Origin of the sequence: Nocardioides sp., assembly GCF_035576065.1 — a bacterium.
In the GTDB taxonomy this organism is placed as follows: Bacteria; Actinomycetota; Actinomycetes; order Propionibacteriales; family Nocardioidaceae; genus Nocardioides.
Genome location: NZ_DATLWX010000015.1, coordinates 55355 through 112072, shown reverse-complemented (window position 1 = coordinate 112072; position 56718 = coordinate 55355). Strand labels below are relative to the sequence as shown.

General features: G+C 67.7%; 51 protein-coding genes (2 of these 51 only partly in view). 16 read left to right on the top strand and 35 right to left on the bottom strand.

All coding sequences use genetic code 11. From position 1 onward, the window contains the following. The 4 genes from pdxT to VNJ48_RS08165 form a co-directional block, all read right to left on the bottom strand. Positions 1 to 569, bottom strand: partial view of a pyridoxal 5'-phosphate synthase glutaminase subunit PdxT gene (gene pdxT / locus VNJ48_RS08180; protein ID WP_325600926.1) — the 5' portion only. 31 nt of this gene lie to the left of the window's left edge; 569 of the gene's 600 nt are visible here — the first part of the coding sequence; it begins with the start codon at positions 567 to 569; the stop codon falls past the left edge of the window. Positions 570 to 954: 385 nt separating this feature from the next. Beyond that, positions 955 to 1872: a pyridoxal 5'-phosphate synthase lyase subunit PdxS gene (gene pdxS / locus VNJ48_RS08175; protein ID WP_325600924.1), complete on the bottom strand. Its 918-nt coding sequence runs from the start codon at positions 1870 to 1872 to the stop codon at positions 955 to 957. A gap of 9 nt (positions 1873 to 1881) precedes the next feature. Further along, on the bottom strand, positions 1882 to 2556 hold the full coding sequence (gene pgsA, locus VNJ48_RS08170) for a phosphatidylinositol phosphate synthase (RefSeq protein WP_325600922.1): 675 nt from the start codon (positions 2554 to 2556) through the stop codon (positions 1882 to 1884). 10 nt (positions 2557 to 2566) lie between these two features. After that, positions 2567 to 3322 (bottom strand): inositol monophosphatase family protein, encoded by a 756-nt coding sequence (locus tag VNJ48_RS08165; protein ID WP_325600920.1) that lies wholly within the window; start codon positions 3320 to 3322, stop codon positions 2567 to 2569. 106 nt (positions 3323 to 3428) lie between these two features. On the opposite strand from VNJ48_RS08165, the gene VNJ48_RS08160 reads away from it, so the two are divergent. After that, positions 3429 to 3560 (top strand): hypothetical protein, encoded by a 132-nt coding sequence (locus tag VNJ48_RS08160; protein ID WP_297740197.1) that lies wholly within the window; start codon positions 3429 to 3431, stop codon positions 3558 to 3560. After that, positions 3557 to 4699: a N(5)-(carboxyethyl)ornithine synthase gene (locus tag VNJ48_RS08155; protein ID WP_325600918.1), complete on the top strand. Its 1143-nt coding sequence runs from the start codon at positions 3557 to 3559 to the stop codon at positions 4697 to 4699. The genes VNJ48_RS08160 and VNJ48_RS08155 overlap by 4 nt, the downstream gene beginning before the upstream one ends. Positions 4700 to 4705: 6 nt before the next feature. Here VNJ48_RS08155 and VNJ48_RS08150 read toward each other — a convergent pair whose 3' ends face one another. After that, complete coding sequence (locus VNJ48_RS08150; RefSeq protein ID WP_325600917.1) at positions 4706 to 5209, bottom strand: HIT domain-containing protein; 504 nt, start codon at positions 5207 to 5209, stop codon at positions 4706 to 4708. 23 nt (positions 5210 to 5232) lie between these two features. Here VNJ48_RS08150 and VNJ48_RS08145 point away from each other — a divergent pair, with 23 nt between their 5' ends. Then, positions 5233 to 5730: a GNAT family N-acetyltransferase gene (locus VNJ48_RS08145; protein WP_325600915.1), complete on the top strand. Its 498-nt coding sequence runs from the start codon at positions 5233 to 5235 to the stop codon at positions 5728 to 5730. A gap of 28 nt (positions 5731 to 5758) precedes the next feature. On the opposite strand, the gene thrS is transcribed toward VNJ48_RS08145, so the two are convergent. After that, positions 5759 to 7768, bottom strand: coding sequence for a threonine--tRNA ligase (gene thrS, locus VNJ48_RS08140; protein ID WP_325600913.1), 2010 nt, complete (start codon positions 7766 to 7768; stop codon positions 5759 to 5761). 99 nt (positions 7769 to 7867) lie between these two features. Here thrS and VNJ48_RS08135 point away from each other — a divergent pair, with 99 nt between their 5' ends. Beyond that, on the top strand, positions 7868 to 8440 hold the full coding sequence (locus tag VNJ48_RS08135; protein WP_325600911.1) for a 1-acyl-sn-glycerol-3-phosphate acyltransferase: 573 nt from the start codon (positions 7868 to 7870) through the stop codon (positions 8438 to 8440). A 23-nt stretch (positions 8441 to 8463) separates the two neighbouring features. On the opposite strand, the gene VNJ48_RS08130 is transcribed toward VNJ48_RS08135, so the two are convergent. The 3 genes from VNJ48_RS08130 to VNJ48_RS08120 all read right to left on the bottom strand — a co-directional run bounded on the left by VNJ48_RS08130 (position 8464) and on the right by VNJ48_RS08120 (position 11527). Beyond that, on the bottom strand, positions 8464 to 9990 hold the full coding sequence (locus VNJ48_RS08130) for a PP2C family protein-serine/threonine phosphatase (protein WP_325600909.1): 1527 nt from the start codon (positions 9988 to 9990) through the stop codon (positions 8464 to 8466). Beyond that, positions 9987 to 10670 (bottom strand): GAF and ANTAR domain-containing protein, encoded by a 684-nt coding sequence (locus tag VNJ48_RS08125; RefSeq protein WP_325600907.1) that lies wholly within the window; start codon positions 10668 to 10670, stop codon positions 9987 to 9989. The genes VNJ48_RS08130 and VNJ48_RS08125 overlap by 4 nt, the downstream gene beginning before the upstream one ends. An 80-nt stretch (positions 10671 to 10750) precedes the next feature. Beyond that, positions 10751 to 11527 (bottom strand): response regulator transcription factor, encoded by a 777-nt coding sequence (locus tag VNJ48_RS08120; protein WP_325600905.1) that lies wholly within the window; start codon positions 11525 to 11527, stop codon positions 10751 to 10753. A 292-nt stretch (positions 11528 to 11819) separates the two neighbouring features. On the opposite strand from VNJ48_RS08120, the gene VNJ48_RS08115 reads away from it, so the two are divergent. Together VNJ48_RS08115 and VNJ48_RS08110 are read left to right on the top strand one after the other, a co-directional pair. Then, entirely contained in the window at positions 11820 to 12602 is a 783-nt protein-coding gene (locus tag VNJ48_RS08115; RefSeq protein ID WP_325600904.1) for an ANTAR domain-containing protein, read from the top strand. Beyond that, positions 12599 to 13369: a GAF and ANTAR domain-containing protein gene (locus tag VNJ48_RS08110; protein ID WP_325600902.1), complete on the top strand. Its 771-nt coding sequence runs from the start codon at positions 12599 to 12601 to the stop codon at positions 13367 to 13369. The genes VNJ48_RS08115 and VNJ48_RS08110 overlap by 4 nt, the downstream gene beginning before the upstream one ends. On the opposite strand, the gene VNJ48_RS08105 is transcribed toward VNJ48_RS08110, so the two are convergent. From VNJ48_RS08105 to speB, 6 genes are read right to left on the bottom strand one after another with little or no spacing between them, the layout of a single operon-like run. Further along, the gene (locus VNJ48_RS08105) at positions 13362 to 15176 is read right to left on the bottom strand and encodes an ABC transporter ATP-binding protein (RefSeq protein WP_325600900.1); all 1815 of its coding nucleotides are present in this window, start codon (positions 15174 to 15176) and stop codon (positions 13362 to 13364) included. The genes VNJ48_RS08110 and VNJ48_RS08105 overlap by 8 nt on opposite strands. Before the next feature lie 38 nt (positions 15177 to 15214). After that, complete coding sequence (locus VNJ48_RS08100; protein ID WP_325600898.1) at positions 15215 to 16612, bottom strand: NAD-dependent succinate-semialdehyde dehydrogenase; 1398 nt, start codon at positions 16610 to 16612, stop codon at positions 15215 to 15217. Between the two features lie 8 nt (positions 16613 to 16620). Continuing rightward, positions 16621 to 17973, bottom strand: a complete 1353-nt coding sequence (gene gabT, locus VNJ48_RS08095) for a 4-aminobutyrate--2-oxoglutarate transaminase (RefSeq protein WP_325600896.1) — start codon at positions 17971 to 17973, stop codon at positions 16621 to 16623. A gap of 42 nt (positions 17974 to 18015) precedes the next feature. Then, the gene (locus VNJ48_RS08090; protein WP_325600894.1) at positions 18016 to 19359 is read right to left on the bottom strand and encodes an NAD-dependent succinate-semialdehyde dehydrogenase; all 1344 of its coding nucleotides are present in this window, start codon (positions 19357 to 19359) and stop codon (positions 18016 to 18018) included. A gap of 55 nt (positions 19360 to 19414) precedes the next feature. Continuing rightward, positions 19415 to 20770, bottom strand: coding sequence for an NAD(P)/FAD-dependent oxidoreductase (locus VNJ48_RS08085; RefSeq protein ID WP_325600892.1), 1356 nt, complete (start codon positions 20768 to 20770; stop codon positions 19415 to 19417). Further along, positions 20767 to 21831 (bottom strand): agmatinase, encoded by a 1065-nt coding sequence (gene speB, locus VNJ48_RS08080; protein ID WP_325600890.1) that lies wholly within the window; start codon positions 21829 to 21831, stop codon positions 20767 to 20769. Before speB ends, VNJ48_RS08085 begins: the two co-directional genes overlap by 4 nt. Before the next feature lie 167 nt (positions 21832 to 21998). Here speB and VNJ48_RS08075 point away from each other — a divergent pair, with 167 nt between their 5' ends. After that, entirely contained in the window at positions 21999 to 22562 is a 564-nt protein-coding gene (locus tag VNJ48_RS08075) for a TetR/AcrR family transcriptional regulator (protein WP_325600888.1), read from the top strand. A gap of 153 nt (positions 22563 to 22715) precedes the next feature. Then, positions 22716 to 24401 (top strand): ATP-binding protein, encoded by a 1686-nt coding sequence (locus VNJ48_RS08070; RefSeq protein WP_325600886.1) that lies wholly within the window; start codon positions 22716 to 22718, stop codon positions 24399 to 24401. 35 nt (positions 24402 to 24436) lie between these two features. Here the strand turns inward: VNJ48_RS08070 and VNJ48_RS08065 are convergent, their stop codons facing one another. Genes VNJ48_RS08065 through VNJ48_RS08045 form a run of 5 tightly spaced genes read right to left on the bottom strand, consistent with a single transcriptional unit; the run spans position 24437 to position 27966 of the window. Further along, positions 24437 to 24865, bottom strand: a complete 429-nt coding sequence (locus tag VNJ48_RS08065; RefSeq protein ID WP_325600883.1) for a hypothetical protein — start codon at positions 24863 to 24865, stop codon at positions 24437 to 24439. Next, entirely contained in the window at positions 24862 to 26022 is a 1161-nt protein-coding gene (locus VNJ48_RS08060) for a molybdopterin-dependent oxidoreductase (RefSeq protein WP_325600882.1), read from the bottom strand. Before VNJ48_RS08060 ends, VNJ48_RS08065 begins: the two co-directional genes overlap by 4 nt. Continuing rightward, positions 26019 to 26687, bottom strand: a complete 669-nt coding sequence (locus VNJ48_RS08055) for a class I SAM-dependent methyltransferase (protein ID WP_325600880.1) — start codon at positions 26685 to 26687, stop codon at positions 26019 to 26021. The genes VNJ48_RS08060 and VNJ48_RS08055 overlap by 4 nt, the downstream gene beginning before the upstream one ends. Beyond that, a complete protein-coding gene (locus VNJ48_RS08050; RefSeq protein ID WP_325601341.1) occupies positions 26657 to 27304 on the bottom strand; it encodes a TIGR04282 family arsenosugar biosynthesis glycosyltransferase in 648 nt (215 codons plus the stop codon). The genes VNJ48_RS08055 and VNJ48_RS08050 overlap by 31 nt, the downstream gene beginning before the upstream one ends. 5 nt (positions 27305 to 27309) lie before the next feature. Then, on the bottom strand, positions 27310 to 27966 hold the full coding sequence (locus VNJ48_RS08045; protein ID WP_325600878.1) for a glycosyltransferase family 2 protein: 657 nt from the start codon (positions 27964 to 27966) through the stop codon (positions 27310 to 27312). Positions 27967 to 28076: 110 nt separating this feature from the next. Between VNJ48_RS08045 and VNJ48_RS08040 the strand changes: the two genes are divergently transcribed. Next, a complete protein-coding gene (locus tag VNJ48_RS08040; protein WP_325600877.1) occupies positions 28077 to 29444 on the top strand; it encodes a hypothetical protein in 1368 nt (455 codons plus the stop codon). A 5-nt stretch (positions 29445 to 29449) separates the two neighbouring features. On the opposite strand, the gene VNJ48_RS08035 is transcribed toward VNJ48_RS08040, so the two are convergent. From VNJ48_RS08035 to VNJ48_RS08010, 6 genes are all read right to left on the bottom strand, one after another. Continuing rightward, positions 29450 to 30502 (bottom strand): NAD-dependent epimerase/dehydratase family protein, encoded by a 1053-nt coding sequence (locus VNJ48_RS08035; protein ID WP_325600875.1) that lies wholly within the window; start codon positions 30500 to 30502, stop codon positions 29450 to 29452. Then, positions 30499 to 31314 (bottom strand): S-methyl-5'-thioadenosine phosphorylase, encoded by an 816-nt coding sequence (locus VNJ48_RS08030; RefSeq protein WP_325600873.1) that lies wholly within the window; start codon positions 31312 to 31314, stop codon positions 30499 to 30501. The genes VNJ48_RS08035 and VNJ48_RS08030 overlap by 4 nt, the downstream gene beginning before the upstream one ends. Positions 31315 to 31368: 54 nt before the next feature. Further along, positions 31369 to 31605, bottom strand: a complete 237-nt coding sequence (locus VNJ48_RS08025) for a hypothetical protein (protein ID WP_325600871.1) — start codon at positions 31603 to 31605, stop codon at positions 31369 to 31371. Between the two features lie 114 nt (positions 31606 to 31719). After that, complete coding sequence (locus VNJ48_RS08020; RefSeq protein WP_325600869.1) at positions 31720 to 32460, bottom strand: hypothetical protein; 741 nt, start codon at positions 32458 to 32460, stop codon at positions 31720 to 31722. A gap of 63 nt (positions 32461 to 32523) precedes the next feature. After that, positions 32524 to 33609 carry a phospho-N-acetylmuramoyl-pentapeptide-transferase gene (mraY, locus tag VNJ48_RS08015; RefSeq protein ID WP_325600867.1) on the bottom strand — a complete coding sequence of 362 codons (1086 nt, stop codon included), beginning with the start codon at positions 33607 to 33609 and terminating at the stop codon, positions 32524 to 32526. Positions 33610 to 33739: 130 nt separating this feature from the next. After that, positions 33740 to 33994: a hypothetical protein gene (locus VNJ48_RS08010; protein ID WP_325600865.1), complete on the bottom strand. Its 255-nt coding sequence runs from the start codon at positions 33992 to 33994 to the stop codon at positions 33740 to 33742. A gap of 198 nt (positions 33995 to 34192) precedes the next feature. On the opposite strand from VNJ48_RS08010, the gene VNJ48_RS08005 reads away from it, so the two are divergent. The 4 genes from VNJ48_RS08005 (at position 34193) to VNJ48_RS07990 (ending at position 40960) form a co-directional block, all read left to right on the top strand. Next, the gene (locus tag VNJ48_RS08005; protein ID WP_325600863.1) at positions 34193 to 36241 is read left to right on the top strand and encodes a M4 family metallopeptidase; all 2049 of its coding nucleotides are present in this window, start codon (positions 34193 to 34195) and stop codon (positions 36239 to 36241) included. Between the two features lie 847 nt (positions 36242 to 37088). Then, on the top strand, positions 37089 to 38324 hold the full coding sequence (locus VNJ48_RS08000) for a site-specific integrase (RefSeq protein WP_325600861.1): 1236 nt from the start codon (positions 37089 to 37091) through the stop codon (positions 38322 to 38324). A 505-nt stretch (positions 38325 to 38829) separates the two neighbouring features. Continuing rightward, on the top strand, positions 38830 to 39636 hold the full coding sequence (locus tag VNJ48_RS07995; RefSeq protein WP_325600859.1) for a protein NO VEIN domain-containing protein: 807 nt from the start codon (positions 38830 to 38832) through the stop codon (positions 39634 to 39636). A 100-nt stretch (positions 39637 to 39736) separates the two neighbouring features. Continuing rightward, the gene (locus VNJ48_RS07990) at positions 39737 to 40960 is read left to right on the top strand and encodes a DNA cytosine methyltransferase (protein ID WP_325600857.1); all 1224 of its coding nucleotides are present in this window, start codon (positions 39737 to 39739) and stop codon (positions 40958 to 40960) included. A gap of 21 nt (positions 40961 to 40981) precedes the next feature. Here the strand turns inward: VNJ48_RS07990 and VNJ48_RS07985 are convergent, their stop codons facing one another. Together VNJ48_RS07985 and VNJ48_RS07980 are read right to left on the bottom strand one after the other, a co-directional pair. Further along, positions 40982 to 41788, bottom strand: coding sequence for a hypothetical protein (locus VNJ48_RS07985; RefSeq protein WP_325600855.1), 807 nt, complete (start codon positions 41786 to 41788; stop codon positions 40982 to 40984). Between the two features lie 44 nt (positions 41789 to 41832). Next, positions 41833 to 42891: a ParB N-terminal domain-containing protein gene (locus tag VNJ48_RS07980; protein ID WP_325600853.1), complete on the bottom strand. Its 1059-nt coding sequence runs from the start codon at positions 42889 to 42891 to the stop codon at positions 41833 to 41835. 114 nt (positions 42892 to 43005) lie between these two features. Here VNJ48_RS07980 and VNJ48_RS22730 point away from each other — a divergent pair, with 114 nt between their 5' ends. Further along, positions 43006 to 43419 carry a DUF3846 domain-containing protein gene (locus VNJ48_RS22730; RefSeq protein WP_422656584.1) on the top strand — a complete coding sequence of 138 codons (414 nt, stop codon included), beginning with the start codon at positions 43006 to 43008 and terminating at the stop codon, positions 43417 to 43419. Here the strand turns inward: VNJ48_RS22730 and VNJ48_RS07975 are convergent. From VNJ48_RS07975 to VNJ48_RS07955, 5 genes are read right to left on the bottom strand one after another with little or no spacing between them, the layout of a single operon-like run. Then, positions 43376 to 45220: a hypothetical protein gene (locus tag VNJ48_RS07975; protein WP_325600851.1), complete on the bottom strand. Its 1845-nt coding sequence runs from the start codon at positions 45218 to 45220 to the stop codon at positions 43376 to 43378. The two genes, VNJ48_RS22730 and VNJ48_RS07975, sit on opposite strands and share 44 nt — an antisense overlap. Before the next feature lie 20 nt (positions 45221 to 45240). Beyond that, the gene (locus VNJ48_RS07970; protein ID WP_325600849.1) at positions 45241 to 46341 is read right to left on the bottom strand and encodes a hypothetical protein; all 1101 of its coding nucleotides are present in this window, start codon (positions 46339 to 46341) and stop codon (positions 45241 to 45243) included. Beyond that, on the bottom strand, positions 46338 to 48212 hold the full coding sequence (locus VNJ48_RS07965; protein ID WP_325600847.1) for a DUF1998 domain-containing protein: 1875 nt from the start codon (positions 48210 to 48212) through the stop codon (positions 46338 to 46340). The genes VNJ48_RS07970 and VNJ48_RS07965 overlap by 4 nt, the downstream gene beginning before the upstream one ends. Further along, the gene (locus VNJ48_RS07960) at positions 48212 to 51451 is read right to left on the bottom strand and encodes a helicase-related protein (protein ID WP_325600845.1); all 3240 of its coding nucleotides are present in this window, start codon (positions 51449 to 51451) and stop codon (positions 48212 to 48214) included. The genes VNJ48_RS07965 and VNJ48_RS07960 overlap by 1 nt, the downstream gene beginning before the upstream one ends. Continuing rightward, positions 51448 to 53064, bottom strand: coding sequence for a nuclease-related domain-containing DEAD/DEAH box helicase (locus VNJ48_RS07955; protein ID WP_325601339.1), 1617 nt, complete (start codon positions 53062 to 53064; stop codon positions 51448 to 51450). The genes VNJ48_RS07960 and VNJ48_RS07955 overlap by 4 nt, the downstream gene beginning before the upstream one ends. A gap of 224 nt (positions 53065 to 53288) precedes the next feature. Between VNJ48_RS07955 and VNJ48_RS07950 the strand changes: the two genes are divergently transcribed. Further along, positions 53289 to 54764 (top strand): RNA polymerase sigma factor, encoded by a 1476-nt coding sequence (locus VNJ48_RS07950; RefSeq protein WP_325600843.1) that lies wholly within the window; start codon positions 53289 to 53291, stop codon positions 54762 to 54764. Positions 54765 to 54785: 21 nt separating this feature from the next. On the opposite strand, the gene VNJ48_RS07945 is transcribed toward VNJ48_RS07950, so the two are convergent. After that, positions 54786 to 55013 carry a hypothetical protein gene (locus VNJ48_RS07945; protein WP_325600841.1) on the bottom strand — a complete coding sequence of 76 codons (228 nt, stop codon included), beginning with the start codon at positions 55011 to 55013 and terminating at the stop codon, positions 54786 to 54788. A 72-nt stretch (positions 55014 to 55085) separates the two neighbouring features. Between VNJ48_RS07945 and VNJ48_RS07940 the strand changes: the two genes are divergently transcribed. Beyond that, positions 55086 to 56090, top strand: coding sequence for a NaeI family type II restriction endonuclease (locus tag VNJ48_RS07940; RefSeq protein WP_325600839.1), 1005 nt, complete (start codon positions 55086 to 55088; stop codon positions 56088 to 56090). Positions 56091 to 56103: 13 nt separating this feature from the next. Here the strand turns inward: VNJ48_RS07940 and VNJ48_RS07935 are convergent, their stop codons facing one another. Continuing rightward, positions 56104 to 56718: the 3' portion of a DNA cytosine methyltransferase gene (locus VNJ48_RS07935; RefSeq protein WP_325600837.1), read on the bottom strand. 519 nt of this gene lie beyond the right edge of the window; 615 of the gene's 1134 nt are visible here — the last part of the coding sequence; the start codon falls outside the window, past its right edge; the stop codon is at positions 56104 to 56106.

Genomic DNA, 56718 nt, shown 5'->3' with positions numbered 1-56718 from the left:
CGGTGGATGCGGTCGTCCCCGCCCACCTCGGGGTGGAACGACGTCGCCAGCACATGCCCTTCGCGGACGGCGACGATCCTACCCGCCGCCTCCCCCGCCTCGACGCGGGCAAGCACCTCGACGCCTTCGCCCAGGCTCTCGACCCACGGGGCTCGGATGAAGATCGCCCGCACCCTGTCGGGCAGGCCCTCGAAGTCGAGCTCGCCCTCGAAGGAGTCGACCTGGCGCCCGAAGGCGTTGCGACGCACCGTGATGTCGAGGCCCCCCAGCGTCTCCTGGTCGGCGGTGCCTCCCTGCACCCGATCGGCGAGCATGATCATGCCGGCGCAGGTCCCGAAGGTCGGCATACCGGCGCGGATCCTTGCCTGCAGCGGGTCGAAGAGCTCGAAGGTGCGGGCCAGCTTGTACATCGTGGTCGACTCGCCGCCCGGTATGACGAACGCGTGGCACCGCTCCAGCTCGCCGGGCCGACGCACTGCGACCGCGTCGACGCCCAGCTCAGCCAGGAGTCGCACGTGCTCGCGGACGTCGCCCTGGAGCGCGAACACTCCGATGGTGGGCGTCGACATGCCCCGAATCGTAGGGGCAGCTCGGCCTCGCCGACGAAGCGGCGCGCGTCCACGCAGGCCAGGAGTGCCGTGGCCTGCGTGGAGCTCGTGGAGCTGATGGAAGTGCTGGATCCGGGGGGGACCGCGAGCCCCCATGGCCCGCTGTCACTAGTTTGAGGATCTCCCGTTGCAATTGCTACACAATTTTGACAAATGGCTATCAAGGACTACGGCCCGGCCCGGAGTTCGACCGTTCGGGCCATGGTGGTGAGTCGACGAGGGGGCGCCAACCACGATGAATCCACAACAGGTAACAGTCGGAGCTCCGGGGGCCTCATTCCGCGTCGGAAAAGCCCACCTCGTCCATCACCACAGGCCAGGGCTGCGCCCGACGTCGGAGTAGCGACTACCAGCCGCGCTCGGAGAGGCGGTGCGGCTGCGGGATCTCGTCGACGTTGATGCCGACCATGGCCTCGCCGAGGCCGCGGCTGACCTTGGCGACCACGTCGGCGTCGTCGAAGAACGTGGTGGCCTGGACGATCGCCTCGGCGCGCTCTGCCGGGTTGCCGGACTTGAAGATGCCGGAGCCGACGAACACGCCCTCGGCACCGAGCTGCATCATCATGGCGGCGTCGGCCGGGGTCGCGATGCCGCCGGCGGTGAACAGCACGACCGGCAGCTTGCCGGCTGCGGCAACCTCCTTGACGAGGTCGTACGGCGCCTGCAGCTCCTTCGCCGCGACGTAGAGCTCGTCGGGCTCCATCGAGGAGAGTCGGCGCAGCTCACCACCGATGGTGCGCATGTGCATGACCGCGTTGGACACGTCACCGGTGCCGGCCTCGCCCTTGGAACGGATCATGGCCGCGCCCTCGGTGATCCGGCGCAGCGCCTCGCCCAGGTTGGTGGCTCCGCAGACGAAGGGAACGGTGAACTTCCACTTGTCGATGTGGTTGGCGTAGTCGGCCGGGGTCAGGACCTCGGACTCGTCGATGTAGTCCACACCGAGCGACTGCAAGACCTGCGCCTCGGCGAAGTGGCCGATCCGGGCCTTGGCCATCACCGGGATCGAGACGGCCTCGATGATGCTGTCGATCATGTCCGGGTCGCTCATGCGGCTGACGCCGCCCTGCGCGCGGATGTCGGCCGGAACGCGCTCGAGGGCCATGACGGCCACCGCGCCGGCATCCTCGGCGATCTTCGCCTGGTCGGCGGTGACGACGTCCATGATCACCCCGCCCTTGAGCATCTCGGCCATGCCGCGCTTGACGCGCGAGGTGCCGGTGGAGGAGGTGGACTCGGGGGCGGTGGGGGTCTGCTCAGCCATGCCCTGATTCTACTGGCGTTCGTCCCGCTTGACGGCATCGAGGGCCTGTCGGCGTACGAGCAGGATCCGCTGGATGACCGTGACGGTGCTGGCGACCGCGAGCAGCCACAGCGCGACCTCGTAGAGGATGGGCAGGTCGAGCAGGTCACCGAAGCCGGTGAACACCAGGATCGCCACCAGTCGGTCGGCCCGCTCGGCGATGCCGGTCTTGGCGTTGAAGCCGAGGCCCTCGCCGCGGCTGCGCGCATAGGACGTCACCGAGCCCATCACGAGGCAGACGAGCGCGAGGCAGAGGTAGAGCCGGTCCTCGGCGACCCAGGCGAAGTAGAGGGCGAGTCCGGCGAAGATCGCGCCGTCGGCGATCCGGTCGAGCGTGGAGTCCAGGAAGGCCCCGAAGGTGTCCTTGCGGCCGATCGTCCGCGCCATCTGGCCGTCGATCAGGTCGCTGAAGATGAAGGCGGTGATGAACAGGACGCCCTGCCAGAGCATCCCCTGGGGGAAGAAGATGAGCGCTCCGGCGCAGACGCCGACCGTGCCGACCACGGTGACCGTGTCGGGGCTGATCCCCAGCCTGATGAAGAGCTTGATGAAGGGCTGCAGCACGACGCCCTGCCAGAAGCCCTTGAAGCGGTCGAGCACCGACTCGTTGAGCACGCTGGACCGCGGTCTGTTCTGGTTGTCCACGGCCGCGAGGCTACTCGCTGAGCAGGGCTCGGCAGACCTCGGCCACAGCCGTGGGCACCCCCGCGACGTGCCAGTCCACGCCCGCTGCGGACACCACGCGGGACTCACCTCCGACGCCGCGGATGATCGCCGCCCCCGGCAGCCGGTCCCAGTCAGGGACCGAGTGCTGGAAGACCACGTCGCACTGTCCCTGGGCGATGGCCATCGCGTCCATCGTCCCCGAGCCCATCATCCGCAGCGTCGCGACGCCCGTGACCGCGCGGACGAAGGCCGCGCCGACCTCACCGTCGTAGAAGGGCGGGTGGAGGTACGTCGTCGCGCACGACTCGCGCAGCGGACGGTCGGTCAGCGCGGGCAGGCGCACGCCGTTGCGGGTGCTGGGCAGCCCGGGGCCGCCGAGGAACGTCGCTCCCGACGTCGGCTGGTGCACGCCCGAGAGGAGGAGCCGCTCGCCGTCCACCAGGGCGACCGCGCTGCACCACCAGTCGAGACCGCGGTGGAAGTTGTAGGTGCCGTCGATCGGGTCGATCACCCAGGTCCGCCCGCTCGTGCCGGTGTGGTCGGCGCCCTCCTCCCCCATGATCGAGTCGTCAGGCCGAACCCGCCTGAGGGTCGCGACCACCTGTGCCTCGGCGGCACGGTCGGCTGCCGTCACGATGTCGGAGACGTGCGTCTTGGTCTCGGCACCCAGCCCGTCGCGCCGCATCGCCGCTGCAAGCGCCCCGGCCTCCGTGACGAGCCTGGTCGCCAGCTCTGCGTCGTCCACGTCGCGCAGGCTACCGCCGCCTCGAGTCGCTGCGGCGTCGGCAGGGTGGACGGGCGGCGTACTGTGACCGCACGGAGCCGCCCGGGCTCCCAACCAGGGAGTCCCGATGGCCGACAAGTCGCCGCGGCAAGGCATGACCAAGAAGACCAGCAAGTCCATCAAGGAGAAGCGGGCCGACAAGCGCGACAAGGCCAGCGGGGGCAGCCCCTCTGAGAACTTGGGCACCAAGAAGAAGTGAGCCTCCTCAGCCTCGGCGTCATCGGGACGTCGACCAAGGAGAACGAGCACCGACTCCCCCTGCACCCCGACCACCTGTCCAGGCTCGCCCCGGAGATCGCCGCTCGGATCACCCTCGAACACGGGTACGGCGAGAAGTTCGGACGCAGCGACGCAGACCTGGCCGAGCACGTGGCCGGTTTCGCCTCTCGCGACGAGATCATCACCGGCTCCGACGTGGTGGTGCTGCCGAAGCCCCAGCACGAGGACGTCGCGGCCATGCACCCCGGCCAGGTGCTGTGGGGTTGGCCGCACTGCGTCCAGGACCCCGAGATGACGCAGCTCGCCATCGACCGCGAGCTCACCCTGATCGCCTTCGAGGCGATGAACCACTGGACCGTCGACGGCTCGGTCGGCCTGCACGTCTTCCACAAGAACAACGAGCTCGCCGGCTACTGCTCGGTGCTCCAGGCGATGGAGCTGGTCGGCATCACCGGTGACTACGGCCGTCGGCTCAGCGCCGTGGTGATCGGCTTCGGCGCCACTGCTCGGGGAGCGGTGACCGCCCTGAACGCGCACGGTGTCAACCAGGTCGCGGTGCTCACGAACCGTGGCGTCGCCGCTGTCGGCTCCCCCATCCACTCGGTGCGGATCCGCCAGTTCGACCACGACCCCGACGACCCGGCGGTCAGCCACGTGATCACCGAGCGTGGCCGGATGCCGCTGGCGCCGTACCTCGCGGAGAACGACATCATCGTCAACTGCACGCTGCAGGACCCCAACGCGCCGCTGACCTACCTCCGCACCGAGGACCTCCCGGCCTTCCGGCAGGGCAGCCTGATCGTCGACGTGTCCTGCGACGAGGCGATGGGCTTCTCGTGGGCCACGCCGACGACGTTCGACGACCCGATGTTCACCGTGGCGGACCGGGTTCACTACTACGCCGTCGACCACAGCCCGTCCTACCTGTGGAACTCCGCGACGTGGGAGAACAGCGAGGCCCTGATGCCCTTCATCGAGACCGTGCTGTCGGGTCCGGAGGCCTGGCAGGGTGACGAGACGATCACCCGGGCCATCGAGATCCGCGACGGCCGGATCCAGAACCCGGCGATCCTGGCGTTCCAGGGCCGGGCCGAGGAGCACCCGCACCCGGTGAACTGAGGGTCGTCAGCCGCTCCAGGCGTCGGCGAGCAGCGCTCGGGTGTCCTCAAGCAGCTGCGGGAGGGTCTTGGTGTTGCCGATCACCGTGATGAAGTTGGCGTCACCCGACCAGCGTGGGACGACGTGCTGGTGCAGGTGGTCAGCCAGCGAGCCGCCGGCTGGCCCGCCCAGGTTGAGGCCCACGTTGAAGGCGTGCGGAGCGCTGACGCTGCGGATCGCGCGGATGGCCTGCTGGGTCAGCGCCATCAGCTCCCCCGACTCGTCGGGCGTCAGGTCCTCCAGCCCGGCCACGTGACGGAAGGGCAGCACCATGAGGTGTCCCGGGTTGTAGGGATGCAGGTTGAGGACCGCGTAGGTGTGCTCACCGCGAGCCACGATCAGGTTGTCCTCGTCGGCACCTTCGGGGATCCGGCAGAAGGGGCAGCCGTCGGCGGTCGTGTCAGACCGGACGTAGGCCATGCGGTAGGGCGTCCAGAGCCGCGTCAGGCCGTCCGGGCTCTCGTCGTGCATGCTCTCGATCCTAGGCTGGAGCCATGGTCACGATTCGATCGGCTGCCCCGGCAGACATGCCCGCCGTCGCCGACCTGTGGCACGAGGGCTGGCACGACGGACACGCAGGCCTCGTGCCGGACGGACTGACGGCGCTACGCACGCCCACGGCCTTCCACGAGCGCACCTCGGATCGGGTGGCCGACACGACGGTGGCAGTCGGCCTGAGCGATGGGTTGCTCGGGTTCGTGATGGTGAGCGGTGACGAGGTGGAGCAGGTCTTCGTCGGACGAGCGGCTCGCGGCACCGGGCTGGCGGTGTTGCTGCTCACCGAGGGCGAGCGGCTGGTGGCAGCCGCGGGCCACGACGAGGCGTGGCTAGCCGTCGTCGCCGGCAACGCACGCGCCCGACGCTTCTACGAGAAGTCCGGCTGGCACGATGCCGGCGACCTGCCGTACGAAGTCAGTGCGGGCGGCCGGACGTGGGTCTCGCCGTGCCGCCGCTACACCAAGCGGGTCGCCGAGCGCGCCCGCCCCGCATAGCTGGACACTGCCCCGAGCAAGTCCGGGATCAGACCTGTTCGCGGGCCGCGACCGCCTGCTGCACACGCTGGATCGCCTCCTCCAACGGCACCCCGTTGTCCTGGCGTCCGTCGCGGTAGCGGAAGGAGACCGCACCAGCCTCGACGTCGTCGTTGCCGGCGATCATCATGAAGGGCACCTTCTGCAGCTGCGCGTTGCGGATCTTCTTCTGCATCCGGTCGTCGGAGTCGTCGACCTCGACCCGGATTCCCTGCGCCTTCATCTTTCGCGCCACGTCGTGCAGGTAGTCGCTGAACGCGTCCGCCACGGGGATCGCCTGGACCTGCACCGGGGCGAGCCAGGGCGGGAAGGCGCCGGCGTAGTGCTCGACGAGCACGCCCATGAAGCGCTCCATCGAGCCGAACTTGGCGGAGTGGATCATCACCGGCTGCTGCCGAGAACCGTCAGCGGCCTGGTATTCCAGCCCGAAGCCCTTCGGCTGGTTGAAGTCGTACTGCACCGTCGACATCTGCCAGGTCCTGCCGATCGCGTCGCGGGCCTGCACGGAGATCTTCGGACCGTAGAAGGCCGCACCACCCGGGTCGGCCACCAGCTCCAGCCCGGACTCGGCCGCGGCCTCCTCCAGGATGCGGGTCGCGTTGGTCCAGTCCTCGTCGCTCCCGATGAACTTGTCCGGCTTGGAGTCGTCACGGGTGGACAGCTCGAGGTAGAAGTCGTCCAGCCCGAAGTCCTTCAGCAGACCGAGCAGGAAGCTCAGCAGGTGCTTGATCTCGTCGGCGGCCTGCTCGGGCATGACGTAGGAGTGCGAGTCGTCCATCGTCAGGCCGCGGACGCGGGTCAGCCCGTGCACGACCCCGGACTTCTCGTAGCGATAGACCGACCCGAGCTCGAACAGACGCAGCGGCAGCTCGCGGTAGGACCGCCCGCGCGACCGGTAGATCAGGTTGTGCATCGGGCAGTTCATGGCCTTGAGGTAGTAGTCGCTGCCCTCCATCTCCATCGGCGGGAACATGGTGTCCGCGTAGTAGGGCAGGTGCCCGGAGGTGTGGAAGAGCCCCTCCTTGGTGATGTGCGGGGTGGCGACGTACTCGAAGCCCTCCTCCATGTGCCGCTGCTTGACGTAGTCCTCCATCACCCGGCGGATCACTCCGCCCTTGGGGTGGAAGACCGCGAGCCCGGAGCCCAGCTCGTCGGGGAAGCTGAACAGGTCGAGGTCGCGGCCGAGCTTGCGGTGGTCGCGCCGCTCGGCCTCCTCGATGCGGTGCAGGTGCTCCTCGAGCGCCTCCTTGGTCTCCCACGCGGTGCCGTAGATGCGCTGGAGCTGCTTGTTCTTCTCGTCTCCTCGCCAGTACGCCGCAGCAGTGCGCATCAGCTTGAAGGCGGGGATGCGCTTGGTGGTCGGCACGTGCGGCCCGCGGCACAGGTCGGACCACTTGGCCTCGCCGTTGCGTCCGAGGTTGTCGTAGATCGTCAGCTCCGCACCCGCGTCGCTGGCCACCTCGACGCTGGCGCCCTCGGTGTCCTCGGCTCCCGCGCCACCCTTGAGGCCGATCAGCTCGAGCTTGTATGGCTCGTCCTTGAGCTCGTTGATCGCGTCGGCGTCGGTGGTGATCCGGCGCTCGAAGCGCTGGTTGTCCTTGATGATCTTGCGCATCGCCGACTCGATCTTGACGAGGTCGTCGGGCACGAACGGGGTCTCGACGTCGAAGTCGTAGTAGAAGCCGTCGGTGATCGGCGGGCCGATGCCCAGCTTGGCCTCGGGCCAGAGCTGCTGGACTGCCTGGGCCATCACGTGGGCGGTCGAGTGCCGGAGGATGTCGCGCCCGTCGGCGCTGGCGATGTCGACGCCCTCCACCTCGTCGCCGTCGCGCAGCTCGTAGGACAGATCCTTGAGCTCGCCATCGACCCGAGCCGCGATGACGTCGGCGTCGTCGCGGAAGAGCTCCCAAGCCTTGGTGCCCGGCGCCCCGTCCGAGGTCGTCAGTGTCTGCTCCTCACGCTGACCAGCGTGGGTGCGGACGACCTTGATCTCGGACACAGTGACTCCTGATGAGGTACGGCGGACTTGCGGGTCCATCGATCGTATCCATCGAGGGCCACCGGATTGTTGGCGCCCGGCACCAGTAGCCTCACCCCCATGGCACGCATGGTGATCCGCCCTCGCCTGGCCCGCACCGTCCTGCGGCTGGCGCGGTGGCGTACAGAAGGATCGCTGCCGACGCACGGCATCGTCGTGGGCGCCCCCCACACCTCCAACTGGGACTGGGTCGTCTCGCTGCTGCTCGCCTGGAGCCAGAGCCGGCAGCCGCGGATCATGGTGAAGAAGGAGTTCTTCCGTGGACCGCTGCGCCCGATCATGCGGGCCACCGGCGCGGTGTCCATCGACCGCGACAATCCGGGCGCCGACATCAAGGCGCTCGTGGACCTCATCGCACGCTCGGACGAGTTCCTCCTCACCATCGCCGCGGAGGGGACCCGCAGCAAGGGCGACTACTGGAAGTCCGGCTTCTTCCGCCTCTCCCAGCAGACTGGGCTCCCGGTCACCCTCGCCTTCATGGACGGCCCCTCGCGCACCGTCGGCTCGGGTCCCACCTTCATGCCCAGCGGTGACGTGGCGGCCGACATGGACATGATCCGGGCCTTCTACGCCGACAAACGCGGGCTGCGCCCCGAGAACCGCACTGAGCCGCGGCTGCGCAACGAGGCGTAGCCCGGTCCCCGCGGCGGCCTCCTTCAGAGGGTGACGAGCGGTGGTGCAGGGACACCCGGCGCCCAGCGGGCCAGCAGGACGGTCGCGTCGTCCTGGAGGACGTCGGCCTGATGGTCAAGGACTGCGTGGATCAACCGACGGACGGTCTCGGTCGGCGAGTGCTGGGCCATGGCCTCGCGCTCGAGGAAGTCGATGAGACGCTCTTCTCCGAACAGGTCGCCGGTGCCGGCGGCGCGTGCCTCAGTGACGCCGTCGGTGTAGAGCACGAGCCAGTCCTCAGGTTCCAGTGAGGCGCGGCCGACGGTGCGAGTGCCGTCGCCCAGACCGAAGGGCAGTCGTCGACCACCCTCCAACGCAGTGACGACCTTGCCGTCGCGCAGCAGCAGCGGTGCCGGGTGCCCGCCGGCCAGGTATTCGAGGCTCCCCGTCCGGAGGTCCAGATCGGCAAGGATGCCGGTGGCGAAGGCGTCGGGGAACTGTGCCTCGAGAGCCTCGTCCAGGGCCTCTCCCAGCGCGGGGAGGTCATCGCCCGAGCGGCGGCCCGCTCGGTAGACCGAGAGAGCAGTGGCGGCGATCAGGCCTGCTCCGAGCTCATGTCCCATCCCGTCGAAGACCGCCAGCTGGACCCGCTCGGGCCCCAACGCGTAGTCGAAGGCATCGCCTCCGATCGAGTAGCAGGGTTCGAGCAGTCCCGCCAGGGTGAACCGTTCACTCTCGGCGCTCAGGGGCGGTAGCAACGACGCCATCAGCTCCGCTGCCGGCGAGCGCCGCTGTGTGCGGCGTACGTCGTCCACCCCGTCGCCGTGCTCGGCCGCGCCGAGGACGAGATTGCCGAGCATGCTGGCCAGCCACTCGCACTGTTGACGCAGATAGGGGTCGTGCAGGTCACGCGGATCGCGGAGAAGGACGTCAAGGACACCGATCCGTTCGGTCCCGCGAACCATGGGGACCCACCATCGCAGCTGCGCGTCACTGATCGCCGACTGCGTGATGCCGCTCTGGAACGCCCGGCCCGGGAGGGTGGACTCGATGTCCAGCGGCTCTCGGGGTCGGGGAGCCGCGGCCGGCGAGCGTTCCGGGTCCGACATGGGCACGAGGTGCAGCTGCTCGTAGTCGACGAGATAGACCACGACCCCGACTCCGAGCTCACCTGCCGCCTCCGCGGCCACGGCCGCCAGCTTGCCGAAGAGGGCGCGCGGGGCTTCGTTGATCAGGTGCACCAGCGCGGCCAGGGGACCGTGCGCAGGGAGCGGGTGGCTCAGCACCCGGCTGTAGGGGACGCGGGACCGACCGACCTCGTCGTCGAGGTACTCATTGGCCGCATGGGCCAGGACGTCGCGTTGGAGTGCAGGGAGGCTCATCAGCCCGTGCAGATAGCCCTCGAGGTCGATGAGGTCGAGGTCCGCGCCGATCGAGAAGGCGCGGAGCCAGAGGTTTTCCATCGAGAGGGTGCCGTGGTCCAGCACTGCTCGGATCGCTGCGCGATGTCCATCGCCGACGCCGTCCACCGTCACCTCGGCGGTGGAGTCGTCGGAATACGGGATGGTCATGATCGGCGACGCGTCGTCGCCAGGACGAGCTCGCGTGCCACATCGTGCAGGGGCAGGTTCTGTCGCGCCGACGCCGCGGCGAGGATGGCGAACGCCCCCTGCTCGTCGACGTTGCGACTGTGCATCAGGGTGCCCTTGGCCAGCGCGATCACATCCCGGTGACCCAGGGCCGTGCGGAGGTTCTCACTCATCCGACGAGCATCCTGCTGGCACTGGACATTGGCCACGAGGACCGCCGCTGGGGCAGCGAGCAGTCCCAGGAGCTGCTCCGCACGTTCCTCGAACGCGCCCGCTCGATCGGCGTACACCTTCATCGCCCCCAGGCAGAGGTCACCGGCGAACAGCGGCGCGCTCAGCGTTGCGCCGAGGCCGATCTCCTGCGCCTTCGCTGCCCAACGGGGCCACCGCTGCTCCGCGGCCAGGTCGTGGACGCGCTGAGGGGTGCGGGTGGCGATGGCCGCCAGGCAGGGGCCCTCGTTCAGCTCGTACTGCAGCACATCGGCGCGCTCCACCAGCGAATCGGTCGCTGCGGCGCTCGTGGGCTGCCCGCGGGCATCGGTCAGCGTGACGCCTGCGCCCGTGGACCCGGGGATGGCCTCAACGGCCAGCGTGGTGATCAGCCGCAGCACCGTGTCGACGGTCTCGTGGGCCAGCAGGACGCCCGACATGCGACGTGCCACCCCCGTCAGCTCACCCACCCACGGCGGGTCGTCTCCCGCCACATAGACGGGAGGGTCCCCAGGGCCGGAGGAATCCGAGGTCATGAGCGCGCCCCGGAACGCGTGCCGGACGCCGGGTCTGCGCCCGGGCCGCTCCCGAACCCGTGCTCCAGACCCCACAGGACCGCCCGGGAGCGGGACTCGACCTCGATCTTGCGATAGGCCCCGCGGACGTAGGACTTCACCGTGTTCACCGACAAGCCCAAGGTCCCGGCGATGTTGGTGTTCGTGCGGCCCTGGCAGATGAAGGAGAGGACCTGGGCCTCTCGTTCGGTCAGGATCTCGCCGTTCTCAGCGAGACCGCCCGTGTCTGCCATGGTCCGCGCTGAACCAGTGCTTGGCCGCTGATTGTTGTGGATGGCATGCAGTGCCGCCACGAGCTCGGCGCCGTTGAGGCTCTTGGGCAGGTAGGCGGCTGCACCTTGTTCGAGGAAGCCGGGCGCCGACCACGGCTGGAAGTTCCAGGTGAACAGGGCGACCCGGCGGATGCGGGCGTCGGCGAGGAGCTGGGCGAGGGTGGGTCTGCTTGCCGTAGCGCCTGCGTGGGCGTGGTCGTACAACGCGATGTCGACGGGTTCCGTCAGCGAACGAGTCAGTCGGACCAGCTCGATGGTCCCCGTCATGCCCACCATCGAGCTGAGTCCTCGGACGGTGATCTCGTCGTCGCCGACGACAGTGACCCGCAGCGGCTTGGCGGCGACGTGCAGCGGTGTGTGCCCAAGGCGTGCGTGCTCCGCGACGTGCAGCTGTGAGGGGGCTCGTCGGGTCGCTTCGGCATCGATGATCGCGGTCGAAATGACTTCAGGAATGACTCCCATGACGTCCTCACGTTCGGGTCCCATGTGACGGGACGCCTGACACGTCGGGAGATCCCCGCTCGGGCTGTGGTCGACGTCCACGCCACCGAGGTCCGGGGTAGCGCCACTGATGTGGCTCCTTCAAGTGAACCACACGTCCGGGCGCACGTGACCTTCACCGCCGCGGCGAGACCTGTCGGTGTCTGGCTCCGCCTCGGGTTGGGCGTCCACCGTGCGTTGACCTGCGTATGCTCGACCGCATGCCCGGCCAAGATCCCACCGTCGTAGTTCCGCTCGACGACCGACGACGGGCATGGCTGTGAGCACCTCGGTCGAGGAGATGCGGTCCGAGCTCAGCGCGGCGGTCATTGGTGCTGGCCCCGGGCTCGCCGGGGCCGATGAGCTGTGCGCGGCGTGCGTGCGCCTGTTCGGGGTGGACGGTGCCGCGGTGTCGATCGTCCTGGAGGGATCCTCTCGCGGGACGTTCGGGTCGAGCAACGAGCTGGGCCGCCGACTCGACGAATACCAGTTCACCTACGGCGAGGGACCGTGCCTCGACTCGGTCAGCAGCCGGGGACCGGTGCTCGTGCCCGACCTCGACTCCCCGGAGGAACGGCGCTGGCCCGCCTTCGCCGGCGCCGTGCTGGGCGACGGGGTGCGCGGCGTGTTCGCCCTGCCGATCATGGTGACGTCGGCCTGCGTCGGCGCACTCGACCTGTTCCGGGAGGGTCCCGGCCCGCTCGGGAGCGATCAGCTGACCGGCGCTGTGCTGGCCGCGGAGCTCGCTTCCCTGCCGCTGCTCAGGCTGCTGACAAGTGACATCATCGGATCCGAGAGCACCCTGGACGACAAGCTCATGTCCGAGGGCGAGGACGCCTGGGGGCTCCTGGCCGACATGGACCGGATCGAGGTCTATCAAGCGACGGGGATGTTGATCTCGCAGCTCGACGTCGGCGCCCCCGAGGCACTGGTGCGGCTGCGTGCGCACGCGATGGCCACGGAGCAGACTGCGAGTGAGGTCGCCAGGGCCATCGTGGAGCGTAGGTTGGTCCTGGACCGGGACGACCGGTTCGGATTGGGGAGGAGTCAGTCATGACCGACAGTCCCGACCGCATCGCCAATCGCGAGACCGACGTCATCCGAGCCTTCGTCGAGCTGTCCAACGAGCTCGTGGACGGCTACGACATGATCGACCTGCTGACAAACCTCACCCAGAGCTGTGCCCGGCTGCTGGACGTCGCCTCTGCCGGCCTCCTGCTCACCGACGAGAAGGGCGCGTTGCACTTCGTGGCGGCCTCCTCGGAGCGCACGCACAACCTTGAGCTGTTCCAGCTGCAGCGCGACGAAGGTCCCTGCCTCGATTGCTTCCACGGCGGCAAGGCCGTCAACGTGCCCGACCTGTCAGCGGCGACGGGCCGCTGGCCCGTGTTCTGCCAACGCGCCGACCGCGCCGGGTTCGCGTCGGTGCACGCCCTGCCCATGCGACTGCGCGGCAACGTGCTGGGGGCCCTGGGGTTGTTCGGCGAGACGGTCGGTTCCCTCACGGAGCCCGACCTGGCCCTGGCCCAGGCCTTGGCGCACGTGGCCTGCGTGGCGATCGTCAACGAGAAGGCCGCAGAGGACCGCACCATCGTCATCTCGCAGCTGCAACACGCCCTCGCCAGTCGGATCGCCCTCGAACAGGCGAAGGGGGTCGTCGCCAGCAGCGGCGGGTTGGAGATGGAGGAGGCCTTCGCTGTCCTGCGTCGCTATGCCCGCGACCACGGTCAGAAGCTCAGCGCGGTCGCGGCCCAGGTCGTCAACCGCGAGCTGCGTGGCGAGACCCTCGTGCAACACGCCAGGTCAGCCGCCGTCATCACCTGAGGCTCGCAGTCTCGCCTCGTGCAGGCTCGCCCGTCTGGACCCGCCACAGCGCGGCATACGGCCCGTCGAGCGTGAGCAGCTCGTCATGGGTGCCGCTCTCGATGATCTGCCCAGCGTCGAGCACCCAGATGCGGTCGGCGTGACGGACCGTCGAGAGGCGGTGCGCCACGACGAGAGCGGTGCACTGGGCGGTGGCCCGTCGCAGTGATCGCTGGATGGCGGCCTCGGTCTCGTTGTCGACCGCACTGGTGGCCTCGTCGAGCACGAGGAGGGCGGGGTCGCGGAGCAGTGCCCGCGCGAGCGCGAGCCGCTGGCGCTGCCCGCCGGAGAGGGTGACTCCCCGTTCGCCGACCCAGGCGTCCATCCCGGCCGGCAGCGCATCGATGAACTCGAGGGCGGCCGCCGCCTCGGCAGCCGCGTGGACCTGCTCCGGGGTCGCGTCGGGACGACCGTAGGCGATGTTCTCGCCGATGGACCCGGCGAACATGAACACGTCCTGGGCGACGTATCCCATGGAGCCCCGCAACGAGTCCCAGTCGAGGTCCCGGACGTCCTGGCCGTCCAGCAGCACCTGGCCCGAGCGGGGGTCGTCGAACCGCAGCACGAGCCGCAGCAGCGACGACTTGCCCGAGCCGGTGGCGCCGACGATGGCGTGCGTCTCGCCGGCCGGGACGACGAGGTCGATGCCGTGCAGCACGTCCGGCCCGTCGCCATACCCGGCGCGAACGCCCTTGAGCTCGATCCGACCCCTCACGGGCCGCGCCAGGGCAGTGACCCCGGCGGGGACGGTGACCGGCTCCTCGAGGAGTCCCAGGATGCGGCTGGTCGAGGCGCGTCCGCGTTGGTAGAGGTCGAGCACCTCGGCGACCTCGGTGAGGGGCCAGAGCAGGCGCTGGGTCATGAACACCAGCACGGAGTAGAGGCCGACCTCGAGCTCGCCTCGCAGCGTCGCCCACCCGCCGAGGAGCAGCGTGCACGTGAAGCCCGCCAGGATGGCCATCCGCACGAGCGGGACGAAGGCCGCCGACGACCGGATCGCGGTCCGGTTGGCGTCGCGGTAGGCCGCCGAGACGGCGCTGACGCGGTCCCGCTCACGGTCCTCCGCGGTGAACGCCTTGATCGTGGCGATGCCGGCGAGGTTGGCGCTGAGGGTGCCGGAGAGATCGGCCACCGCCTCCCGCACCCGCGCGTAGAGCGGCTCCAACCGTCGCTGGAACACCAACGAACCGATCACGATGACTGGGATCGGCAGGAACGCCAACAACAGGAGCTGGCCGGACGCGACCGCGAAGACGGCGCCCACGAGCACCACGTTGAGCGCGGTCTGCAGGATCGCCGGGGCGCCGATGTCGAGGAACCGCTCGAGCTGGTTGACGTCGTCGTTCAGGGTGGCGAGCGTGGAGCCTGCCGGTCGCGCCTCGTGCCAGCCCAGGTCGAGGTGCTGCACGTGGTCGTAGGCCTCGACGCGCAGGTCGTGCTCGACGCCCTGCGCCAGGCCCCGCCACAGCACGTCGGCGACGTACTGCGAGGCGGACTCGATGATCCACACCACGACGTTGATCAAAGCGAGCCAGCCGAGCTGGGCATAGCGCGACTCGACGCCGAGCACGTCGCCGACGAACGAGGCGTTGCCGCGTACGACGACGTCGACCGCGGCGCCGATGAGAAGCTCCGGCACCACGTCGGCGACCTTGTTGACCGTCGATGCGACCACGGCGGCGATGAAGCGCGGGCGGTAGGCGCCGTAGCGCTTCCACAGCGCGCGAAGCGGTTGGTCGGCTGCTGCGGTCACACGCTCCGTCGTCACGCGCTCACGCTAGGCGCTGCGTGGTCAGAGCCGTCAGGTCACCCCGGCCAGTCGACGCTGAGGTACTGCGTCTCCTGGAACTCGCGCAGCCCGTCACGGGCGCCCTCACGCCCGAGGCCACTCTGCTTCATGCCCCCGAACGGGGCCGACGGGTCGGAGACGAGGCCGCGGTTGATGCCGACCATGCCCGATTCGATCGCCTCCCCGAGGCGCAGGGCACGGCCCAGGTCGCCGGCGAAGACGTAGGCGGCCAGGCCGTACTCCGAACCGTTCACCGCCTCCAGCATCGCGGCTTCGTCGTCCCAGCCGATGATGGGAGCAATGGGGCCGAAGATCTCCTCGGCCACGATCGCCGCGTCCGGGGCGACGCCCACGAGGACGCGCGGCGCGACGAAGTAGCCGGCCGCGGAGTCCGGGAGGGCCGCCCGGTGCGTCACCGTGGCGCCGTCGGCCTCGGCGTCGGCGACCGCCCGCTCCACGCGAGCACACGCCGCCTCACTGATCAGCGGTCCGATCGTGCAGCCGTCGGTCGCAGCGCCCACGCTCAGCTTCTCGACCTCCGCGCCGAACCGCGTGACGAACTCGTCCAGCACCGCGGTGTGGACGAAGAACCGGTTGGCCGCGGTGCACGCCTGTCCCCCGTTGCGGAACTTGGCGATCATCGCCCCGGCGACGGCCGCCTCGAGGTCGGCGTCCTCGGTGACGACGAAGGGCGCGTTGCCCCCGAGCTCCATCGAGGCGTTGACGACCCGTTGGGCAGCGTGTCGCAGGAGCACGCGCCCGACCCCGGTCGAGCCGGTGAACGAGACCTTGCGGACCCGTGGGTCGTCGAGCCAGGCGCCGACCACGCCTGCGGCGTCGGTGGTGGTCACGACGTTGACCACGCCGTCGGGCAGACCGGCCTCGGTGAGGAGCTCGGCGACTGCGAGGGCGGTCAGCGGGGTCTCGGCGGCCGGCTTCAGCACGACGGTGCAGCCTGCGGCCAGCGCGGGGGCGATCTTGCGCGTGGCCATGGCGGCCGGGAAGTTCCACGGCGTCACCAGCGCCGCGACGCCCACGGGAGCGTGCCGCACGATGGTGCGGGTGCCGCCGTTCGGGGACTCGCCGTACTCCCCTCCGGGCCGGACAGCCTCCTCGGCGAACCACCGGAAGAACTCGGCCGCATAGGTCACCTCGCCCGCGGCATCGGTCAGGGACTTGCCGTTCTCGGCCGAGATCAGGGCTGCGAGCCGGTCGCGGTCGCGGAGCAGCAGACCGTGGGCGCGAGTCAGGACCTCGGACCGTGCCCGGGGTGCCGTGGCTGCCCAGGGCTTGAACGCAGCCGAGGCGGCGTCGACCGCCCTGCGGGCCTCGTCGGGTCCGTGGTCGGGGACGACGTCGAGCACGGCCAGGGTGGCCGGGTCGACGACCTCGAACGTCGCCCCGGTCCCCGTCATTGCGCCCGTCATCGGGTGCTGGCCAGGATCTCGGCGAGGACGTCGAGGGCCTCGTGGAGCAGGTCGTCACCGATGGCCAGCGGAGGCAGGAAGCGCAGCACGTTGCCGTGGGTGCCGCAGGTCAGCACGATCACCCCGGCCTGGTGTGCCTTCGTCGCCAGGGTCTTGGTGAGGTCGGGGTCGGGGTTCGTCGTGCCGGACACCACGAGCTCGACGGCGAGCATCGCGCCGCGTCCACGGACGTCACCGATGCGGTCGTCGTCGGCCTGGAGGCGCTGGAGACGGTCCTTCATCAGCCGCTCGACCTGACGTGCGCGCTCGATGAGGCCGTCGGCCTCGATGGTCTCGATGGCAGCCAGGGCGGCGGCGCAGGCCAGCGGGTTGCCGCCGTACGTGCCGCCGAGCCCGCCCACGTGCGGGGCATCCATGAGCTCGACGCGGCCGGTGACCGCTGACAGCGGGAGGCCTCCGGCGATGCCCTTGGCAGTGACGATCAGGTCCGGGACCACGCCCTCGTGGTCGCAGGCGAACATGTCTCCGGTGCGGGCGAACCCCGTCTGGACCTCGTCGGCGACGAAGACGACTCCGTTGGACCGGCACCACTCGACGAGCGCGGGCAGGAACCCGGGCGCCGGCTCGATGAAGCCGCCCTCACCCTGGATCGGCTCGATCACCACGGCAGCCAGGTTGGCGGCGCCCACCTGCTTCTCGATGATCTCGATGGCCCGGGCGGCCGCCAGCTGGCCGTCGAGCTCCTTGTGGTCGCGGAAGGGGTAGGACACCGGCGCGCGGTAGACCTCGGGGGCGAACGGTCCGAAGCCGTGCTTGTAGGGCATGGACTTCGCCGTCATCGCCATCGTCAGGTTCGTGCGCCCGTGGTAGGCGTGGTCGAACACGACCACCGCGTCCCTGCCGGTCGCGACCCGAGCGATCTTGACAGCGTTCTCGACCGCCTCGGCACCCGAGTTGAACAATGCCGTCCGCTTCTCGTGATCGCCCGGGGTGAGTCGGTTGAGCGCCTCGGCCACCGCGACGTAGCCGTCGTAGGGCGTGACCATGAAGCAGGTGTGGGTGAACGCCGCCACCTGCCGCTGCACGGCCTCGACCACCCGCGGGGCGCTGGAACCGACCGTCGTGACGGCGATCCCGGAGCCGAGGTCGATGAGATGGTTGCCGTCGACGTCGACGACGACTCCGCCGCCGGCCCTGGCCGCGAACACCGGCATCGTGGTGCCGACGCCCGCAGCGACGGCAGCGACCTTGCGGGCCATGAGCTCGCGCGACCGAGGGCCGGGGAGCTCGGTGACGAGCAGTCGGTGCTGGTCGACGCCGTTGTCGGCGCGGACAGACAGATCGGTCATGTGGATTCGGTCCTTCTCCTGGTGTGGGCGGGGTGCGGCGAGTCAGCGAGCGGTGCGGATCAGCTTCTTGTTGACGAACTCCTCCATGCCGAAGCGTCCGAGCTCACGCCCGAAACCAGAGCGCTTGACGCCACCGAAGGGCAGCTCCGCCGCATCGAGCCCGACGCCGTTGATGAAGACCATGCCTGCGTCGATCCGGTCGGCCACTCGCTGCGCCTGCTCGGGGTCGTCGGTGAAGACGTAGGAGCCCAGGCCGTACGGCGTGTCGTTGGCCAACCGGAGGGCGTCGTCCTCGTCGGCCGCGCGGAACACCATTGCGACCGGGCCGAACAGCTCCTGGCGGTAGGCCGGGTTGTCACTCTCCACGCCGGTGAGGACGCCGGTGGGGAAGAACGCGCCGTTGCGCTCCCCCGCCGATGCCAGCGTCGCACCACCCGAGACGGCCGAGTCCACCTGGCCCGAGAGGTTGTCGGCGGCGGCCGAGGACGAGAGGGGCGAGCCCGGCGACGCCCCGAGCAGTGCGTCGGTGAAGCCAGCGACGAACGCCTCGTAGACGTCGTCGACCACGATGAAGCGCTTGCCCGCGTTGCAGGCCTGGCCGGTGTTCTCCATCCGCGCCGCCACGGCAGCCTCGACGACGGGTCCGAGGTCAGCGCCCCCCAGGACGAGGAAGGGGTCGGAGCCGCCGAGCTCGAGCACGACCTTCTTGAGGTGGCGTCCGGCGATCTCGGCGACCGCCGCTCCAGCACGCTCCGAGCCTGTGAGAGAGACGCCCTGGACACGCGGGTCGGCGATGATCGACTCCACCTGCTCGTTGGCGGCGTAGACGTTGACGTACGCCCCCTCGGGGAAGCCCGCATCCAGGAAGATCTGCTGCAGGAGCGCCGCCGAGCGCGGGCACTGGGGCGCATGCTTGAGCACGATGGTGTTGCCGGTCGCGAGGTTGGGCGCAGCGAAGCGCGCCACCTGATAGGCGGGGAAGTTCCACGGCATGATGCCCAGCAGCACGCCCACCGGGGCACGCCGGATGACGGCTGTCCCTTCACCCTCGGACAGGGTCAGCTCCTCGTCGGCGAGGAACTGCTCGGCGTTGTCCGCGTAGTAGTCGTAGATGCTCGCTGCGAAGTCGACCTCCCCCTCGGCGTCGCCCAGCGGCTTGCCCATCTCCTCGACCATGGCCGCGGAGAGCTCGTCGCTGCGCTCGCGGTGCAGCTCGGCCACCCGGGTGAGCAGGGCTGTCCGCTCCCCCACCGTCGAGGTGCGCCCCCACGTGTCGTAGGCGCCAGCGGCGCTCTCGACGGCAGCGGTCACATCGGCGTCGGTGGCGGTCGGGTAGCTCTGCACCAGCTCTCCGGTGGCGGGGTTCAGCACGGCGTACTCGGTCATGGCAGGTCCTTCCGGTCTGTCAGGTGCTCGGGTGGTGTCGATGAGGGAAAGGTCGTCAGGTCGATCTCAGCACGACATCCGCCAGCTCGCCACCGACGCGCACGGCACCGTCCACGTGCTGGAAGCCGAGCCCGGCGACGTCGCTGCTGCCGAACTCGATGGGGCCGACAGGAGCGCGCATCACGTGGCCGTAGCGCGTGAGGCCGCCCAGGTCGAAGCTCGTCCCGTAGGCCCCGCCCGTCAGCTCCTGGTGGTGCCAGTCGCTCTCGATGTAGGCCAGCGGATGACGCGCCCGCGCACCAAAGTACGTCGCAACCGACTCGAGGATCCGGGTGCGTCGCTCGTCCTCGGAGAGGCGCGCGAGCGCATCGGCCCTGACGTCGGAGACGAAACCGACGAGCACACCCCGGGGTTCTCCCTCCGGAGTGTTGTCGTAGACCTCGTGCAGGTCGAGGTAGGGACCGAAGCCGGTCCCGCTCAGCCCGTCCTGGCGCCAGAACGGTTCCGCGTACATCGCCTGCACCTTGATGACGAGTCCGAAGGACTGGTGCTCGCGGGCCATCCGGTGCTCGGCCGGCAGCTCGGGGGCGAACCGGATGCGGCGTACGACGGTCGGTGGCACCGCCACCAGCACTCGGCGTGCCGCGTGCCGCTCGCCCCCGACGTGCACGACTGCACCGTCGGCCGTCCACTCGACGGCTGTCACGTCCTGTCCGACGCGCACCCGGTCCCCGAGTCGGCGGGCGAGCTCGAGCGGCACCGACTGGAGGCCCCCGACGACGCGACGGTCGAGGATGAAGTCCGCGTCCACGAGGTTGCTGAAGCCCCCTGCGCTGGCTGCCATCAGGACGGCCTGGAGCGCGGAGAAGGAGTGGGCGGGCTTGGTGAGCATGGCGGGGCCGACGAAGAGGGCGACGTTGTCGCACGCCTCGGCGTCGTCGCAGTTCTCCTCCAGCCACGCCCGGAACGAGACCTGGTCGAGGCGCTCGGCTCCCGGCATCGCCCAGGGCCGGGCGGGGTCCATCTCGTCCGACAGCGTGTCCAGGACCTTGACCAGCTGGTCGATGGCGGCTCGGGTGGCGGCGGAGACCGGTAGGTCTGCGTCGAAGCTGCGAGGCTCTCCGTCTCGACCGACATAGACGCAAGCACCGTCGCGATGGCGCGGGTAGGTCGCGATCCCCAGCTCGTCGAGCAGCGCCAGCAGCGCGTCCTGGTCGGGAGACACCCACTGCCCGCCGACCTCGAAGGATGCAGGGTCACCCTCCGTCGTCACCACGTCGGTGCGCAGACGCCCGCCGACCCGGTCGCGCGCCTCGAGGACCAGGACGTCGGAGCCTGCCTGGTGCAGGCGCCAGGCAGCGGTCAGCCCGGTCGCACCGGCGCCGATGACGATCACGTCGTGCTGGGTCATCGATCCTCTTCTGTCGCCTCGGTGGAACCTGTGGCCCCGGGGGACGTGGGCCGACCCGCGAGGAGCGGCTGGGACGGGTCCCAGGTGCTGCCGTCGAGCTGGTCGCGGCGTCGGCGAGCGATCCCGGAGAGCGCCTCGAGGACGACGCGGTTGGCGAGGAACGACGTGATCTCCGCGTGGTCGTAGGGTGGCGAGACCTCGACGACGTCGATGCCGACCACCGGCAGCTCGTAGGCGAGGCGTCGCACCGAGTCGAGCAGCTCGCGGGCCGTGAGTCCGCCCGGTTCGGGCGTGCCCGTCCCAGGTGCGTGCCCGGGGTCGCAGACGTCGATGTCGATGGAGAGGAACACCCCGTCGCAGTCGTCCATGGCGATGACAGACGCCTCGTCGAGACAGACGCCGAGCCCTCGGTGCACGATCTCGGTCATCTCGTAGGAGCGCATGCCTTGTTCGGCCATCCAGTCCAGCGTCTCCGGTCCGGGCCAGTAGCCCCGCAGCCCCATCTGGAGGAAGCGGTCCCCCCGCAGGGCACCGGACTCGATGAGACGACGCATCGGCTGGCCGTGACCGACGAGCGACCCGAACTCGATGTCGCCGGTGTCGGCGTGCGCGTCGAAGTGGATCATCGAGACCCGCCCGGCACCGTGGTGCTGCGCGACGCCGGCTGCGTCGGGCCAGGCGATGGTGTGGTCGCCGCCGAGGATGAGCGGGATCGCGCCGCCGCTCGTGACGGCGTACACGGCCTCCTGGAGGTCGCGCACCGACCGCTCCGCGTCGCCGGAGAACATCTCGACGTCCCCTGCATCCAGCACCTTGAGGTCCTGCAGGGGGTCGACGCGCATCGCCAGCGAGGGGCGGGAGCCGTCATGACCGAGGTAGCACGTCTGCCGGATGAACTGCGGGCCGAACCGCGTGCCCGGACGGTGTGAGGTGCCTCCGTCGAAGGGTGCGCCGAGGATGACGACGTCGGCACCGGCGTACGTCGAGGGGTCGGCCCAGTCGCACCTGTCCACCCCCAGGAAGGTGATGTCCGGTCCGTACTGAGCGCCATAGCGAGCCATGTCTCGGGTCTCCTCGTAGTCTGCTCAGTCATGCGGGTTTGAACGCTGTACAAACAGTAGCCAAGGTGGCTGAGATCACAGCTACAGTCAACCCCGATATGTGATCTTTTGCTGTCACAACTGTCAGGGGGGTCGTCACGTTGGTACGCGCACGACCCAACCGACGGATGGACCGCCCGCGGGAACAGGTGCTCGAGGCCGCGCTGGCGATGATCGGCGAGCAAGGGCTCGGGAAAGTCACGATGGCTTCCCTCGCAGCACGACTCGGCACCAGCGGCGGTCATCTCCTCTACTACTTCGGCACCCGTGACGGTCTCCTGCTGGAGACCCTGCGCTGGAGCGAGCAGCAGTACGCCGTGCAACGTGCCCCACTGGTGGAGCAGGCGGTCGCCGGTGAGGGCAGCCTCGCGGCGGTCCTCTCGTTCGCCGAGGTCTACCTCCCCCTCGACGACCGTGACCCTCGCTGGCTGCTGTGGCTGGAGCTGTGGGCGCGTGCGCCGTACGACCCCGAGCTCGCCTCGGCCCAGCGCGAGCTCGACGAGGGCTGGCACCGCGACCTGGTGGTCCTCCTGCGCGCGTGGCTCACGGGCATCACCGACGCCGATGCCGTCTCCGAGCGTCTGCGCGCCATGTGGGACGGGTTCGCCATCTCGATCGTCAACGGTGGCGGCACGACGCTGCGCGACGCGGTCGTCGAGCACACCCGGGCCACCCTCCAGCCCCTGGCCTGAGTCGGCGCAACCGGATGCCGGAGCCGCCAGGTGGCTTCGCACGGATATCGCCACTTCGTCCCCGACGAAGGCGGATCCGTGGTGTCCTTTACGAGGTAAACACTCGTGAAGGGGTGGACGGTGGCCGGGGACTCGGATCAGCCTTTGTCCTTCGTGGACAGCGAAGGCAGACTCGGCGACCCGCGACGCCTCCGCCGGCTGCTGGAGACGGGCCTGCTGAACTCCGGCGGCGATCCCTCCCTGGACCGCCTGGCCAAGCTGGCCGCGGTCTTCACCGGGTCTTCCATCGGGCTCGTGTCGCTCGTGGAACAGTTCCGTCAGGTCTATCCCGGCGCCTACGGGCTTCCCGACGAGGTCAAGGAGACGCGGGAGACCCCCCTGTCGCACTCGATCTGCCAATACATCGTGATGCACGACGCCCCGCTCGTCGTCTCCGACGTCAACCTTCACCCGATCTTGAGCTCCAGCCCCTCCGTGCGGGACTACGGCCTGCAGGCCTACGCCGGCTTCCCTCTGCACGGACCTGACAACGAGGTGCTCGGGGCCTTCTGCGTCCTCGATCACACCGCGGTCGACTGGACCCCCGAGCAGCTCGCCGTGCTGCACGATCTCGCCCGCGCCGTCGAGACCGAGCTCGCCCTACGACTGCGCACCCGCGAGGTGGAGCTGGCCAGTGCGCGGCTCCACCAGGCCATCAACGGTGCCACCCACACCGGCTTCATCGCCGCGGACCGCGATGGCACCATCACGGTCGTCAACCAGGCCGCGGAAGTCCTGCTCGGCGCCAGCGCAGGCGAGCTCGTCGGCACGTGGAAGCTCCACCAGCTTCCCAAGCTCTTCCGGCACGCCGCGCCTGCCACGCCCGGCCTGACCGTTGACGCCGCTCACAGCGCCGACAGTGACGCTGCGGACCTCGGCGCCCAGCTCGAGCAGCTCGGCCCGGGCGAGTGGATCGTCGAGAACGACCTTGGCGCACGCCGGATCGTGTCCATCCGCCTGACGGTGCTGCACGACGCCCGCGGTGAGAAGGACGGATATGTCCTGGTCGGCAACGACGTGACGGCCCACCACCAGACCCAGGCTGCACTCCACGACGTCATCGTCAAGCAGTCCGACGCCGTCGACCGCCTCCTCGAGCTCGACCGCGCACGACACGACTTCATCGCCACTGCCAGCCACGAGCTGCGCACTCCCGTGACGAGCATCCTCGGCTTCACCGAGCTGCTCACCGATGGCGCCGCGGGCGACCTCACCTCCGACCAAGCGCGGCTCCTCGACCGGGTGGACACCAACGGCAAGCGGCTGCTGCACCTCATGGAGGACCTCTTGAACCTCTCGACCCTCGAGGCCCGGGGCCCTGCGGCTCTCGAGCGGTCGGTCCTCGATGCCACGGCACCCGGCATACGCGCGTGGAAGTCGCTGCAGCCCCTGCTCCGCGGGCGCCGGCTCCAAGCCGACCTGGTCGTCGCCGACAACCTCCCGAACGTGTATGGCGACGTGGCCCAGCTCGAGCGGGCCATCCACCACCTGCTGAGCAACTCGGTCAAGTTCACCCCCGACGGGGGCTCGATCACGTTCTCCATCGTCCGCGAGGACGACGACGTCGTGTTCGAGGTCGCGGACACGGGGGTCGGGATCCGCGAGGACGAGCACCTCGAGCTGTTCGACCCCTTCTTCCGCACCCGCGAGGCGCAGGCCCTGGCCACGCCCGGAGCGGGGTTGGGCCTGGCCGTGGTCCGCAGCATCGTCGAGGCGCACGGCGCCGAGATCGATGTGACCTCCCAGCGCGATGTCGGAACGACGGTCCGCATCCGCATGCCCGTCTCGCTGGCGGTGTAGCGGTCCGCAAGGCGACACGGGCTTGCGCCTCGGGGTCACTCCACCGGTCCGGCGGGCGGACCATCGGTCGTCCTCGACCGAATCGTGCCCGCCACCACCACTGCCGCGACCGTGACGCACAGCAGGACCAGCCACGAAGCGAGGTAGGGGCGATCGAGCAGCGTCGGGTTGTCGGCACGCGCACCGAAGCGTCCTAGCACCGGGATGGCGACGACCGTCAGGGTGCCCCAGACCACCAGGGCAACTGCCGCGGGCGCACGCCACGCCGCGGGGAGGAGACGTCGCCCGGCGTAGCCGGCAACCAGCAGTCCCGCGCTCAGCAGACCGTCGTGGACGAGGACGCCGACGGCGAGCCACACGGTGACCTCCGCCAGCTGGCCGAGGTCCTGCCTCGTGAGCGCCAGCACTGCGCCGTACCCCATGACGAGCGCGCCGAGCGCGCCGAGCGCGAACCGGCCGGTCATGTGGTCACCTCGAGCGCAGTGACCCACTTCGTCTGGAGCACGCCGGGACGGTTGGGGGCGATCAGGCGACAGGGATAGCCGTGGTCGAGGTCCAGGGGCTCGCCATTGAGGTCGAGCGCCAGCAGAGTGCGGTCGTCCCGGACGAAGTTGGGCGGCAGGATGGTGCGTCGGAACGGACCGGCCTCCTGGAGCGAGACGACCCCGACGTCCCGGTCCGACCCCACGCCGGCGGCAGCCAGGACCTCACGCACCCGCACGCCGCCCCAGCTGGCACTGGCGCTCCAGCCCTCGACGCACGCGATTGGCAGCTGTTCGGTCCGCTGCGGGAGCGCACGCAGGTCAGCGAGGGTGAAGGTCCCCACCTCCTGGCCGTCGACGACGATCCGAAGAAGGTAGTCCGGGCTGGTGGCCGACGTCTCCACGCCCGCGGCGAAGGCCGACTTGTTGACGGGGACCCCGCCCGGCCCATCCCCCGAGCGGACACCGAACACCGAGACCCTGCGCAGCAGTGGCACGGTGCTGCCGGCCGTGGCGAGTGCTGCCACCCCGCCGGCGGCGACTGCGGTGCGCACCAGTCCCCGGCGAGACAGCGACGCGGGCTCCACTGCGGTGGGGCGGTCGTGGGCCGTTTCGTCGATGTCCTGCGTCAGGACGTCGCGGATGACCGGGAGCTTGACCGCGATGTGGAGAAGCAGCGCGCCGATGGCCACCCACGCCAGGGCGTAGTGGACGGTGCGGAAGGAGAAGGAGCTCCACGGATACCACTGGGCGGCATTCATGGCACCGGTGACCAGCTGGAAGATGGCCGAGGCGACCAGCACCGCGATGGAGCCGCGCTCCAGGCCGGTGAGGAGCAACCGACGTCCCGCACGGACGTCGACCCGCTCGAAGAGCCGCGGGTAGACCGACCAGAGCTTCACGAGGAGCAGGGGGACCGCGGCGGTGCCGCTCGTGACGTGCAGGCCCTGGGTGAGGCGGTATCCCCAGCTCGGCGAGGTCGGGAACGGCAGGGGGTGCGAGGGCAGCTGGGCGTAGTGGCTGATGAGTCCGGTCAGGAAGCAGATCCCGAAGGTGGCCCCGAGCCACACGCCGATCCGGGCAGCCACGGCTGGGCTGCGCAGCCGGGACCCGAAGTCCTCGGGCCCGGGGATCCTCATGTGGGGTCCTCACGGAGTACGGCGACCCAGCGGCCGCCAACGTCATGAACCGCGTCGACGACGAGTCCAGCCGAGCTGGCGAGTGTGTGCACGTCGTCGACTCCGACCACCGCCCAGCGGAACGGACGGCTCCGGTGGGCGGCACCTTCGAGCGTGCCCCAGCCGGAGGAGGAACGGACCCCGGGGCCCATGAGCTCGACCACCATCCGGCCACGGGGATCGAGCAGCTCCCGGACGCGGGCGAGCAGTGCGACCGGGTCTCCGCCGATGCCGACGTTGCCGTCGGCGAGCAGGGCGGACTGCCAACGGCCCTCGCTCGGCAGCCGATCGAAGACGTCTCGTCGCAGGGCGGACGCGCCGCGTCGTCGGGTGAGCTCGACCGCCTCGGGAACGACATCGATCCCCAGGGACAGGTGTCCCAGCTCCGACAACGCCACGGTCATGCGGCCCGGACCACAGCCGATGTCGATCGTCGGCCCCTCGCACAGTGCCAGCATCCGGTGGTCGGCCGAGTCTGCCGGTCGCAGCCAGGACGCCATGGGAAGCGGGCTCGGTGTGCCGTCCAGCCCGACCACGGACGTCGGCTCGCCGAGCAGCGCCCGCGCGAACACGTCGCTGAACGAGGATTCGGCCGTCATCGGGTCGCTGCCGGTGTCGATCGCCACGCACGCGCGAAGCGGGTGTCGGGAGCGAGAGCAGCAACGGCCCGGGCGTCATCGAGGGTGTCGACATCGCGCAGGAGAGCCGTCCGGGAAACTCGATGACCAGCGCGAGCGAGTGCTGCTGCTGTGGCCTCCCCCGTCGTCGGGGTCGACATCGCGACCCCAGCCAGCGCCTCGACCACGCGCGGGTCACGTCGGGCGAGCACCCACCACCCGCCGTCCAGGGCCGGCCCCAGCACGGCGTCACACTCGACCAGCGCGGCCGCTGCGTCGCGCAGGATCGAACCGGTGAGCTGGGGGGTGTCCATCCCGACCTGGACGACGACGCCCTCCCCCGCGTCCGCATGGGCGGCGACCAGACGCTCGGCGAAGCCCCGTCCGCGCTGAGGCATCACCCTCCACCCGGTGAGCGCCGCTGCGATCTGGTCACCCCCCACGGCGTCGGTGAGGTCACCGGCCAGGGCGAGGAGTCCCGTTGCTCCGGAGGCGCGGGTGGCTTCGATGGTGTCGAGCAGTGCGGCGGCCGCCAGCTCGGCCGCGGCTTGATCGCCCAGGTCGACCGCCAGTCTCGTCTTGACGAGGCCGGGGACGGGGGCCTTCGCCATCACGAGCACGGTCATCGCGCTCACGACAGCACCTTCCAGAAGTCGCGTGCGGTCCGCAGTGTCCCCATCAGGGAGCCGGACACCTTCGAGCGGGTGCCCTCGGCGCGGGGGTGGTAGGCGACGTCTCGCTCGCTGACGCGCCAGCCCGCCCGCGTGACTTCCTGGAGCAGCTCCACCGGATATCCGAAGCGACGGTCTGCCAACGCGAGATCGAGCAGGTCCTGGCGGCGGACCACGCGCATGGGGGCGATGTCATGGGCCTGCATCCGCAGGCGGCGCCGCAGCCAGGCGACGATGAGCGCGTTGCCCGCCCTAGCGTGCCACGGCCACACCCCGCGCGCGACAGGGCGTCGCCGGCCGAGCGCGATGTCGGCGCGACCACTGCTCACGTCCGCCAGCAGTGGCAACAGCTCGTCGGGGTCGAACGAGCCGTCGCCGTCCATGAAGGCGACGTAGTCGCGGGTCGCAGCCAGCAGCCCGGCGTGGATCGCTGAGCCATAGCCGGGGACGTCCTCGCGCACCACCCGCGCGCCCAAACGGGCAGCCACCTCGGCGGTGTCGTCCCGCGAGCCGTTGTCGACCACGATCACCGAGAAGGCGCTGGGCACGCGGGGCAGCAGCGAGGCGAGGGCGGGGCCTTCGTCGCGGCACGGGAGCACAAGGTCACAGATGGGCACCCTCGCAACGTAGCCACCGAAGGGCCCGGGCGGCTCACCCCAAATGTTACGACCCTGTGACGCTGGTCGGTCTCCACCGACTCCGGTGTGCTGTTCCGTAGGGTCGGCGCATGGCAACGGCAGTCCAGGGAGCGCTTCGGGGTCGCGACGGGGTAGACGCACGGCCGGCCACCCTGGGGCTCACGGTCTCCTTGGTCCTGGTCGCGACGGCGTTCGCACTCCCCCCGCTGCTGGGCTGGGACGTGGCGCCGCGCGGCGACGATCTGGCCGCCGCTCCGACGCACGGCTACTGGGACCCGAAGGTCGGGCCCGGGACTCTCCCCGCCCTGTTGCTGGCTCTTCTGGCGGTATGGCGCGCGGAGACGTGGGCCCGGCACTGGTCGTGGCGGCGACTCCTCGTGGCGTCCTACCTCTTAGCCGTGGCGTGGTTGGCCGCGCTGGCACTGGTGGACGGTCCCGACGGACTGACGCGCGCCATGGCTCACCGCAGTGAATACCTCGTGACCGCGCGGCAGATCGACGACGTGGGACTCATGCTGCAGACGTACGTCGACCGGATCCCCTACTCACACCGGGAGAACTGGCCGACCCACGTCGCCGGGCACCCTCCGGGAGCGCTGCTGATGTTCGTCGGCCTGGTCGCGGTGGGCCTGGGCAGCGAGCTCGCCACGGCGTCGGTGATCATCGCCATGGCGGCGTCCGTCCCTGCGGCCGTCATGGTCACCCTGCGGACGCTGGGGGCCGAGCGGTCAGCTCGCCTGGTGGCGCCGTTCCTCGTGTTCAGCCCGGCAGCGGTCTTCCTGGCGGTGTCGGCCGACGCGGTGTTCACGGCCATCGGGGCGTGGGGGCTGGCAGCCCTCGCTGGTGCGGCAGTGGCGCGCCGGGGTCCCAGGATGGTGACGTTGGCAGTGCTGGCCGGACTGATGCTCGGTTGGTGCGTCATGTCCTCCTACGGGCTGCCGCTGCTGGGGACCCTCGCGTTGGCCGTGCTGCTGTCCGCACGCTCGTGGTGGCCGTTGCCGATCGCGGCTGCGGCCGCCGTCGCCCTGGTCCTGGGGTTCGCCAGCGCCGGCTTTGCGTGGTGGGAGGCCTACCCGGTGCTGGTGGACCGCTACTGGGACGGGATCGCCAGCGACCGGCCGGCGTCCTACTGGATCTGGGGCAACATCGCGGCCCTTCTTGTCTGCGCCGGACCGCTCGTGGGGGCCGGCCTTGCGCACGCAGTCGCTCACCGTCGCGAGCGAGCAGAGGAGTCGGTCGGGCCGGTGCTCCTCCTGGTGGGCGCCGCTGTGGTGGCGGTGCTCGCTGCCGACCTGTCTCAGATGTCCAAGGCCGAGGTGGAGCGGATCTGGTTGCCGTTCGTGCCGTGGCTGACTCTCTCGCTGGCACAACTTCCCGCCGGTTGGCGTCGTGGCGGGCTCGTGCTGCAGCTGGCGACCGCGCTGCTCGTCCAGCACCTGCTCTACACGACCTGGTAGTTGCCTCAGGCGCGCAGCGGCGCCGTGGCGAACTCGCGCAGTCCCTGCTCGGGCGGCACCGACGCGGTGAAGCCGAGCTCGGCGGCGGCGTGGGCCGAAGAGGCAACGATGTGCCGGACGTCTCCTGGCCGGAAGGCGCCGGTCACCTCGGGCGCCAGGTCGTGGTCCGAACCGGCTGCAACCTCGCGGGCCACGTCGAGGATGCTGACCGGACTCCCGGAGCAGACGTTGTAGGCCGCGAAGCTCTCGTCCTCAGCAGCGACCACCGCCTGCAGGGCGAGGACGTTGGCACGCGCAACGTCGGCGACGTGCACGAAGTCGCGCATCTGGCCGCCGTCCTCGTAGACCTGAGGGGCTCGCCCCTGCTCGAGGGACGAGCGGAACATCGCGGCGACCCCCGAGTAGGGCGTGTTCCGGGGCATCCCCGGTCCGTACACGTTGTGGTAGCGCAGCGCGATCGCCGAGGCCCCTGCCTGGCGCACCCAGGCGGAGGTGTAGTGCTCCTGCGCCAGCTTGCTGGCGGCGTAGCTGCTGCGGGGGTCGAGGCGCGCGTCCTCGGAGACGGTCTCCCAGCCCAGGGTCTCGCCGCACCGTGGGCAGTGGGTCTCGAAGTCCCCGGCCCCCAGAGCTTCCAGGGACCGAGGCGGTGGTTGTTGGTCGCCATGGACAGGGCAGGCGTAGCGGCCTTCCCCGTAGACGACCATCGAGGAGGCCAGGACCATCCTGGTGACGTCCGCCTCGTGCATCGCGGCCAGCACGGCTGCGGTGCCGAGGTCGTTGTGCCCGGCGTAGTCGGGGAGGTCCGCCACCTGCACCCCGGCGCCGACGACTGCGGCCTGGTGGCACACCACGTCCACGCCTCTCAGGGCCTCCGCCCACGCAGGATCGGTCACCGCGCTCCGCACGTCCAGTTGCAGAGTGCCGGGCGGGGCGCTGCTGGCTCCGTGGGCGTTCGGCAGCATCGCGTCGACCCGGACCACTTCATGGCCGTCTCTTTCGAGCTGCGTCCCGATGGCCGTGCCGATGAAGCCGGCCGAGCCGGTGAGGAGGACCCTCATCGCCGTGGGCTCGTGCCTGGCACCTCGTAGGTCAGCTCCAGGCCGTCGCTCCACGTGCCGCAGGCGCAGCCACCAGGCTCGGGAAGCTCTGCGACCGCTCGCTCGAGCAACCCGGTGAGGCGTCCCAGGTTGACCTTGAACAGAGCAAACACCTCCGCCTGACCGACACCCTGACCGGACTCGGCGCCGGCGTCCATGTCGGTGACCAGGGCCAGCGGGGCATAGCACTGTCCCATCTCGCGGGCGAGCGCGGCCTCCGGGGCACCGGTCATGTTGATCAGGTCCCAGCCCTGATCGGCGAAGGAACGGGACTCGGCTCGGGTGGAGAAGCGGGGGCCCTCCACGACGACCATGGTGCCGCCGCTCCTCACCCCGTCGTCAGCCGCGGCGAGGGCCGATGTGACCGCGGGACAGTACGGGTCGGCGAACGGCATGTGGACGGCGCCGGACTCGACAAAGGAGCCGATGCGGCGGAACGTGCGGTCGACGAGCTGGTGTGGCACCACCAGGTCCCCTGGTGAGACGGAGTCGCGAAGCCCCCCGACGGCACACGGCGCCAGCACCTGGCGCACACCCAGTGACCGGAGTGCCCATGCGTTGGCGCGGTAGTTGATCGCGTGGGGTGGTTGCTCGTGGTGCGCACCATGGCGCGGGACGAACGCCACGGCCCGTCCGGCCACAGTGCCGACGGAGACGGGGGCCGACGGGGCGCCGTACGGCGTGTCGATCTCATGTGCGGTCGGGTCCACCAGGAAGGAGTAGAAGCCCGTCCCACCGATGACGGCTATGTCCGCGATGGTCTCGGTACTCACGGCCCACACCCTCTCACGCCTCTATCGACTTGGACCGGAGCACGACAGTGCCGACTACATCATCATCCTGGCAGCGAGCGCGATGCCCACGATGATCAGCACGAGTGCGATCGCGGAGACCACGGCGAAGTAGGCCCCGTGCACGCGCAACCCGTTGCCCTGTCCGTGGTGGCGGGTCAGGTCGGCGTCGCCACTGGTCCGGGCGGACTCCTTGATCTCGTCAGCTGTGTACATGTGCTTCCTCGAGGGCTTCGAGGAGGGTTTCGAGGAGCCTGTGCCGATCTCGTCCATGTCGCCGACCTTCGGGAGTTGGGTATGCCGTTCGCGTTCGGGCACATCAGTAGTTCGGAGCGGCCCCCGCGATCGCCTGCTCGAACGCTGGGCGCGTTTGCCGACAGACCAGAGCTACTCGGCCAACGTCGTCACGTCCGAGACCAGGTCGAGGACGGCGAGCACGAACACGACGGCCAGGACGACCCGTATCGCCCACGCGCCCAACCGCCTCAGGCCGACCTGATCGGTAGGAACCCACTGGCACATCCACCAGCCGAGGCCCAGCACCACCGTCAGCGGGAACACCGCCACCGCCAGCAGCAGCCCCAGCACCAGCTGGGGTTTGGCCCGAACGCCTCCTCGGGCCAGCGCCCTCTCGGCAAGGAGGTGCAGAGCCGCGCAGAAGAGGACCGGTAGCAGCACGAAGGACCCGACCGTGAGCCACAACGGCCCGAGGATGGTGAAGTCGACACCGGTGGTGTGCACGAGGATCGATCCGACCACGACGCCGGGTCCCACCGAGATCGACACCAGCCGGAACCACGCCGGGCCGATCATCAGACCCTGGAGGGCGACGTACAGGAAAGCGGCCACAGCCCCGAGCTGGGCGCCGGAACCGACCAGCTGGGCCGACCCCGCGAGGGTGACCTGGCCCATGATGAACCCGTCGTCGCTGCGGACGCCGGCAGCTCCGGGGTTCGTCGAGGCGAGCAGGGACATGACGAGCCTTGAGAGGACCCCGACCACGACGACACCGCACGCAACACCCACCAGCAGGACGGCGGCCCACACGCGAGCCGCGGCCGCGGCCTCGGTTCTCCAGTCCCTGGCGCGTGCTGGTCGCTCGTCAACCGCTTCGCGCGTCTGAGACATGGCAGACCTCCAGGTCCGGGCGCCTCGGGCCACTTCGACTCGGGCCGCCAACCAGTGTAGGCCTCAGCTGAGCCAGTCGGCGTAGAAGATCCCGAGCCCGGCCGCCACGCAGAGGCCCGCGATGATCCAGAAGCGGATCACCACTGTCACCTCGTCCCACCCCAGGTGCTCGAAGTGGTGGTGGATGGGAGCGATCCGGAAGATGCGACGCCCGGTGCCGGTGATCCGCCTGGTGAGCTTGAAGTAGCTCATCTGCAGCAGCACACACACCGTCTCGAACACGAACAGTCCGGCGATGACGACCATCAGCAGCTCGGTGCGAGACATGATGGCCAGGCCGGCCAGGGCTCCCCCGATGGCAAGGGAGCCGACATCGCCCATGATGATCCGGGCGGGCTTGGCGTTCCACCACAGGAACCCGATGCAGGCTGCCGAGATGGCGGCTGCGAAGACCGCGAGGTCGAGGGGGTCGCGGACCTGGTAGCACTGGGACTGGACCACGGTGGGCCGCAAGGAGCCGCAGAGCTGGTTGCTCTGCCAGACGTTCACGATGATGTAGGCGCCGAACACCATCGCCGAGGCACCGGCGAGCAGGCCGTCGGCGCCGTCGGTGAGGTTGGTGGCATTCGATGTCGCGGTGACGATGAACCAGATCACCAGCAGGACCGCCACCAGGGGCAGCTTGATCCCCCAGTCGTGCGTGGTGGAGATGTGCTGCGAGGCAGGTCTGATGCCTCGCTCGTCGGGGAAGAACTGCGTGGCCAGGATCCCGAAGGCGAGCGCGACCGTCGTCTGACCGACAATCTTGCCTCGGCTGCTGAGCCCCGCATTGTGCTGCTGGTAGACCTTGATGAAGTCGTCGAGGAACCCCACCGCTCCGCAGCCGAAGAACAGGAGCGCGAGCAGCCAGGCGCTGGCGCTGGGCCGCCCGCCCGTCAACAACGTCGCCGCGAGGTACGCCGCAGTCGAGCTGAACAGGATCACCAACCCGCCCATCGTGGGCGTGCCCCGCTTGACGTGGTGGGTCGTCGGGCCGTCATCGCGGATCGGTTGGCCGAAGCCGTGGGTCGTGAACCAACCGATCGCGAGGCGGGTCCCCAGGAGGGAGAACGCCACCGCCAGCCCGCTGCTCAGCAGGATTGCGCGCATGTGGGGGAACCTCTCTCAGCCCTCGGGTGATCGATCACCGTGGGCACTGCTCCGGCCCGCGCACATTGTGGTGCACGTGGGTCCCCGGCTCGGGGAGGGGCGGGCAGTTCGGTACGTCGCGCAGTGCGGACTAGCGCTCTGAGAGCGGGACCTCGCGCGGAGCCGGCACCGCGGGTGCGGTGCCGGTCTCGTCCGGCCGGACCCGGTCAGCGGGAAACATGTCGATGTACGTCTCGCCGGAGTGCGACATCCACTCGACGTTGGCCCACCAGGAGCCGTCTCCGCGTTGCTGCCAGTCGCGCAGCTCGCCGCGGCACCATCGCCCGTCCACGAGGATCTCGAGGTCGGGTCGCGGGTCAGGTCGATACGTACGAGCAGCGTGCATGGGTGGACCGTAGCGGCCCGACCCCGCGGCGCACCACGGGTGGGCGCCGGCGAGTTTCCGCAACTTCACGCATTGCACGTTCCTGCATACAGAACCCCCTAGACGGACCCCTCGCCCATTGCCCATTTTGTGCAACGCCCCTGTCACCCCGCAGGGACATCGGTGGCCGAGATCCGGTCATGAAGGAGAGGAACCCCCGTGACACGCACACTCGCGCGCACTCCAGGATGGGCAGGTCTGGCCGCGCTGGCCCTGTCGTCCCTGGCCGTGCCATTGACCGCGGCAAGCCCGGCCGCCGCGGCGCAGGACGACCCCAGCTCCGTCCAGCTCGCCAACAGCAAGGCGACGGACTGGGTGGCGAAGCACGAAGGCAAGATCAAGCTGGCCGACGGCGACCGCGTGGTCCGCGCCGCCACCCTGACCGGCTCCGGCGACACCGTCGCTGTCGCCTACGAACGTACCCACCGCGGACTGCCGGTGTTCGGTGGCGACTTCGTCGTCGTCACCGACGAAGCCGGCCGAGTCCTGAACAGCACGGTCGCGCAGACGAAGCCGATCGAGGTCGCCAGCCTGGAGCCGTCGGTCTCTCCTGCTGACGCCGTCAGCGCTGCAGGCACGCGCTTCGACAGCGTCGACGCTGCCAGTGAGCCCGAGAAGATCGTCTACGCCCTCGGTGCCGAGCCGCGTCTTGCCTGGAAGGTCGCTGTCAGCGGCGTACAGGGCGGCGACCGCGCCGGCGAGGACGTCTACGTCGACGCTGCCACCGGCGAGGTCGTCGACCACACCGTGACCCTGCTTCATGGCACCGGTGACGGCTGGATCAATGGGCCAGACCCCCTCCCGCTGCGCACCACGCAGTCGGGCTCGACCTTCCTGATGAAGGACGCGCAGATCCCGGGTCTGCACTGCGGTCAGACCGGCCAGACGGTGCCGCTCAGCGGCACGGACGACGCGTGGGGCAACGGAGTCGGCACCAGCATCGAGACCGGATGTGCCGACGCGCTCTACGGCGTGCAGACCATGAGCTCGATGCTGTCGGAGTGGCTGGGTCGCAACGGCCCCAAGGGTGACGGCACGTCCTGGCCGATCTACGTCGGCCTCAACGACCAGAACGCCTTCTACTGCAACGGCCAGGTCGACTGCTCCGGGCGCAACGAGGTCTGGATGGGCAAGAACCCGTCCGGACAGTGGGTCACGTCCCTCGACGTCGTCGGCCACGAGTACGGCCACGGTGTGGACGACTACACGCCCAGCGGCATCTCCCGGAAGGGCACCCAGGAGTTCGTGGGCGACGTGATGGGCGCGCTGACCGAGTTCTACGACAACCAGCCCGCCACCTTCGACCCGCCGGACTGGCTGATCGGTGAAGAGGTCAACCTGGGCGGCAGCGGCGAGATCCGCAACATGGCCAACCCCACGGCCGAGGGTCACCCCGTTTGCTACACCACCGCGATCGACACCACTCAGGTCCACGCAGCAGCGGGCCCGGGAGACCACTGGTTCTACCTGCTCTCCAACGGTGGCACCTCGAGGTGCGACAGCACGGCCGTCACCGGCATCGGCGTCCAGAAGGCCGGCAAGATCTTCTACGACGCGATGCTCATGAAGACCACGGCCAGTGGCTACCAGTCCTACCGCAAGTGGACCCTGCAGGCTGCCAAGAACCTCTACCCCACCAGCTGTGTGGAGTTCGACGCCGTCAAGCTGGCCTGGGACGCGATCAACGTGCCGGCGCAGACCGGTGAGGCCACATGCGGCACCACCCCGCCCCCGCCGCCGCCGCCCCCGCCCGGCAACCTGTTGGTCAATCCGGGCTTCGAGTCCGGTGCTGCCTCGTGGTCCGCCACGAGCGGCGTGATCAACACCAACACCGGTCGCCCCGCGCGGACCGGCTCGTGGAAGGCGTGGCTCGGCGGCAACGGAGTGACGTCGACCGAGAGCGTCAGCCAGACCGTCACCATCCCGGCGACGGCCACCGCGGCCAACCTGTCCTACTGGATCCGCACCGACACCGCCGAGACCGGCTCGACGGTCTACGACCGGATGCGGGTGCAGATCGTCGTGGGCGGAGTCGTCACGACGCTGCGCACGTTCACGAACGTCGGTACGAACCCGACGTACACGCAGTTCAGCCACAGCCTGCTCGCCCACAAGGGCAAGGCCGTGACGGTGAGGCTGCTGATGAACGAGGACTCGACACTCCAGACGAGCTTCGTCGTCGATGACACCGCCGTCAGCGTGAGCTGACCTCTCCCCCTCTGTGCCCCGGTGCGGCCCCCCAGGCCGCGCCGGGGCACAACCCTTTGGAGGGGACCGGACAGCCCCTCCAATGGGTGCACTTCGGCCACGTTTCTGCCATATCGCGAGGCTTTCCCCGGCGCTGCCCCTAGGGTGGCCGATGACCCCACAAGGGGCGCTCGGTCTTCTGCCACATCTGAGGAGCCGTGGAGGATGGCGAGTTTGGGTGGCTTCGGCCCGACCCTCACCCCGGCTGTGACTCGAGAACCGCCCGCGAAGCTCTAGTTCGCGGGCGGTTCTGTCGCATCCGGGCACCTACGGGCGTGGCACGGGGGCCGCGGGTGGGCCGTCGATCGGTCGAGCCGATCCAGGTCATACCCTCGAAATAGTGCTTGAAACATCACTCACCCACGTTTTTTGTGCGGCGATCTCCCCGAGCCCACAACCGATCGTCGCCCCCCGGAGACGGCCGCCCGACAGTTGTCCGCTCGTCCTGGCCCCGCCTGGAGGTGCAGGCGGTGGTTCAGCCGGGGAGGTTCGCAGCTGGCCTCGCCTCCGTAGCGCGGCTATCGGGCCTTGGCGGCTATCAGCAGGCTGCTGCGCCAGCCACCGAACAGCCCCGTCCTTCACTTGGGCAAGGAAAAAGGCCCTCGAGGGGCCTCTGACCTGCGGTAAACGGTGGGCGATACTGGGTTCGAACCAGATTGACCGGTCATTGCTACTCCCTCCTGAATTCGGCAGAAATGGCTTCTGACCTGCACCTATTGGCTCTGCGAGATTGATCACTGGTGATCACAAAAGCGCTCTACTACTCTGTGATAGGACACATATAGGACACGATCACAAGGTTGGGACCATGGCGAGGGCACGCACGAAACGGTCGTTCGGCCAGACAGTCAAGCTGCCCAGCGGTCGCTACCGGGCACGCTACAGCGATCCCTACGGTCGCCTCTCCGACGACGGCAAGCAGATCCGCCACCCCGCGCCCTACACGTTCCAGGCCAAGGGCGATGCGGAGGCGTGGCTGGTCGACGAGCATCGTCTGATCACCGGCGGTGACTGGACTCCCCCGGCCGACCGCACCGCCGCCAGACGAATGAGGTCCCAGACACTCGGCGACTACGCACCCGGCTGGCTGGCCAACCGCAAGGTCAAAGGGCAGCCGCTCGCGGACCGCACCCGCGACCACTACCAGGACCTGCTCGACCGCTTGATCCTGCCGTGGTTCGAGAATGTGGAACTCAAGGCGATCACCCCCGAGGCGGTCGCTGAGTGGTACGACACAGCCGCAGCCGACAGGCCGACCTATCAGGCCCACTCCTACTCGCTGCTGCGCGCGATCATGCGTACAGCGGCGGATCCGACCAAGAACAACGGCCGACCGCTCATCCCGTTCAACCCGTGCGGCATCTCCGGGGGTGGTTCCTCCGGCACCAAGCGCCGCATCCGCCCCGCCACAGCTGAAGAAGTCGCCGCCGTCGTGGCAGCACTTCCCGAACGCCACAGGTTGATGGTGCTCCTCGCCGACGCCTGCGCCCTGCGCTTCGGCGAGGTCGCCGAACTCCGCCGTCACGACGTCGACACCAACAACGCCGTGATTCACGTGCTCCGAGCGGTCGTGCGCTCCAAATCCGCTGGCGTGGTCGCCAAGGCGCCCAAGAGCGACGCCGGCATTCGCGACGTGCCCATCCCACCCGACATCCTCGACTCCGTCATCGAACACAAGCAGACGTACGCCGCTCCAGGAGCCGACGGACTCATGTTCCCTGGCCGCAACGGTGGTCACCTCTCCCCCAGCGCGTTCTACGGCAAAATCTCGAAGCGCCGCCGCGGCAAGCCCGACACCCGAGGCTGGGGCTGGTACGAAGCCCGTCGCCTTGCTGGCCGCGATGACCTCCGATTCCACGATCTCCGCCATGGTGCCCTCACCGAAGCCGCCCGCCACGGAGCCACCCTCGCTGAACTCATGGCTCTCGGTGGCCACTCCACCAACCAAGCCGCCATGCGCTACCAGCAAGCTTCGTCTGACCGACTCGCTGAGTTGGCGCGCAAGCGGGCAGAGGCGCGAGGCTGGAAGGCGCCCGAAGCCTGAGACATCCGCGACAGCGAGAACGTTGTCGGCATAACACTCAACGTCTAGAGCGACTTCGTGCAGCAGACCCTCCCTCCCAACTCGGGCATGACCTGCCATCTCGATGTCGGAGGGCATCACCGGGCTTTAGGGTGAACATCGCTCGGCTGGAACGGAGTGGCCCACGACCGTCGCGGCCACCGAAATCATATGTGGAAGGGACACGCCTGTGTCTACCGAACCAACCGAGGACAGCCAGTTGGCGCTCGAGATCGACGTGCCGCTCCCCGCAAAGCCGCCTATGCGACGTCATTCTGGACGTGGCAGGTCCCTTGACCGGATAATTGAACTCGCACTCCGGCGTGGAGGCGCAACCGGTTTCTCGAACTTCTCGACCAAGTAGCGCATTTCCGGCAAGCGGAACCCCTACAACGGTGCTGCGGACGGACCGCCCATCGGATGTGTCGGCCTCCGCCACTAGAGTCCGACCCAGCCTTGTTGGGCCAGTCAGGAGAGGGGCTTCGGAATGCCGATCGTGCTCGCGACGGGTGCGCCGACTGCGTCGGGTCATGCGTACAACGACGTCCTCGGCAAGCAGTACGAGTTCCCGTTGCAATACCGCACGCTGGTCAAACCTGGAGAGTCGTTTGTCTACTACCGCGGCCGCCGCGGTAGCGAGGATGGTCGCCCCGTCTACTTCGGCTCGGGTGTCGTCGGCGCCGTGCGGGCAAGCTCGCGGACTGGTCAGCTCATTGCCGAGGTGCACGACGTCGAACTCTTTGACGAGCCGGTCCCGGCCAAGGCGCTCGATGGCACCTACTTGGAGACTGGTTCTGATCGGGGAACCAACTGGACGAGCGGCGTTCGTCGGATCTCGGATGACGCGCTAGCGCGCATCGTCGGCAGTGTGGAGGAACCCGCACCGACAACCCCGCCGCGCAGCCCTGGGCGGACGTTCGCCTCGCCCGAGCATGCGTCCGCGTTGGAGCGTTACTCGGTCAAGGTCGCACTGGGTTTGCTTGCCGACGAGTTCGGAGCCGCCGCCGTACGAGAGATGCCCCCGGGCAATCCCGGCTTCGACATCCTGGTTGACCGTGCAGACGCGGATCTGCATGTCGAGGTGAAGGGCACGATCCTGCCCGACCCGGTGTTCCACCTTTCGGAGGGCCAACGCCAGCACGCGGCGTCGCGAGACGCCGACTTCCGCCTCATTGTCGTCTACGGAGTGAGCCTGGCGCAGGGGACGCACCAGGTCGTGGCACTCGCCGGTCCGCTCGATTCTGCGAAGGTCGATCTGCAGGCGGAGGCGTGGACGGGCCGCGTGCTCCTGTAGTCGTTCTGTCACATACGTTGCCCTGAGCTGTGTGCGCCATATGGTGCTGACTATCCTTAGATTCGTCCGTGTCGATGGAGGAAGCTTCTAAGGAATTCGCGTGCCAAACCTCGTGCTCTCATGCTTCAGTGGCGCGGGTGGCATGGACCTGGGGCTAGAGGCGGCTGGATTCGACTCCGTTGGCTGCATCGAGCTGGATTCGCTGGCCAGTGACACGCTCACCAAGAACCGCGAAGGCAAGTGGCCCGTTCTTGAGGTCAACGATGTCGTCAAGGCGGGCGAGTCGCTCAAGCCGTCAGACCTGGACATCGAGCCCCGCCAACTGACGCTCCTGACCGGTGGGCCGCCCTGTCAGCCGTTCAGCATGGCGGCACAGTGGCGGCAGCCGAAGCAGGGCATGGAAGACGATCGCGGCAAGACCGTCCTCGGCATGCTGAACCTCGCAGAGAGCATGCTTCCGGAGGCGATCCTGATTGAGAACGTGGCTGGCTTCCTACGTGGCAAGAACTCGGCGGCCGACGCCATCGAGGGCAAGCTCAAGGAGATCAACGCCCAGCACAAGACGAGCTACCGGCTGCACCATTGGGTGCTGAACGCTGCCGACTACGGGGTCGCGCAGAACCGTCGCCGCGCCATCGCCGTGGCCTTTCGTGATCTGCCGGAGGACATCGAACTTCCGCTGCCGCCAGCACCGTTCGCGGACAACCCGCTCACGGCTTGGGATGCGCTCGCGAAGCTCAAGCCCGCTGTCGTGCCCGAGGTCGACGGCGGCTATGCCGAGCTACTGGCCTCGATTCCCGAGGGCAGCAACTACCAGTACCTGACCGCGAAGGGCGGCGGTCCTGCGGTAGAGCTGTTCGGCTACCGAACTCGTTACTGGTCGTTCCTGCTCAAGCTCCGGCGCGATGCCCCTGCTTGGACGCTTCCGGCGAGCCCAGGGCCGTCCACCGGGCCGTTCCACTGGGACAACCGTCCGCTGGCGATCGCGGAGCGCCTAGCGCTGCAGGGGTTCCCCTCGACGTGGAAGCTCGCTGGCAGCGCCCGGGATGGCGTTCGACTCGTCGGCAATGCCACACCTGCACCGCTTGCCGAGGCCATGGGCCGCTACGTGACGGCCGTGATCGGGAGTGGCGGCGAGGTGCCATCCGCCGATGAACTCACGCCGACCCTGGCTGTAAAGCGGCAAGGAACGCCACCGAAGCCGGTCGCGCCCGCTCCGCTTCCGCAGCACTGGCTTGCGAAGGTTGGATCTAAGGTTGCGCACCCGGGACCGGGTGAAGGACCAGCAGGTCACAGCAAGGAATCCGATCCGGGCCCTGCGTAGGAACGTTGCCGATGTGGCAAGTCACTGAGTCAAGTATTTCAATCTCGTCTTGACATCAGCATCCAGCATGGGCGTGAGTGGGTGTCGACCGTCGAGTTCCAATAGCCGTGGCCGATCGAGCACAAGCCCAGCCTCGGTGCAGGTCCGCACCCATCGCTCCGGCAACATCGTTAGCGCAAACGGAACAGAGAAGATCCGCACCGGCGTCACCGCCCAGTTGATGTGTCGCTTCCATATCTCAAGGTGGAGGTCCGACAGCTTCGTGGACCAGTCTTCCCCCGTCGCACATTGGACGAGGAAGTGAAGATACCCGGATCGGCCGTCGCGGAATGGGTACCACGACACAGCGTCCAAACCGAGGTCCTTGTCTGCGGGAAGTGGCGCACGGTGATACTCCTCATCCTTTATGAGCTGAGAAGACTTGGTGTAGTGCTTAACCCGCTTTCGGAACGAAGGATCCATCCCGGCCGACGCAGGAGCACCAACGTGCATGCTTGGGTGGGAAGTCAGTCCGGTGAGTGCGTTCGCGACCAGGAGCTCAAAGAGTTCGCGGTCTGCCTTCTCGACCAAGCCAAGGCTCAAACAGAGCAGGTACTTGTAGTAGGCGAGGTTCAGCGGTTGCCGCCGCCCGCGTCTCAAGAACGCGCCGTCCAACCTCAGCGGCCAGTGTTCGCCGAAGAGCTTGGATCGTGTTGCCAGTTCATCCCACACTCGAACCTCAAGCAGGTCCGGACTGCTGATGTCCTCGATGGCGATGGCGGACTTGAGGTCACCGCGCTTGTAGGGCGATCTGCCGGACAGGGTTTGGAGTTCGACCCAATCGGCCACTCGGGTGCGCTGTGGAGATTCGCCAGCGGGAAACGGAACCTCCATCACTCGCTCGGAAGCTGACGAACGAGGCTTGCAGTCAGCTTCGAGATGCGGCGGACACCGTCGACAATCGCGGGGTCTTCGGCATGCAGAGGAAGCACTCCCGCGATCTCCTGGACCAGCTTTTCAACCCGTGTGAGCTTCTTGAGGAGGAACTCCTCTTCGCCCCCGGAACGTTCGTAGGCAGCCTCAAGATCCCCCGTGCGGCGCAGGTACTCAAGGGCCTCCGGGTCTTTGATTACCGGTGCTAGAAGCCGACCGATCTCTCGCGAGTCATTGATTACCGGAAGCTTATCGGCGGTGCCGAAAACCCAGCCGGTTACCTCAGCAAGCTCATCGAGCTTGTTGTCGGGAATGATTGCGTCGACCTTGCTATTCGGCAGCCGCATCGACATGGCCAAGTGAGTCTTGATCGGCCGCTGACCGAGCATCACTTCAAGCAGAGAAAATCGGTCGCGAACGCGCTCTGCCGGGAAGTCCAGTTGCTCGACTAGCTGGTTATAGACGACGAAGTCCTGGTACAGCTTCTTGGTGGCTGACGCGTCGTCTCCGATGACTTCCTGCACGTGGTCGAGTGTTTGTCCGCTGTCCAGCAGCTGCGCAACGAAGCGGGCTTTCTGGAAGGGTCGCCACTTCTTTGCGCCGGTGATGTGCCGGAAGCCGAGGAATGGCAGTACGTGTTCCCGACGCTCGTAGACCACGCAAGGCACCTCATTGAGGGCCGCTCTCTGTTCGTCAGTCAGGGTTGGCCAGCCTGAGACTCGCGCGGGCTTCCGGAGTACGGGATTGAGCAGCAGTTTGAGAGTTGCAAGCCGTCGGTTGCCCTCGACGACGATGTAGGTCGTACCTGAGCCGACCACGACAAGCGGCTCTTCCTCGAAGTAGCCATTCTCTAGGAAGCTCGGCACCAATTCGTCGAGGGACTCCTCGGCGTAGAGCTTGGCCAGGAGCGCTTCCTCGTCGGCTCCGTTCTCCATGATGAGGCGAGGGTTCTGCGGGTCGAGTCGAAGCTTGTCGACGCTGATCCGCTTCGACGCAATCGGTTTCGCAACTGGGGCCATGGCCTAAGTTTGCCCTAGTCACCTCGCGGACCTCCGTCGCTTCCACAGCCAACGCCTGACGTCGGCATGCGGTCCTTCGATCCGACAGCTCTTGTGCTGGGCTGATCATCGAGCATGGCGATGATGAACCCAGCCCTCCGTCTCGTCTCAGCCAACCTGCCGGACGGCATAGCGACTGCCATCGGGGGCACCATCCAAGTGATCGAGATCGGCGGCGGATCGGTGCTCTGGCTCAACAGAGCGGGCAAGAATCTGGGACCACCCACGAATCTGCTCGCGACCAAGATCGCTCATCGGCTCAACGCCGGCTTCTGCCCCGACGACACGATCAATGGAACCGCGGTCGCGGTCGGCGAGACGGATGGACGCACGGTGACCTGGTGTCGTGCGACGTCATCCCAGCCACGCTGGAGGCGCTCGAGAACATTGGGGTCTCGAGCACCTCGGGCTGACATCGACGCAGGCCGCCTCCAAACACCGTGGGCTACCGCTTGCGGAGGTCGAAGGCGGCAAGCGCGAGATGCTTAGCACTTCCACCCAGCGAATCGAGCTTCGCTAGGAACTCTTCCTCGTCGACTGATACCGCCAACTCCACCTCGCCCGGTGTCCTGATGGTCAGCACCCCGCCGTCTTCGCTGGTGGCTGCGTCTGAGGGCACGTTGATCCGGTGAGTGACCGGCCAGCCGACCGCCCTTGAGACAGCGATCCGCACGGCTTCCTTCTTTGCATCCGCCACCTTCTTGTACTTGGCCATTGGATCCGGCAGGAAGGCGCCCTGGCCCGACAGCTCGACACCATCAAGCTTGAGCGAGGTGCCACGGGCGGTGGCAGAGAACCGCACCTGCCCTAGCGCGCCGGCTTCACCTCGGGCGACCCGCACAGCCCAATCAGCGGTGAGATCGTCGAGCGCGAGTGAACGGAGCGTCGTCGACTCACGCGACAGACCCCGCAGCCGACCCGCCAGCACTGCTGCCGTCACGCGAGTCAGGTCATCGGCACCCGTCTGCTCATCCGACCACGCCAACAGTTCTTCAAGCTCGGAACGAAGGAGCACCAGGAGGAGCGCCTTGGCGCTCACCAGTGCCCGAGCGGTCGGCCGGAATGGCTCGAAATCGACCTCGACGTTAACGATCGAGCGCACGCGCTGAAGGTTGCGGATGAGCGCATCGGCGGACTCCGCCTCGAGCCCTGCTTCCCGAATGCGGCTCGCCACTGTGTCGAGCACTGCGTTGGGGCTCCAGGCGACGGTGGCATCCTGATCACCGAGCACCTCGTAGACCGCGCGGAAGCCGACATGGTCAGGCACTCCGACGTCAGGCGCCAGACAATCTGGTGCCGTGTCGTGATCGTCCACCTCGCGCCAGCTGATCCAGTCCGGGAGCGAGACGCTCGCGGGGAACTTCACCTCACCAAGGAAGGCAGCCGCGACGGCGAGTTGCTCTCCACTCTGAACTGCCGCCAGCGCACCGTTGATCGCCCCACGAATGCGGTCGATCCGCTTCCAGCTCACCTGGCTCGGATCGACTGGCGCAGTCAACACCACCTGGCCATGGCCGTCACCGGCGAACAGATCGGGCGTGACTTTGAGCAGCTCATCGTGCGGGTGGACGTTCTTGTATCCCCGTGCCCGGTGCTCACGCAGATCCCGTTCCTCACGGAAGTGAATGGCGACTGCCTGGGACAGGGCCAGCGCTGGCAGGTAGACGACCGAGGCCTTCAGCTCGGCCGTCTTCACCACGCTCACAGGGAACTCGATCAAGACTGGCGTCCCCGCTCCGCGCTCCGCTGTCACCGCTTCGATGAGCGCCTGACTCGGAGACTGCGCAAGAAGTGGCACCCATCCGGGCACCTGCTCCAGAAGATCGATGTAGTACTTGCCATACGACTCTCGCGGAGCGACCAACCGAGAGCTGAGTACGCCGTTGAGGTTCATGCGGTTGGTCAGGAAGTAGAGCGCCGTGGGATGTGAGACCGTTACCTCCCCCTGCGGAGCGACGGGACGCATCGACGTCGGTTCCGACTCCGACATGGCAGGCTCGCTCGGCACTTCGGGCTCCGGCTCCGACATGGCAGGCTCCGACCTCGGCGCATTGGCGTCGGCAGCCGGTGACTTCTCCACCGCTTCACTATCACCAGGGGGTTCTGAGGCAGCAGGAAGTGCACCGTCCATAGCGAACGGTTCAGACGCTTCGAACTGTTCAGCGGGATGCTCGGCAGGCACCGCATCGTCGACTACCGGATCTGGCTGGTCGACAGCGGGCTCCTGCTCCGCGACAAAGGTCGACGGAGACTCGTCCGTGGGCTCCGCATCGCTGCTGAAGCCCTCCAAGGGGAGCTGGTCGTCTCCACTCACAGTTCGCGCACCAGACCTTTCAAGCCATCCAAAATCGCCGGTGACCCGCCGAACCCGCTGTACGACAGATGGAGCTCATCTCGGGCGCGCGACATCACCACGTAGAACATCATCCTCGTTGCCGCCGACGTCGGGTCAGCGGAGTGCTGCTGGAGCTCCGGCACGAAGAGCGTGTCGAACTCCAGACCCTTGAGCGAACGGAAGTTCACGATGGTGACGGCCGGGACATCGAAATCGAGCGTCTTGTGCTGCTTGTTGCCCGAGGCGTACATCTGTATTGGCACCGGCAGCTTGCGCTCTTCGAGCAGGTGCAGGAGCCGGTACTGCATCCGTTTGTTCTCGCAGGCGATGCCGATGGTCAGGTTGCCGTGGGCCTTGACGTAGCGCGCGACGAAGTCGGCCAAGTTGCCGTCGGAGTCGTAGCGACTCAGGGTCGGCCTTTCACCATGCCGAGTCGGCAACTCCGGAATGCCCGTGGGCGTGCCCGAATAGAACTTGGCCGCCACGGCGGCAATCTCGGCAGTGTTGCGGTAGTTCCGCTTCAGCTCGAGTTGCTCGTCCGCGCTGATGGCCTTTGCGATCTCGTCGAGAGTCGTGTTCTGGTCGGACAACTGTTGGTTCTCGTCTGCGAAGACGGTGATGTTCTTGGTGAAGAATCGCGTCAGCCTGAAGAACCCGAGCGGTAGATCCTGTCCCTCGTCGACCAGTAGGTCGGCAAGAGCGCCGGGGTCTGGGGGCGCCGCGAAGAACTGGCTGGTCATCTCCGCCCAGTCGTGGGCGTAGGAATTGCCCTCCAATGTCGGTGGCTGCTGTTTGAAGTGCTCGCGCCAAAACCTCCAGATCCAGCTATGGAAGGTCCGGACGTAGCCGGCGACTTCGAGCGTGTCGGCGGCCTGCTCGGTGTACTGCTGCAGGACGTTGTTGTACATGAGCAGGGCCGGCTCACGGTCGTCGAAGGTGAGCACCTGCGCTCGGTAGAGCGCCATGACTGACTTGCCCGTGCCAGGCGGACCTGAGACGAGATAGCTGCCATCTAGGTCGAGGTTGTAGATGAGGTCTTGCTCCTTGGAGAGATCCTCGAAGGCTGGCAGTCTCACGAGATTCCTCGAACCCCCTCGCCGGCTGCTTCGACGGCTGCGTCGAGCACGTCCTGGAAGAAGCCGGGCACCTTGTCACTCCCCACGACGAGGACCCGATCGAGTAGGTAATTGCCGCTTTCGCAACTCGTCTCTGCGACCAGGGTGCAGGCGTGACAGGCCGCGAAGTTGAGGCTGGCGAAGGTCGAGGCAAGGTTCTCGCTGCAAAGAGGATCAGACGAACACCACATGGCATCCTGCAGGGCCTCCAGCACAGTGCCCTGTAACTGCGGCGGCTCGCCTTGGCGCACCAAACCGCCCAGCGTGCCTTCCGAGTCTCCGGCGGCGGTGTAGACCAAGATGCCCGCCTGCCTGGAGGCGCCGCCGGGGTCCGCTGCACTTCGGGCGTAGACACGCTCACGGAGGCTCGTGGCGGCATAGCCGGACTCGAATGCGAGCCTACGAATCAGAAGGTGCGCGAACGTGTGCAGGAGGACGTATCGAGGCGCCAGGACCGGACCGGTGCGCTCACGTAGTCGCGGCTCCATGAACGATGCGTTCAGCCGCTTCTCCAGCTCCAGGACGCGATCACGAACCGCGCCCTGCTCCTCCCAGACAGCCAGGCGACCCTCGTCCAGCGAAAGGAAGATCCCCTCGCCGCGCACGTCAATGGCCGGCAGCCAGTCGACAGTTGCCTTGTGGTTGAGCGCGACCGACACCAACTTGTCACTCCCCGCCGGAGTGACGCGGTGGAAGCCTTCAAGAGCACGAACCTCGCGCAGTCGGTCGGCCAGCACCACCTTGTCAACGCGGTCGGCCAGTAGCGAAGTGATCTTGGTCTTCGTCGTCTGCACCAGTTCGACATGTCGGGTGCGGAAATGTGGGTCGTCGGAGTTCTCGAGCTCCGTCAGGAAGGCCGCCCATTCCTCTCCCAGGAGGTCACCCGGCGTCGCCTCAACCGTGGTTGCCTTTCCGGCTTCACGCTGCTTCTCATCGCGCACCAGGCCCTTGACGTACTCGGGCGTGACGACGTGCGCCTTGACGAGGGTCTCGACCATCATGTCGAACATGGGGGCGTCTTCACTTACGCCCAGCAGTGGCCGGAAGAAGTCGTCCGCCTTGATCGCGAGGGCCTTCTCACTCTGAGAGTCTGCCCTCGAGGCGTTGGGGATCTCAATCGACGAGTGCACCAACGGGAAGTAGACGTTGGAGGCACCTCGCTGGACGGCCAGCGGCACTTCTTCGCAGTCCGCGCGCTCGTCCCAGCGCTGCCAGGGCTGCCGTCCGATGCAGGTCACCCCGATCGACTTGAGCGATCCCTTGCTGGTGATACCCATGAGATTGCGCCGGCTGTGGCAGCTGTGGCAGTGCACCTGGAGGGTGTCGAGGCCGCCAGCTCCCTTCCCCGAAACCGACTCAAAGAAGAGGTTGTCCTTTTGGCACTGCCGAGCTTCGGGATTGGCGTTGCGTGAGTGCGCCCATCGCCTCCAGTCCAGATCGTCCATGTGCCCGTTCGGACAGATCTGGATCCAGCGCATGGGCACCAGCTGCTTCTTGCCGGGGCAGCTTCCGCACGTCGGTGCCTTGTCAGATTGCTCGAGCGCCCGTGTCCAGCGGGTCATGCGTCGACACTTCTGACAGAACAGCCACGCCGGAAAGCGGGCGTAAGGCACACCTGCCGACGGAGCTGCCCAGGCGTTGCTGGCTACGGCAGGAGCAGCGCGGAACTCCGAGACGCCGAGGACGGCAGCCAGTCGATCGCTCTGAATTCGTTCACCGCGCGGACCCCAACGGAAGGTGTCACATGCGACCAGCGACTCACCTTGGAGATCGAAGATGGCCCCAACCCCGAACGGGACGATTGTTTGCGACTGCCGAATCTTGCGTTGCATCAATTCCCCTTGGCGGCCGAGCCGCCGCTGCGCGCGACCTCGATGAGCGACTCCATGTCGACGTTGCGCATGGATCCAAGGGTCTGCCAGCCGGCTGCCTTGGTGTTGAACTGACGGATCAGGTTGATCTGTCCCTTGCCGTTGGGCTTGTAGTAAAGGAGCTTGCTCTCCTCATCAGCCCGTTCAGCGCGCTCGACCCAGTCCTCTATGAAATGGTCGAGGTACAGCTTGGCTCCCTGCTTCTCACGTGGCTCGACTCGTTCGACGACGTCGACCAGCTTGGCGGCCATGATCTCGACCTCAGAACGTCGGTCCAGGATCTTGCCCGCACTTCCGTCCGACTGCATGCCGAGGCGGTGCCGGGCGAGGATGACCAGTGCGGCGTGCAGTGCGCGGTCGCGCGACGGCGGCGAGTACGGCGTCACGCTAGTGGGCTCGACGTGTCGATACAGCGCCGAATGAAAGGCGCGGAAGTTCTCGTAGTGCGAGCGGTCGCGGGGCTTGGTGGAGCGGAACAGGCCGAAGACCAAGCCCGGCGCCTTCGAGCGACCGACCCGGCTGGTGGCCTGGATGTACTCGGCTGTCGCCTTAGGCTGCCCGTTCACGAGCATCAGGCCGAGCCGCGGCACATCGACACCGACCGATAACATGTTGGTGCTTGCAAGGAAGTCGATCACAGAGCCGCTGGACACCGGCAGATTGAGGCGCTCCAAGAGGCGGGGCTGCATGGCACGCGGCACGGACGACGAGAGCTCCTCGACGTCGTACTCGCGGCGGGGGCGGCCGACGACCAGGCTGCCCAGCCGGGCATTGATGTCGTCGCGGGCGATAGTGACCGTGCGGCCGAGTTCGCGGAGCGAGCTGTGGTAGGCCACAACGGTCCAGTAGGCGTCTTGGGCCTCCCCCGTCAAACCGAGATCCACCGGCGCCTGTAGGAGAGCTGTGCCGGTGTGCACGACGGCAGTGTCAGACGTGTGACCCTGCGCCATCATGCCGACGTACAGGCGACCCGGCGTCTTCTCGTCCGCACGGGCAAAGTAGGAGTCGTCGGCATCGACGCCCGACGGTGGGAACAGGTCGACCGGCCGCCCGAACAGCCCCATGATCTGGGCGGAGGCTCGTCGAATCGTCGCCGTACTAGAGATAACCTTCGGCGGACGATCATCGACTTCGCATAGCAGATTGATCGCGGCCTCGTACAGACCGAAGGTGGTGCCGAGCGGGCCGGTCAGCAGGTGCAGCTCATCCTGGATGATCAGGGTCGGTGGACGGTTGCCGGCGCTGCGCCCGAACATCACCCCCGACTCGGGCACCCACGCCAACTGCGCGAACTTGTCGACCGTCCCGAGCAGGAAGGTCGGTGGCGCGTCGTACAGCCCGTCATCGATCACCTGCACCGGGATCTGCTCGTGGAACTCGCACTTGGTCGACGGACAGTTGAACGCGAACGAGCGGTCGGTCGAGGTGATCCCGTAGGGGGCGTCATTCTCGTGGTGCTCGCGCGGAACGATCTCTGTCCCGCACCAGGGGCAGCGGTCAAGCAAGAAGCGCTCGTCCGTTTCCCCCGCGTCCCGCAGTTCCTCGAAGCGCTCACGCGCCTTGGCGTAACGATTCGGTGAGGTCGCCTCGCCGACCCAGAGTCCTACCGAGATCGGCTCTTGGCCTAGATCCGACCGTTGGCGGCGCAGGTACTCACAAGCGGCTGTGGTCGAGGCAGTGCGCTTGAACTGGTCGGCGGTCAGCAGCGACAGCGTGTACCGACTGACGACGGCTGTGCCCCCGCCCAACTCGCCGAGTACCAGGCGGCGGCGGAAGATCTCGAATGCCGCCACGAGCAGGTACGCCTCGGTCTTACCTCCACCAGTCGGGAACCAGATCAGGTCGACGACGTCGCGATCTGCGTGTTGATCGTCGACCAGGCCACGCAGCGTCGTCAGGAAGAAGCCGAGCTGGAACGGTCGCCAACTCGCGCCCGGGTCGTAGGTCGTCGGCATGTCGGGAGCAGCACCCAGGGGTCGACGAGAGCCGGCCATGTCCTCCTGGCTGTGGCGCATCTGGATCAGCATGGCGCGGTTGGCCAGCCGGAAGGCCTGTAGAATTTTGACCCGATCCTGGTGGTCGGTGAAAACGCGAGCCCCGTCGCGCATGCGCTCCAGAGCACGCTCCAGGCGCTTGATGATCGGGGCGGTGGCTCCCTGGTAGCGATCGTCGAGTCCGACCGCCTTCGTCTTGACCTTGCCGATCCACTCCTCGTACGGATCGATGAACGCGTTCAGCTCGGCCTGCAGCACATCCGCCGAGATAGCCTCGTCGGCCAGCCAGGCGACGTCCAACGCCTGTGAAGCGTCACCTTCTGCGCTCACCCGCGGCACCACGTGTGAGGGCATTACTTCGGTGCGCACTGAGGACACATTGCCGCCTGATGTCGTCCACTCCGGGGAGCAGCCGTGCCCGATCGCATAGACCTTGGCGTCGCGGTGGATCAGGCGGAGCTCATCCTCCTCCGGGTCATGGGACGCGAGCGCGACGCTCGGGTACTCCAGTACCTCGAACCCGGCTGGCACCGTCACGTCGAATTCGACCTGCATGAGCATCTCGTCCCAGTGACGCTCAGGTCGCTCGTCATCCGCCTTTCGCGCGTTGACCAGGGTGATCGTGACCAACGAGCCATGCGGGTAGCTGCGCCAGCGGACGTGCACCTCGGCCTTGTCACCCCAGACCTTGGTGGACTCCTTGTCCGTGGCACTGACTTTGACCGTGGCCTCGTCCAACTGGTGACGACGCCAGATCTTCGACGAACCCTTGGCCTTCTGGCGTGGATCCTCCTCCTCGAGCTCCTCAGTCGCCCGGCCTTGAACGGACAGCTCCTTGAGCGCTTCCTCGGCAACGGCACCGCTGAGCGTCTCGTACTCCGCAGCGCGAGCTCGCACAGTGAGCTCCGGCGCGGTCGTGAAGAAGGACAACCCTTGAGAAGCCGGCAGGAAGTCGTTTGCCGCTGAGACCGGGTCGTCGCTGAATTGACTTTCTTCGCCAGCTTCGGTGGCTGAGCTCTCGTCGCGTTCCTCTCCCTCCGCCTCGACGTAGCCCTCGAAGGCGACCTGACGCGGGAACAGGATGCCCATGAGGTAGCGACGATTCGGCGGATCAAAAATGACCTCCGCCGGGCCATCAAAGGGGCCGACCAGTTGCCGCCTGACGTAGGCCACGAAGTCGTCTCTGGTCTGGGTCAGGTCGGTCATACGGCTGCCTTCTTGTATGCGTCCATCGCACCGTCGAGATGCTCCTTGAACAACTCGCTGAGCTGTCCCTTTACGTGTGGCGAGGTCGCCACCCAGAGTCCGGCCCGCGGTCGGCTGAGGGCGACATAGAGCAGGTCCAATTCGGTCTCGGTGGCTACTGAGTCGATGTCGATCACGCAGACGAAGCGGTTTTCCATCCCCTTGATGTCCACGGCCGACGACCAGGTCATGCCACCCCCTGGCCACACTGACGCGAGGGCTGGGGACATCTGCGCAAGTCGTCCCTTCCGAGCAGCGCGCAGACCTTTGGCGACGGAGGTCTCCCACTCACCGCGCAGCGACACAATCGTGATGTGTTCGGGAGGCACCTCTTGTTCAGCGAGCGAGCGCAGGTGCATCTCAAGGGCCGCCAACTCCGTTTGCTGGTCCTCGACCGCGACGAAGATGACCTCGGGACCGGTGCCAGCGGTTGCCACACCGGTGTCGGCGCCCGTGTAGGCCCGGGTCTGGAAAGCGATCTCGCGAGTGTTTCGGCAGTTGAATTTCAGAGTCGGCTTCACCGGTCCAAACGACTGGACGTAGGCCAGCGCGTCCGGATCGAAGTCGCCGTAGAGGTGGGCCTGGCTGTTCTGGTCGAGGAACATCGTCCAGCGACCGTCGGCCCAGCCGCCGACAACTGACTGCTCCAGATCCTCCAAGATGTCGAAGGTCATCAGGTCCTGCGCCTCGTCGACCACTAGCACGTCGTAGGGAGTCACGCCGCCCAGCTTCGAGGCCGCCCTGACCTCGACAGCTGTGCCCTCCAGCGTTCGGGTGGCGAACGCCGCAAGCACCTCGCTGCGGCAGGTGAAGAGCACGCGCTGACCGAGTAGCGCCTGCCGTCGGGCCACTTCGGCCGCGAGGAAGGTCTTGCCGGTACCGGCACCACCGCTGCAGATGACCCGGGCCTCATCGCTGATCAGGTCGAGCCGGGCGTACTGCTCGTCGGTCAATCGAACCATCGCTGCGTCGAGCAGGTTCGCCCTAGCGTCGAGTAGCGGTGAGCGGTCGAACGACGGCCGCAGATCGTGCATGAGACGAGCGTGCAGGTCCTTGCCGATCGGGAACTTGTTCGTCTGCTTGCCGAGCCAGTACTTGCCCGCTCGGTCGACCGCCTTCCCGATGCCACGGTTGAACGGACCTCTGCCGCAGTAGGTCTCGTCGACCCACTCGAAGCTGCTCGCCAGATCCACGTCTGGTGTGACAACGAGATAGCCGAACGCCACGTCGTCGACCTCTACGCCCAGGCGCTCCTTAAGGCGCTCCCGCAGGGCATACATCGCGGTCTGAACCTGCTTGAACGGGCCTTCGCGCGACGTCCGCCGGTGGCCAGCTCGATCGCTGTACGCCCACAAACCATCGCGGCAGGAAACTTGCGCACCCTTGACCTCGACCGCGAGGATCAGGTCGTCGAGGATCAGCACGAAGTCCAGCTCGGCCGTCAGCTTGTATTCGTGGTCCGGCAGGTTCAGCGAGTGCAACGCAGTACCACTGAGCGGGCTGCCCGCCAAGGCCTCGAATACCCGACGCTCGGAGGTGGTGATGTCCTCCGTCCCGAGTTCTGTCGGCACCATCCTCATCGATCCACTCCCCGTCTTCTCTACCGCGTGACATCCTGCCGGAAACTGTCGGTCCCCGTCCCTAGATTGAGAGAGACCGGCAACAGCGGTGCATCAAGAGGAGGGCGCTGGGCGTGGATCTGGAGTACCTCGGCCGCGTCCTCGCGCGTATGAAGCCTTTTGTACGGGATCAGGTCATACGCCGCACTCGCTTGGAACGGGTGCTCGCGACGCTCCAAGTGCCCGCGAGTGATATCCGACCGGAGATCGAGCGCCTGCTGGCGCGGGCGAATATCAGCATCGACGAGGACGTCGTCGTCGCTCCGCCGAGACCCGAGCCGATCCCGCAAGAGGTCCGTCCATCCGTGGTCCAGCTACCCGCCGCCTGCGACTTCGAGGAACACTCGGCTGGGTTGGACGGGGCCGGGCCGGGGGAGGCCGTCGAGACGGTCCTCGGGGAGCCCGATCTCGACTCAGAGGTGGACTTCGACGACTCCGAGATCAACCTAGCCGACGAGGGTCCTGAGGAACTCACACAGGAGTTCGACATCCTGGTCGGGCCTGATCGAAAGAAGCTGCTGCCGGACGTCCCGGACGAGCAGTTCGAGAGGGACATCAAGGTCGACCCGACGATCAAGGCGGACGAGCAGGAGGCGGGGTCGCGGAGCTTCGTCGTCTCCTATTCCGACCACAGCGACGAGCCAGCCCAGCGGGTCATGGTCGCCGGCGCGACCGCCGACGCGGTCAAGGACTACCTGAAGCAGATCGGGAAGGTCCCGCTCCTCAACGCCGAGATGGAGGTCGAGCTCGGCAAGCGGATCGAGGCCGGTCTCTTCGCCGAGAGGCTCGCCCAGGGCGGCAAGATTTCGGCGCAGCTGTTCGAGGAGCTGGAGTGGATCGTTGTCGACGGCCGCCGCGCCAAGAACCATCTGATAGAGGCCAATCTGAGACTCGTGGTCTCCCTCGCCAAGCGCTACACCGGCCGCGGCATGCCCTTCCTGGACCTGATTCAGGAGGGCAACCTCGGTCTGATCCGTGCGGTCGAGAAGTTCGACTACACCAAGGGCTACAAGTTCTCGACCTATGCGACCTGGTGGATCCGCCAGTCGATCACCCGCGGTATGGCCGACCGGGCCCGCATCATCCGCATCCCGGTGCACATGGTCGAGCGCATCGCCAAGGTCTGGCGCATCCGGCAACGGATGACTATTCACGGAGAGCCTCCCAAGCTGTACCAACTCGCGCGCGCCACTGAACTGACCGAGGAGCAGGTCATGGAATGCCTCCGGCTCGGCCCCATCGACCTACCCTCTCTCGATCAGCCGATCGGCGACAGTGAGACGACACTGGGTGACTTGCTCGACGAGGACCGTCGGGAGCCAGGGCCGCACGAGCAGGTCGAGTTCGCGCTGCTCCAAGAACAGCTCCACGCTGTTCTTGACACTCTCTCCGAGCGAGAAGCTGGCGTGATCTCGATGCGCTTCGGTCTCACCGACGGGGAACGAAAGACCCTCGACGAGATCGGCAAGGTCTACGGCGTCACCCGTGAGCGCATCCGCCAGATCGAGTCGAAGACGATGTTGAAACTCCGTCATCCGTCGCGCAGCCAAGTCCTCGAAGGACACTTCTACGACGGCGGTCGACGCCCAAAGAAGAAGGCAGCCGAGATGGATGGCGAAGAGCAAGACGATCAGGTTGTTGAAGCAGTCGGTTAACGCAGTCGACCTCGGCGGGAACTAGCTGGCCGAAGGCGGTCCAATCGTTCCATCAACGAGGTCGTCCTCTCGGGCCAGCATCCATACCCCGTCGCTGAACTGGATCTCGTACAGGGGGCGATCCCCGGGGCGCCCGCGACGCTCCTCGAGGCGGTTCATGGCGAAGAGCTGCTCGCCATCTCGCTCAACCGCCGCCGCGTCGCGGGTGACCCGCGCTCGAAACGTGCCGATGCCTTCTGACCTGTTCATGCATCCAGTCTCCACCGCCGCCGGAAACCACCAAGCACGCCTGCCGCGACTGTGGAAACATCGTTCCAACGCATGCCTGAAGACCCGTTCCGGGCATTCAGCGCCATCCGAAGCACGTCGATCGATAGGGTTTCGGTTGTGCCTCGTGTTCCGCAACCCCCGCTCGGCCAGCCTGGCGGCGAGTGCATCTCGGATCGTGCTGGTCTGGCACACCAGATCGTCCATCCCGACGATGACGTCGAGGTTCAACAGGTGCTCGCGTGGCTTCGAAGCACCCCGTTAAAACAGTTCATGACAGGCGCCGTCGTCGAGGCGATCGAGTACGTTCTGGATGGGGCCAAAACGTATAGGTTCGATCTTGACTCGCCGGACGTTGACTCCGACGAGCGGAGAACCGTGGGCGTCAAGCTGCAGTACCGGATCCTCGAGGCGTTCAGCCTCCCGAAGGAGCGGCCGCTGGACACGACGATCGCTGGCATTCCTGTCGAGCTGAAGGCCACGATTGGCGGCAACTGGGCCATCCCCCGCGAAGGTCAGTGCGAGATCTGCCTCCTCACCCAGGTCGATTCGAAGAACGATCGCTTCCGGGTCTTCCTGATGCGCACCCATCGGAGGTGGCTCAACGAGGGCAAGAACCAGGACTCGAAGCGGACCATCCGTGCCGATGCCCGGGATGAGTTCGGCATTCCAGTTCTTGAGTGGACACCTCTCCCCCGCAATCCGCTGAAAGAGTTGAGTCCTCAGCAACTCGAAGTCGTATTCTCCGCCCGGGTCGGTATCAAGCGCAGGGTGACATCACTATTCGGCTTTCTGCCTGAGGTGGTCATCCCCCGGGTGGCGATCGAGACCGTCGCAGCCATGGCCAAGGATCCGCTCCGACGGGCCCGGCAGGCAAAGCCGGATATCTTCTTCAACCATGAGCTGGTCGTCCTCATGGGAACGTGGACGCCTCAGCGCGAACTCGCGGCCAAGTACGGCTTCGATCTGTCAGGCGATGCGTGGGTGGCCATACATCCGGAGACACTCGGTGACGACTACGAGGCCGCCAAGTCGATGATGGAGCGAACCGGCGGCTGACGGACCGGCGAGTTCAGGCGATGTGCGGCTTGATGTGGCGTGCGATCGCGCGCGCCAGGCCGGACGGAACGGCGTTGCCGATCTGCTTCGCGATCGCGATCTTGGACCCGACCCACAGGTAGTCAGACGGGAAGTCCTGGATCAAGGAGGCCTCATAGTGCGTGACGACCCGGTTGACGGACAGCTTCGGGTCACCCTTCAGGAACCTCCGGTCGTCGCTCCGCCGTTGGCGACCGGGCACCCACTGGGGGTGCAGGTAGGAACCCTTCTCCGGTTTGAAGAACTCCGTCCGGATCGTGTGTGACGGGAAGTCCCACCGCATGCGGCCCATCACGTCGGTTGTGCCAGTCGGCTTCTCCCGCCAGCAACGCGGAAGGAGCTCGGTCGGCACGTCGAACCGACCGCCACCCGGTGGTACGTAGGAATATCGCTCTAGCGACAGTGGGTTCGGATTGCGACGGAAGTGGATGTCCAGGCCCTTGAAGACGCCCGGCATCGCTTCGCCGAAGAAGTCGGTTACCGATTCCGGCATTTCGGTGGAATCCGGCCGGATCGGCAAACCCTCGATCACGTCACGGACGGTCCGCCAAGCTGGCAGGCCGTTTGCACCGTCCCGCGCATGCGTGGG

Bases quoted from the DNA above. Each gene is read 5' to 3' on its own strand.
- VNJ48_RS08065 (WP_325600883.1), bottom strand. From the start codon at position 24,865: ATGACCGGCCGGTTCGCGCTCGGCGCGCTCGGCGCGCTCGTCATGGGG.
- VNJ48_RS07945 (WP_325600841.1), bottom strand. From the start codon at position 55,013: ATGAACAGGTCAGAAGGCATCGGCACGTTTCGAGCGCGGGTCACCCGC.
- VNJ48_RS07960 (WP_325600845.1), bottom strand. From the start codon at position 51,451: ATGACCGACCTGACCCAGACCAGAGACGACTTCGTGGCCTACGTCAGG.
- VNJ48_RS08120 (WP_325600905.1), bottom strand. From the start codon at position 11,527: ATGGGAGTCATTCCTGAAGTCATTTCGACCGCGATCATCGATGCCGAA.
- VNJ48_RS07940 (WP_325600839.1), top strand. From the start codon at position 55,086: ATGCCTGAAGACCCGTTCCGGGCATTCAGCGCCATCCGAAGCACGTCG.
- VNJ48_RS22730 (WP_422656584.1), top strand. From the start codon at position 43,006: ATGGCGATGATGAACCCAGCCCTCCGTCTCGTCTCAGCCAACCTGCCG.
- VNJ48_RS08050 (WP_325601341.1), bottom strand. From the start codon at position 27,304: ATGACCGTGCTCGTGATGGCGAAGGCCCCCGTCCCCGGCCTCGTCAAG.
- VNJ48_RS08060 (WP_325600882.1), bottom strand. From the start codon at position 26,022: ATGAGGATCCCCGGGCCCGAGGACTTCGGGTCCCGGCTGCGCAGCCCA.
- VNJ48_RS07955 (WP_325601339.1), bottom strand. From the start codon at position 53,064: ATGGTGCCGACAGAACTCGGGACGGAGGACATCACCACCTCCGAGCGT.
- VNJ48_RS08000 (WP_325600861.1), top strand. From the start codon at position 37,089: ATGGCGAGGGCACGCACGAAACGGTCGTTCGGCCAGACAGTCAAGCTG.
- pdxS (WP_325600924.1), bottom strand. From the start codon at position 1,872: ATGGCTGAGCAGACCCCCACCGCCCCCGAGTCCACCTCCTCCACCGGC.
- speB (WP_325600890.1), bottom strand. From the start codon at position 21,831: ATGGCTCGCTATGGCGCTCAGTACGGACCGGACATCACCTTCCTGGGG.
- gabT (WP_325600896.1), bottom strand. From the start codon at position 17,973: ATGACCGATCTGTCTGTCCGCGCCGACAACGGCGTCGACCAGCACCGA.
- VNJ48_RS08075 (WP_325600888.1), top strand. From the start codon at position 21,999: ATGGACCGCCCGCGGGAACAGGTGCTCGAGGCCGCGCTGGCGATGATC.
- VNJ48_RS08040 (WP_325600877.1), top strand. From the start codon at position 28,077: ATGGCAACGGCAGTCCAGGGAGCGCTTCGGGGTCGCGACGGGGTAGAC.
- VNJ48_RS07980 (WP_325600853.1), bottom strand. From the start codon at position 42,891: ATGGCCCCAGTTGCGAAACCGATTGCGTCGAAGCGGATCAGCGTCGAC.
- VNJ48_RS08135 (WP_325600911.1), top strand. From the start codon at position 7,868: ATGGCACGCATGGTGATCCGCCCTCGCCTGGCCCGCACCGTCCTGCGG.
- VNJ48_RS08115 (WP_325600904.1), top strand. From the start codon at position 11,820: ATGGCTGTGAGCACCTCGGTCGAGGAGATGCGGTCCGAGCTCAGCGCG.
- VNJ48_RS08035 (WP_325600875.1), bottom strand. From the start codon at position 30,502: ATGAGGGTCCTCCTCACCGGCTCGGCCGGCTTCATCGGCACGGCCATC.
- VNJ48_RS08145 (WP_325600915.1), top strand. From the start codon at position 5,233: ATGGTCACGATTCGATCGGCTGCCCCGGCAGACATGCCCGCCGTCGCC.
- VNJ48_RS08085 (WP_325600892.1), bottom strand. From the start codon at position 20,770: ATGACCCAGCACGACGTGATCGTCATCGGCGCCGGTGCGACCGGGCTG.
- VNJ48_RS08130 (WP_325600909.1), bottom strand. From the start codon at position 9,990: ATGACCATCCCGTATTCCGACGACTCCACCGCCGAGGTGACGGTGGAC.
- VNJ48_RS07965 (WP_325600847.1), bottom strand. From the start codon at position 48,212: ATGCAACGCAAGATTCGGCAGTCGCAAACAATCGTCCCGTTCGGGGTT.
- VNJ48_RS08150 (WP_325600917.1), bottom strand. From the start codon at position 5,209: ATGCACGACGAGAGCCCGGACGGCCTGACGCGGCTCTGGACGCCCTAC.
- VNJ48_RS08110 (WP_325600902.1), top strand. From the start codon at position 12,599: ATGACCGACAGTCCCGACCGCATCGCCAATCGCGAGACCGACGTCATC.
- VNJ48_RS08025 (WP_325600871.1), bottom strand. From the start codon at position 31,605: ATGGACGAGATCGGCACAGGCTCCTCGAAACCCTCCTCGAAGCCCTCG.
- VNJ48_RS08010 (WP_325600865.1), bottom strand. From the start codon at position 33,994: ATGCACGCTGCTCGTACGTATCGACCTGACCCGCGACCCGACCTCGAG.
- VNJ48_RS08020 (WP_325600869.1), bottom strand. From the start codon at position 32,460: ATGTCTCAGACGCGCGAAGCGGTTGACGAGCGACCAGCACGCGCCAGG.
- VNJ48_RS08100 (WP_325600898.1), bottom strand. From the start codon at position 16,612: ATGACGGGGACCGGGGCGACGTTCGAGGTCGTCGACCCGGCCACCCTG.
- VNJ48_RS07995 (WP_325600859.1), top strand. From the start codon at position 38,830: ATGCCGATCGTGCTCGCGACGGGTGCGCCGACTGCGTCGGGTCATGCG.
- mraY (WP_325600867.1), bottom strand. From the start codon at position 33,609: ATGCGCGCAATCCTGCTGAGCAGCGGGCTGGCGGTGGCGTTCTCCCTC.
- VNJ48_RS08160 (WP_297740197.1), top strand. From the start codon at position 3,429: ATGGCCGACAAGTCGCCGCGGCAAGGCATGACCAAGAAGACCAGCAAG.
- VNJ48_RS08090 (WP_325600894.1), bottom strand. From the start codon at position 19,359: ATGACCGAGTACGCCGTGCTGAACCCCGCCACCGGAGAGCTGGTGCAG.